This window comes from Arthrobacter sp. 24S4-2 (assembly GCF_005280255.1).
Classification (GTDB): domain Bacteria; phylum Actinomycetota; class Actinomycetes; order Actinomycetales; family Micrococcaceae; genus Arthrobacter.
The window spans coordinates 2,061,957-2,119,627 of the sequence record NZ_CP040018.1; the positions used below are offsets into that span (position 1 = coordinate 2,061,957).

Annotated in this window: 45 protein-coding genes, 1 tRNA gene and 7 pseudogenes (2 of these 53 cut by a window edge); 25 read left to right on the plus strand and 28 right to left on the minus strand. The window is 62.2% G+C overall.

Going from position 1 to position 57,671, the window contains the following annotated elements:
- From gltB to pyk, 3 genes are all read left to right on the plus strand, one after another.
- Positions 1-1,376: the 3' portion of a glutamate synthase large subunit gene (gene gltB / locus FCN77_RS09445; RefSeq protein ID WP_137322069.1), read on the plus strand. 3,241 nt of this gene lie to the left of the window's left edge; only the last 1,376 of its 4,617 coding nucleotides appear in the window; its start codon lies off the left edge, out of view; the stop codon is at positions 1,374-1,376.
- The gene (locus FCN77_RS09450) at positions 1,369-2,826 is read left to right on the plus strand and encodes a glutamate synthase subunit beta (protein WP_137322070.1); all 1,458 of its coding nucleotides are present in this window, start codon (positions 1,369-1,371) and stop codon (positions 2,824-2,826) included. Before gltB ends, FCN77_RS09450 begins: the two co-directional genes overlap by 8 nt.
- Before the next feature lie 73 nt (positions 2,827-2,899).
- Positions 2,900-4,390: a pyruvate kinase gene (gene pyk / locus FCN77_RS09455; protein WP_137322071.1), complete on the plus strand. Its 1,491-nt coding sequence runs from the start codon at positions 2,900-2,902 to the stop codon at positions 4,388-4,390.
- A gap of 210 nt (positions 4,391-4,600) precedes the next feature.
- Here the strand turns inward: pyk and FCN77_RS09460 are convergent, their stop codons facing one another.
- Positions 4,601-5,206, minus strand: coding sequence for an ANTAR domain-containing response regulator (locus tag FCN77_RS09460; RefSeq protein WP_137322072.1), 606 nt, complete (start codon positions 5,204-5,206; stop codon positions 4,601-4,603).
- A 207-nt stretch (positions 5,207-5,413) separates the two neighbouring features.
- On the opposite strand from FCN77_RS09460, the gene FCN77_RS09465 reads away from it, so the two are divergent.
- The 5 genes and pseudogenes from FCN77_RS09465 (at position 5,414) to FCN77_RS25890 (ending at position 9,525) form a co-directional block, all read left to right on the plus strand.
- Positions 5,414-5,495 (plus strand) — tRNA-Leu (locus tag FCN77_RS09465).
- 856 nt (positions 5,496-6,351) lie between these two features.
- Positions 6,352-7,874, plus strand: a pseudogene (istA, locus tag FCN77_RS09470) (IS21 family transposase).
- A complete protein-coding gene (locus tag FCN77_RS27350; RefSeq protein ID WP_302647273.1) occupies positions 7,871-8,164 on the plus strand; it encodes a hypothetical protein in 294 nt (97 codons plus the stop codon). The pseudogene istA and the gene FCN77_RS27350 overlap by 4 nt, the downstream one beginning before the upstream one ends.
- The gene (locus FCN77_RS27355; RefSeq protein WP_302647275.1) at positions 8,161-8,619 is read left to right on the plus strand and encodes an ATP-binding protein; all 459 of its coding nucleotides are present in this window, start codon (positions 8,161-8,163) and stop codon (positions 8,617-8,619) included. Before FCN77_RS27350 ends, FCN77_RS27355 begins: the two co-directional genes overlap by 4 nt.
- A gap of 183 nt (positions 8,620-8,802) precedes the next feature.
- Positions 8,803-9,525 carry a hypothetical protein gene (locus FCN77_RS25890; protein ID WP_175417191.1) on the plus strand — a complete coding sequence of 241 codons (723 nt, stop codon included), beginning with the start codon at positions 8,803-8,805 and terminating at the stop codon, positions 9,523-9,525.
- Positions 9,526-9,616: 91 nt separating this feature from the next.
- On the opposite strand, the gene FCN77_RS09485 is transcribed toward FCN77_RS25890, so the two are convergent.
- From FCN77_RS09485 to FCN77_RS27615, 4 genes are all read right to left on the minus strand, one after another.
- Positions 9,617-10,627, minus strand: coding sequence for a hypothetical protein (locus FCN77_RS09485; RefSeq protein ID WP_175417192.1), 1,011 nt, complete (start codon positions 10,625-10,627; stop codon positions 9,617-9,619).
- A gap of 913 nt (positions 10,628-11,540) precedes the next feature.
- Entirely contained in the window at positions 11,541-13,796 is a 2,256-nt protein-coding gene (locus tag FCN77_RS09490; protein WP_217496251.1) for a tetratricopeptide repeat protein, read from the minus strand.
- A 575-nt stretch (positions 13,797-14,371) separates the two neighbouring features.
- Positions 14,372-14,752 (minus strand): DDE-type integrase/transposase/recombinase, encoded by a 381-nt coding sequence (locus FCN77_RS27610; RefSeq protein ID WP_137324715.1) that lies wholly within the window; start codon positions 14,750-14,752, stop codon positions 14,372-14,374.
- Positions 14,713-14,868 carry a hypothetical protein gene (locus tag FCN77_RS27615; protein WP_137322076.1) on the minus strand — a complete coding sequence of 52 codons (156 nt, stop codon included), beginning with the start codon at positions 14,866-14,868 and terminating at the stop codon, positions 14,713-14,715. The genes FCN77_RS27610 and FCN77_RS27615 overlap by 40 nt, the downstream gene beginning before the upstream one ends.
- 672 nt (positions 14,869-15,540) lie before the next feature.
- Between FCN77_RS27615 and FCN77_RS09505 the strand changes: the two genes are divergently transcribed.
- The 6 genes from FCN77_RS09505 (at position 15,541) to FCN77_RS09530 (ending at position 23,003) form a co-directional block, all read left to right on the plus strand.
- On the plus strand, positions 15,541-16,830 hold the full coding sequence (locus FCN77_RS09505) for a hypothetical protein (RefSeq protein ID WP_137322077.1): 1,290 nt from the start codon (positions 15,541-15,543) through the stop codon (positions 16,828-16,830).
- On the plus strand, positions 16,830-17,402 hold the full coding sequence (locus FCN77_RS26235; RefSeq protein WP_217496252.1) for a hypothetical protein: 573 nt from the start codon (positions 16,830-16,832) through the stop codon (positions 17,400-17,402). The genes FCN77_RS09505 and FCN77_RS26235 overlap by 1 nt, the downstream gene beginning before the upstream one ends.
- Positions 17,399-19,342, plus strand: a complete 1,944-nt coding sequence (locus FCN77_RS09515; RefSeq protein ID WP_137322078.1) for an AAA family ATPase — start codon at positions 17,399-17,401, stop codon at positions 19,340-19,342. Before FCN77_RS26235 ends, FCN77_RS09515 begins: the two co-directional genes overlap by 4 nt.
- A gap of 263 nt (positions 19,343-19,605) precedes the next feature.
- Positions 19,606-20,127, plus strand: a complete 522-nt coding sequence (locus FCN77_RS09520; RefSeq protein ID WP_137322079.1) for a hypothetical protein — start codon at positions 19,606-19,608, stop codon at positions 20,125-20,127.
- 845 nt (positions 20,128-20,972) lie between these two features.
- Positions 20,973-22,292 carry an AAA family ATPase gene (locus tag FCN77_RS09525; protein WP_137322080.1) on the plus strand — a complete coding sequence of 440 codons (1,320 nt, stop codon included), beginning with the start codon at positions 20,973-20,975 and terminating at the stop codon, positions 22,290-22,292.
- Positions 22,293-22,463: 171 nt separating this feature from the next.
- Complete coding sequence (locus tag FCN77_RS09530) at positions 22,464-23,003, plus strand: HNH endonuclease (RefSeq protein WP_254679008.1); 540 nt, start codon at positions 22,464-22,466, stop codon at positions 23,001-23,003.
- Between the two features lie 1,475 nt (positions 23,004-24,478).
- Here the strand turns inward: FCN77_RS09530 and FCN77_RS09535 are convergent.
- Complete coding sequence (locus FCN77_RS09535) at positions 24,479-25,510, minus strand: DUF4192 domain-containing protein (protein WP_137322082.1); 1,032 nt, start codon at positions 25,508-25,510, stop codon at positions 24,479-24,481.
- Between the two features lie 1,415 nt (positions 25,511-26,925).
- Positions 26,926-27,393 carry a chromate transporter gene (locus tag FCN77_RS26715; protein ID WP_254678913.1) on the minus strand — a complete coding sequence of 156 codons (468 nt, stop codon included), beginning with the start codon at positions 27,391-27,393 and terminating at the stop codon, positions 26,926-26,928.
- On the opposite strand from FCN77_RS26715, the gene FCN77_RS09545 reads away from it, so the two are divergent.
- Together FCN77_RS09545 and FCN77_RS09550 are read left to right on the plus strand one after the other, a co-directional pair.
- Positions 27,305-27,739, plus strand: coding sequence for a dihydrofolate reductase family protein (locus FCN77_RS09545; protein WP_254678914.1), 435 nt, complete (start codon positions 27,305-27,307; stop codon positions 27,737-27,739). The genes FCN77_RS26715 and FCN77_RS09545 overlap by 89 nt on opposite strands.
- Before the next feature lie 287 nt (positions 27,740-28,026).
- Positions 28,027-28,470: a dihydrofolate reductase family protein gene (locus tag FCN77_RS09550; RefSeq protein WP_254678915.1), complete on the plus strand. Its 444-nt coding sequence runs from the start codon at positions 28,027-28,029 to the stop codon at positions 28,468-28,470.
- A 412-nt stretch (positions 28,471-28,882) separates the two neighbouring features.
- On the opposite strand, the gene FCN77_RS09555 is transcribed toward FCN77_RS09550, so the two are convergent.
- The 8 genes from FCN77_RS09555 to FCN77_RS09585 form a co-directional block, all read right to left on the minus strand.
- On the minus strand, positions 28,883-29,623 hold the full coding sequence (locus tag FCN77_RS09555) for an SRPBCC family protein (protein ID WP_137322085.1): 741 nt from the start codon (positions 29,621-29,623) through the stop codon (positions 28,883-28,885).
- A 22-nt stretch (positions 29,624-29,645) separates the two neighbouring features.
- Positions 29,646-30,500 (minus strand): xanthine dehydrogenase family protein subunit M, encoded by an 855-nt coding sequence (locus tag FCN77_RS09560; RefSeq protein WP_137322086.1) that lies wholly within the window; start codon positions 30,498-30,500, stop codon positions 29,646-29,648.
- Positions 30,497-32,572, minus strand: a complete 2,076-nt coding sequence (locus FCN77_RS09565) for a xanthine dehydrogenase family protein molybdopterin-binding subunit (RefSeq protein ID WP_368074323.1) — start codon at positions 32,570-32,572, stop codon at positions 30,497-30,499. The genes FCN77_RS09560 and FCN77_RS09565 overlap by 4 nt, the downstream gene beginning before the upstream one ends.
- Entirely contained in the window at positions 32,464-32,865 is a 402-nt protein-coding gene (locus FCN77_RS27620) for a hypothetical protein (protein WP_368074324.1), read from the minus strand. The genes FCN77_RS09565 and FCN77_RS27620 overlap by 109 nt, the downstream gene beginning before the upstream one ends.
- Positions 32,862-33,374 carry a (2Fe-2S)-binding protein gene (locus FCN77_RS09570; protein WP_137322087.1) on the minus strand — a complete coding sequence of 171 codons (513 nt, stop codon included), beginning with the start codon at positions 33,372-33,374 and terminating at the stop codon, positions 32,862-32,864. Before FCN77_RS09570 ends, FCN77_RS27620 begins: the two co-directional genes overlap by 4 nt.
- Before the next feature lie 109 nt (positions 33,375-33,483).
- Positions 33,484-34,632 carry an XdhC/CoxI family protein gene (locus tag FCN77_RS09575; protein ID WP_137322088.1) on the minus strand — a complete coding sequence of 383 codons (1,149 nt, stop codon included), beginning with the start codon at positions 34,630-34,632 and terminating at the stop codon, positions 33,484-33,486.
- Positions 34,625-35,725 (minus strand): VWA domain-containing protein, encoded by a 1,101-nt coding sequence (locus FCN77_RS09580; RefSeq protein ID WP_137322089.1) that lies wholly within the window; start codon positions 35,723-35,725, stop codon positions 34,625-34,627. The genes FCN77_RS09575 and FCN77_RS09580 overlap by 8 nt, the downstream gene beginning before the upstream one ends.
- Positions 35,726-35,728: 3 nt before the next feature.
- Positions 35,729-36,613: a MoxR family ATPase gene (locus FCN77_RS09585; RefSeq protein WP_137322090.1), complete on the minus strand. Its 885-nt coding sequence runs from the start codon at positions 36,611-36,613 to the stop codon at positions 35,729-35,731.
- A gap of 231 nt (positions 36,614-36,844) precedes the next feature.
- Between FCN77_RS09585 and FCN77_RS27625 the strand changes: the two are divergent.
- A pseudogene (locus FCN77_RS27625) lies at positions 36,845-36,991 on the plus strand (VapC toxin family PIN domain ribonuclease); the annotation flags it as partial.
- 65 nt (positions 36,992-37,056) lie between these two features.
- Here the strand turns inward: FCN77_RS27625 and FCN77_RS09590 are convergent.
- The 5 genes and pseudogenes from FCN77_RS09590 to FCN77_RS09610 all read right to left on the minus strand — a co-directional run.
- Positions 37,057-38,006 (minus strand): annotated as a pseudogene (locus FCN77_RS09590) (IS30 family transposase); the annotation flags it as partial.
- A 143-nt stretch (positions 38,007-38,149) separates the two neighbouring features.
- Positions 38,150-38,749, minus strand: a complete 600-nt coding sequence (locus tag FCN77_RS09595; protein WP_137322092.1) for an NADPH-dependent F420 reductase — start codon at positions 38,747-38,749, stop codon at positions 38,150-38,152.
- Positions 38,750-39,060: 311 nt separating this feature from the next.
- Positions 39,061-39,693 carry an NADPH-dependent F420 reductase gene (locus tag FCN77_RS09600; protein WP_137322093.1) on the minus strand — a complete coding sequence of 211 codons (633 nt, stop codon included), beginning with the start codon at positions 39,691-39,693 and terminating at the stop codon, positions 39,061-39,063.
- 58 nt (positions 39,694-39,751) lie between these two features.
- Positions 39,752-40,321 carry an NADPH-dependent FMN reductase gene (locus tag FCN77_RS09605; protein ID WP_137322094.1) on the minus strand — a complete coding sequence of 190 codons (570 nt, stop codon included), beginning with the start codon at positions 40,319-40,321 and terminating at the stop codon, positions 39,752-39,754.
- Positions 40,322-40,485: 164 nt separating this feature from the next.
- Entirely contained in the window at positions 40,486-40,857 is a 372-nt protein-coding gene (locus tag FCN77_RS09610) for a DoxX family protein (protein WP_168709310.1), read from the minus strand.
- Positions 40,858-40,942: 85 nt separating this feature from the next.
- On the opposite strand from FCN77_RS09610, the gene FCN77_RS09615 reads away from it, so the two are divergent.
- The 3 genes from FCN77_RS09615 to FCN77_RS09625 all read left to right on the plus strand — a co-directional run bounded on the left by FCN77_RS09615 (position 40,943) and on the right by FCN77_RS09625 (position 43,478).
- Complete coding sequence (locus tag FCN77_RS09615) at positions 40,943-41,413, plus strand: MarR family winged helix-turn-helix transcriptional regulator (RefSeq protein ID WP_137322096.1); 471 nt, start codon at positions 40,943-40,945, stop codon at positions 41,411-41,413.
- A gap of 455 nt (positions 41,414-41,868) precedes the next feature.
- The gene (locus FCN77_RS09620) at positions 41,869-42,249 is read left to right on the plus strand and encodes an STAS/SEC14 domain-containing protein (protein ID WP_137322097.1); all 381 of its coding nucleotides are present in this window, start codon (positions 41,869-41,871) and stop codon (positions 42,247-42,249) included.
- A gap of 467 nt (positions 42,250-42,716) precedes the next feature.
- Positions 42,717-43,478 carry an alpha/beta hydrolase gene (locus FCN77_RS09625; RefSeq protein WP_137322098.1) on the plus strand — a complete coding sequence of 254 codons (762 nt, stop codon included), beginning with the start codon at positions 42,717-42,719 and terminating at the stop codon, positions 43,476-43,478.
- A 288-nt stretch (positions 43,479-43,766) separates the two neighbouring features.
- On the opposite strand, the pseudogene FCN77_RS09630 reads toward FCN77_RS09625, so the two are convergent.
- From FCN77_RS09630 to FCN77_RS09670, 8 genes and pseudogenes are all read right to left on the minus strand, one after another.
- Positions 43,767-45,773: pseudogene (locus FCN77_RS09630) on the minus strand (ATP-dependent Clp protease ATP-binding subunit); the annotation flags it as partial.
- 51 nt (positions 45,774-45,824) lie between these two features.
- Positions 45,825-47,008 (minus strand): IS3 family transposase gene (locus FCN77_RS09635; RefSeq protein ID WP_137322099.1). Its coding sequence is split into 2 segments (ribosomal slippage): positions 45,825-46,747 and positions 46,747-47,008, totalling 1,185 coding nucleotides; the frame shifts between segments, so codons are not numbered across the junction.
- Positions 47,009-47,139: 131 nt separating this feature from the next.
- Positions 47,140-47,576: pseudogene (locus FCN77_RS09640) on the minus strand (Clp protease N-terminal domain-containing protein); the annotation flags it as partial.
- A 621-nt stretch (positions 47,577-48,197) separates the two neighbouring features.
- The gene (locus FCN77_RS09650; RefSeq protein WP_137322100.1) at positions 48,198-48,962 is read right to left on the minus strand and encodes an alpha/beta fold hydrolase; all 765 of its coding nucleotides are present in this window, start codon (positions 48,960-48,962) and stop codon (positions 48,198-48,200) included.
- A 315-nt stretch (positions 48,963-49,277) separates the two neighbouring features.
- A complete protein-coding gene (locus FCN77_RS09655; protein WP_217496303.1) occupies positions 49,278-50,330 on the minus strand; it encodes an IS30 family transposase in 1,053 nt (350 codons plus the stop codon).
- A gap of 938 nt (positions 50,331-51,268) precedes the next feature.
- Positions 51,269-52,048, minus strand: a complete 780-nt coding sequence (gene istB / locus FCN77_RS09660; RefSeq protein ID WP_302647292.1) for an IS21-like element helper ATPase IstB — start codon at positions 52,046-52,048, stop codon at positions 51,269-51,271.
- Positions 52,045-53,019: pseudogene (locus FCN77_RS09665) on the minus strand (IS21 family transposase); the annotation flags it as partial. The gene istB and the pseudogene FCN77_RS09665, both read right to left, overlap by 4 nt.
- 180 nt (positions 53,020-53,199) lie before the next feature.
- Positions 53,200-53,523 carry an N-acetyltransferase gene (locus FCN77_RS09670; RefSeq protein WP_137322101.1) on the minus strand — a complete coding sequence of 108 codons (324 nt, stop codon included), beginning with the start codon at positions 53,521-53,523 and terminating at the stop codon, positions 53,200-53,202.
- Positions 53,524-53,813: 290 nt separating this feature from the next.
- Here FCN77_RS09670 and FCN77_RS09675 point away from each other — a divergent pair, with 290 nt between their 5' ends.
- The 5 genes and pseudogenes from FCN77_RS09675 to FCN77_RS09695 all read left to right on the plus strand — a co-directional run.
- Positions 53,814-55,076: a site-specific integrase gene (locus FCN77_RS09675; RefSeq protein ID WP_137322102.1), complete on the plus strand. Its 1,263-nt coding sequence runs from the start codon at positions 53,814-53,816 to the stop codon at positions 55,074-55,076.
- Complete coding sequence (locus FCN77_RS09680) at positions 55,073-56,038, plus strand: tyrosine-type recombinase/integrase (RefSeq protein ID WP_137322103.1); 966 nt, start codon at positions 55,073-55,075, stop codon at positions 56,036-56,038. Before FCN77_RS09675 ends, FCN77_RS09680 begins: the two co-directional genes overlap by 4 nt.
- Positions 56,035-57,045 (plus strand): tyrosine-type recombinase/integrase, encoded by a 1,011-nt coding sequence (locus tag FCN77_RS09685; protein ID WP_137322104.1) that lies wholly within the window; start codon positions 56,035-56,037, stop codon positions 57,043-57,045. Before FCN77_RS09680 ends, FCN77_RS09685 begins: the two co-directional genes overlap by 4 nt.
- Positions 57,046-57,059: 14 nt before the next feature.
- Positions 57,060-57,320, plus strand: a pseudogene (locus FCN77_RS09690) (transposase); the annotation flags it as partial.
- A gap of 113 nt (positions 57,321-57,433) precedes the next feature.
- On the plus strand, positions 57,434-57,671 hold the start of the coding sequence (locus tag FCN77_RS09695) for an ISL3 family transposase (RefSeq protein WP_137322105.1). 1,064 nt of this gene lie beyond the right edge of the window; the window shows 238 of its 1,302 coding nt (coding positions 1-238); its start codon is at positions 57,434-57,436; its stop codon lies beyond the right edge, outside the window.

Below are 57,671 nucleotides of genomic sequence, written 5' to 3' on the forward strand. Positions count from 1 at the left end.
ACGCCGGTGTTCCGTGGGAACTGGGCCTCGCAGAGACCCAGCAGACCCTGATGCTCAACGGCCTGCGCGACCGCGTGGTGGTCCAGGTGGACGGCCAGCTTAAGACCGGCCGCGACGTGGTAATCGCCGCGCTGCTCGGCGGCGAGGAATTCGGCTTCGCCACGGCACCGCTGGTGGTCTCGGGCTGCATCATGATGCGCGTCTGCCACCTGGACACCTGCCCCGTTGGAGTCGCAACCCAGAACCCCGAGCTGCGCTCCAGGTTCAACGGCAAGCCCGAGTTCGTGGTCAACTTCTTCGAGTTCCTGGCTGAAGAGGTTCGCGAAATCCTTTCCGAGCTCGGCTTCCGCAGCATCGAAGAGGCCATCGGCCACGCCGAAATGCTGGATACCCGCGAAGCGATCAACCACTGGAAGGCCGAAGGGCTGGACCTGGACCCGATCCTGCACGGACTCGAGTTCGACGATGACGCGCCGCTGCGCAACCTCACCGGCCAGAATCACGAGCTGGACAAGCACTTCGACCAGCGGCTCATTACCATGGCCGCCGAGGCGCTGACCGACCGCAGCCCGGTGAAGATCGCCGTGAACGTCATCAACACGGACCGTTCCGTGGGCACCATGCTGGGCCACGTCGTGACCAAGACGTTCGGCACGGATGTGCTGGCGACCGACACGATCGACATCACCCTGACCGGCACCGCGGGCCAGTCGCTGGGCGCCTTCCTGCCCGCCGGCATCACGCTGCGCATGTACGGCGACTCCAACGACTACGTGGGCAAGGGCCTCTCCGGCGGCCGGATCATCGTCCGCCCGGACCGCACCAACGTGTTCCAGGCCGAGAGCAACGTAATCGCCGGTAACGTGATCGGTTACGGTGCCACCAGCGGCGAGATGTTCCTGCGGGGCCAGGTGGGCGAACGCTTCCTGGTCCGCAACTCCGGTGCGACGGCGGTTGTCGAAGGCATCGGCGACCACGGCTGCGAGTACATGACCGGCGGCCAGACGCTGATCATCGGACGGACGGGCCGTAACTTCGGCGCGGGCATGTCCGGCGGTACGGCCTATGTGCTGGACCTGCGCACCACCCGCGTGAACAAGCAGGCGCTGGAGTCCGGCGAACTGCAGCTCCGCGAGCTGGATGCCGAAGACCGCGACATTGTGCACGGCCTGCTGGTCAAGCACGTCGAGGAGACCGAGTCCCAGCACGCGGCACGTCTGCTCGAAAACTTCGACGACACCGCTGCCCGCATTACCAAAGTCCTGCCGCGCGACTACGCGGCCGTATTGCAAACCCGTCTTGACGCGATCGAAGAGGGCCTTGACCCCGATGGCGAAGAAGTATGGTCTCGAATCCTGGAGGTGACCGGTGGCTGATCCACGCGGATTTCTGAAAGTACGTCAGCGTGAAACCCAGCCGCGCCGTCCCGTTCCCGTCCGCATCATGGACTGGAAGGAAGTTTACGAGGCCCAGGAAAAGGGTGTCCTGAAAAGCCAGGCCGGCCGCTGCATGGACTGCGGTGTGCCGTTCTGCCACCAGGGCTGCCCTCTGGGCAACCTGATTCCCGAGTGGAACGACCTGGTCTGGCGGGACAAGGGTGAGGAAGCGATTGAGCGGCTGCATGCCACCAACAACTTCCCCGAATTCACCGGCCGCCTGTGCCCTGCTCCCTGCGAGGCATCCTGCGTGCTGGGCATCAACCAGCCCGCGGTGACCATCAAACAGGTTGAGGTCTCCATCATCGATGAAGCCTTCGACAACGGCTGGGTCAACCCGCTGCCGCCCCACCGCCTCACCGGCAAGACGGTCGCCGTCGTGGGTTCCGGACCGGCAGGCTTGGCCGTGGCCCAGCAGTTGACCCGCGTGGGACACACCGTCGCCGTCTATGAACGCGACGACAAGATCGGCGGGCTCCTGCGCTACGGCATCCCCGACTTCAAGATGGAAAAGGAGCAGGTGGACCGCCGTCTTGAGCAGATGAAGGCCGAAGGCACCCGCTTCCGGACCGGAGTGGCTGTAGGCACTGACGTGACCTGGGAGCAGCTGCGCCGCCGGTACGACGCTGTGGTTGTTGCCACTGGCGCCACCGTTCCGCGAGACCTTCCCATCCCGGGCCGCGAGCTGCAGGGCGTGCACTACGCCATGGATTACCTTGTTCCGGCCAACCGTGTGGTTGCGGGGGAGCAGGTGGAAAACCAGATCCACGCCAAGGGCAAGCATGTTGTGATCCTGGGCGGCGGCGACACCGGTGCTGACTGCCTCGGTACCGCCCACCGCCACGGTGCTGCCTCCGTGACCACGCTCGCCATTGGCAAGCAGCCGTCCGTGGAGCGCATGCCGAACCAGCCTTGGCCCACCTTCCCCACGCTCTTTGAGGTGGCGAGTGCGCACGAAGAAGGCGGCGAGCGTACGTACCTCGCCTCCACCGTGGAGTTCGTCGGCGAAAACGGCCAGCTCACCGGTGTGAAGGTTGCCGAGACGGAATTCGTGGACGGCAAGCGCCTCCCCAAGGCCGGCACCGAGCGGATCATTCCCGCGGACCTGGTGTTCCTGTCCCTGGGCTTCACCGGCGCGGAGCCTGCCGGCATCACGGAGCAGGTCCACGCTGAATTCGACGGCCGCGGCAACGTGGCGCGTGACGGCTACTACATGACCAACACCGAGGGTGTGTTCGTTGCCGGTGACGCCGGCCGCGGACAGTCGCTCATTGTGTGGGCCATCGCCGAGGGCCGTGCCTGTGCGGCGGCTGTGGACAAATTCCTGATGGGAACAACGATCCTGCCTGCCCCGGTTGCACCCACCGACCGGGCGATCGCCGTTCTCTAGTCACAAACGGGGGACCACGGAAGTTCACCTGCGGTACAACTCCAATCCAGAAACAGACCAATAGGGTAGGTATATGAGACGCGCTAAGATCGTGGCAACATTCGGACCGGCTATTTCCAGCTTCGAGAACACCCTCGCAGTTATTGAAGCCGGCGTGGATGTTGCCCGCATGAACATGAGCCACGGAGACTACTCCGTGCACGACGGGACTTACGAGAACGTTCGTAGGGCATCGAAGCAGCTCGGCAAGCCGGTTGCCATCATGGCCGACCTCCAGGGCCCCAAGATCCGTCTTGGCCGCTTTGTTGACGGCCCGCACCTGCTGGCAGTCGGCGACATCTTCACCATCACCACCGAAGACGTCCCGGGCACCAAGGACATCTGCTCCACCACGCTCAAGAGCCTCACCGACGACGTCAATGTCGGCGACGCGCTGCTGATCGACGACGGCAAGGTGGCCATGCGGGCCCTCGAGGTCGACGACGTCAAGGTGGTCGCCCAGGTGACCGTCGGCGGCATGGTTTCCAACAACAAGGGCATCAACCTGCCCGGTGTTGCGGTCAACGTTCCCGCGCTGAGCGAAAAGGACGAGGACGATCTGCGCTGGGCCATGCGCCGCGGCGTGGACATGGTTGCCCTGTCCTTCGTGCGTGACGCCACGGACATCAAGCGCGTCCACGAAATTATGGACGAAGAGGGTCGCCGCGTACCGGTGATCGCCAAGATCGAGAAGCCGCAGGCCGTTGAGCAGCTGCACGAGATCATTGACGCCTTCGACGCCATCATGGTGGCCCGTGGCGACCTCGGCGTGGAGCTTCCCCTCGAAGAGGTGCCGATCGTCCAGAAGCGCGCCATCGAACTGGCCCGCCGCTGGGCCAAGCCGGTCATCGTCGCCACCCAGGTGCTCGAATCCATGATCGACAACCCGCGCCCCACCCGTGCGGAGGCTTCGGACTGCGCCAACGCAGTGCTCGACGGCGCTGACGCAGTCATGCTCTCCGGCGAGACCAGCGTGGGCAAGTACCCGATCGAGACCGTCAAGGTCATGGCCCGGATCATCGAGTCCACCGAGGTCCACGGCCTGGAGCGCGTTCCCCCGCTGGGAACCAAGCCCAAGACCCGTGGTGGCGCCATCACCCGCGCCGCCGTCGAAATCGCCGACCAGCTGGACGCAAAGTACATCTGTGCTTTCACCCAGTCCGGCGACTCCGCCCGCCGCCTGTCACGCCTGCGTCCGGTCAAGCCGGTCTTTGCCTTCACCCCGGTGGAGCACGTCTGGAACCAGCTCGCGCTGACCTGGGGCATCCAGCCGGTCCTGGTCCCGATGGTGGACCACACCGACGAAATGACCGCACAGGTTGACCGTAGCCTGCTGGAACTGAACCTCGTGGAGGACGGCGACCTGGTGGTCATCGCTGCCGGTTCGCCTCCCGGCAAGGCCGGTTCGACGAACTCGCTGAAGGTCCACAAGGTGGGCGACCTTGCCGACAGCACATTCGTGGGCGATGCTGCCAGCAACAAGGAAAAGCTCGGACCGTGGCCGGAACGGAAGAAGAAGGCCTAGTAGGTCCTCTGATGCGGCGCTAGCCGCGCTTGGAACAAAAGGGAGGCTCCCTGCAGATTGGCGGGGAGCCTCCCTTTTTGTCTTTTTCTGGTGGTGCTGGCCGGCTTAAGCTGTCCGCATGGACCGGCGGGCCGCCGTCGTGCGGGACCTGCCGGGCCGGCGGAGCTGGCCTTGATGCCCGGCGGGCGGTGGCCTGCCGGGCCGCTGTGGTTAGTTGACCTGGTTGATGATGGTTTCGGCGACCTCGCGCATGCTGAGGCGGCGGTCCATGGAGGTCTTCTGGATCCAGCGGAAGGCCTCGGGCTCGGTGAGGCCCATCTTGGTGGTCAGCAGGCTCTTGGCGCGCTCCACGAGCTTGCGGGTGGCGAACTGTTCCTGGAGGTCCGAGACCTCGCTTTCGAGGGCCTTGATCTCCTCGTGACGGGAGAGTGCGATCTCCAGGGCGGGGATCAGGTCCGCAGGGGTGAAGGGCTTGACTACGTAGGCCATGGCTCCGGCGTCGCGGGCGCGCTCCACGAGTTCCTTCTGGCTGAACGCCGTCAGGAGCACGACGGGGGCGATGCGGGCCTTGACGATCTTCTCGGCTGCGGAGATGCCGTCCATTACTGGCATCTTGACGTCCATCAGGACGAGGTCGGGCTTGAGTTCCTCGGCGAGCTGCACGGCCTTCTCGCCGTTGTCCGCTTCGCCGATGACGTCATAGCCTTCGCCCCGGAGGATTTCGATGATGTCCAGGCGGATAAGGGTCTCGTCCTCGGCGACAATCACGCGGCGGGCCGGCTGGGTGTTGGGGTTTGACTCCGTCTGTTCTGACACGGGAACTCCTTGAAAGGTACGGCGGGAACTAGTCCATCTTAGTTGTGCCCGCTGTTGTACTTGGAACTGCATGGGTTCGTTGCGGCGGCACTGGCGCGATTCTGGAATTCAGCCTATCTGCATGTAGAGTAATTTCGCGCACTGGAAGCGATCGCGTTGCTCACAACTGAGCTGTGGGCCTACGATTGTTACTCCTGTGTAATCCGCGCCCGAGTGGCGGAATTGGCAGACGCGCCGCACTCAAAATGCGGTATCGAAAGGTGTGTGGGTTCGAGTCCCACCTCGGGCACGCATAACCCCTCGTCAGAGGGGTTTTTGCTTTAATGTGTGGACATTGAGCCTCCGCGGGTTCCTCTGATACTGGCCGCGGACTGTGCCTGGCGCCGCGATCGCCTGTGGAGTTATGTGGGTGGCGGGATCAGAGCCCTGGCTGGTGGGCCCTCCGCAGCTGGAATCTAGGGTATGTGCCGTCCTATCTGGCTGTACCGGCGGCCAGGTTTTTGGCCGTCACTCATTCATGGACAAGAGTTGTGGTGACGACATGACGAAGCCGAATTCCCTTCGACGATCTTCCTCGGATGGCTGCTTTCTGCGAACCAGGCAGAGTCCCGCTCATCGCGAGTTTGTCCGGCCAAAGGGTGTGTGCACATTGTGCACACCTTTGTGCACGGGCGGCTTTCCGGCCTGCATTTTGGTCCCTTCCTCATGGTTCTGCCTTCACTACTTCATGCGGTTCTCTGTTTCAGGCGACATGACTTTGCGGCCCGGATCGTGGGTTTCCTAGGACGTTCCGGGTTCAGCGGGAACGTCTCCGGTGGCGTCTGTGGCTGGCGTACGATCCGTCCACAGACTGCAGGTGTGTGGGATCCGGACTCTTCTTCCGGGCAATTCTGGTTGGGTTGATCCGTCGTACTTGTCCAAACTCGGCCGCGCGGCCATGTACATGTCTCTCGGAGTCTGCTCTTCAATGCCGTGTGGTGATGTCCTTGAATATTGGCTTCCGTGGGCTCCACCTGTGGTGCGGGTGAGCGCCATCGTCCGATAGCGCGAATGGTGTGGTTCAGCACCACTGTTGGTGTGGTTGAGCACCACCTGCAAAGCTCCTTCCACCGTGTGACGGACACATGGTGGAAGGAGTACCGGTAATGGTACGGAAGATCAAAGCGAAGCTGGTGTTGCAGCTGCGTAATCAAAGCCTGTCGAGAAGAGCAATGGAGTCAGCTCATGGGATATCCCGGCATAGCATTCAGGCGGTCCTCGATGCGGCGGAGCTGGCAGGTCTCGGTTGGGATGACGTCGCCGAGCTGTCGGAGGCCGAGGTGTATGCGGTGTTGTTTCCCGGCCGTGGCGTCCGTGAGAGTGTCTTTGCGCAGCCGGATTGGGCCCGTGTGCGCACCGAGCTGGCCCGTGTGGGGGTGACGTTGAAGCTGCTGCACCAGGAGTATCTCGACGCGTCTTCTCGCGCAGGGCAGGCGGTGATGAGTTATGACCGATTCTGCCGGCTTTATGGTGAGCACGCCGCCGTGACCGGGGCGTCGTCCCGGGTTGGTCACAAGGCCGGCCGCAGCATCGAGGTCGACTGGTCCGGGCCCACCATGCAGCTTCTGGATCCGACCACGGGTGAGATCTCGAAGGTGTACTTGTTCGTCGCCTGCCTGCCTTTCAGCCGGTATGCGTTCGTGGAAGCGAGCCTGGATATGCGGCAGGAGTCGTGGTTGCGCGCCCATGCGGCGATGGTGCCCGACAACCTGAAGACCGGGGTGATCTCCCACCCCCGCGAGGGAGAGGTCGTTCTCAACGACGCCTACCGCGAGATGGCGGCGCATTATTCAGCCGCCGTGCTGCCGGGCAGAGTTCGGGCACCAAAAGACCAGGCGAGCGTCGAGAACACGGTCTCGCACGTCGCGACCTGGGTCATCGCAGGGCTCAGACACGAGCAGTTCACGTCCCTGGCCCAGTTGCGCACCCGGGTCTATGAGCAGATCGATGCCTATAACCGGCAACCGTTCCAGAAACGCATTGGATCCCGGCTGAGCGTCTTCACCACCGAGGAACTGCCGCTCATGCAACCGCTGCCGGCTGCCCCGTTCGAGATCAGCACGTGGGCTACCGGCGCAAGGTGAACAAGAACGCACACGTGGTCTGGGCGAAGAACTTCTACTCCGTCCCCTTCAGCCACATCGGCTCTCTCGTTGACCTTCGCGTCACGGACACCATGCTGGAGGTCTATCGGGCTGACGAGCGCCTGACCAGCCACCTGCTGCTGCCGGCAAGCACGGTGAATCAGTATCAAACGAACGACGCGGACCTGCCCGAGGGACGCAGTTGGCAGGTCTGGGACCGGGCCCGGATTGACGATTGGGCAGCCCGGATGGGCCCGGCCACGGTGACGGTGATCGGCAAAATCTTCGAAGCAGCCTCCATCGAGGAGGTCGGCTACGACCCAACCCTGGCGGTCCTGCGCCTGTCTCGTAGGTTCTCACCAGCCCGGGTCGAAGCCGCATGCCAACTCGCGCTGCGCGGGCCGATACGATCGCCCCGTTACGCCCATCTGAGACCGATCCTCGATACCGGGCAGGACAAGACCGGCCACGTCCTGGAGGAACCTGAGGGCGACGATGGCGGATACGTCCGCGGCGGCGCCTACTACGCCAGAGGGACCCGTTGAGCCGCCTGGACGGGGAGACCAAACGCAAGCTCCGGGAGATGAACGCGAGCGAGCTGCTCGAGGCGATCGACACCCAGGACGAGACGCTGTCGATCAGTCTGTCCTTCGAAGAGCGGGTGAGGTTGGTCGTCGATGACGCCTACTCCACCTTCATGCACTCCAAGGTCGCCGGGCTGATCCGACGGGCGGGGCTGCGTTATCCGAACGCGGATTTGCGCCGCATCGAGCTGCTCGACGAACGCGGCCTGAACCGGCAGCTGCTGACCCAGCTCGGCCCTGCTCATTCGTGACCCGGCAGCAGAACGTCGTCTTCCAGGGGTTCACCGGATCAGGGAAGTCATATCTGGGATGCGCGATCGCCAAACGCGCCTGCGAGCACCGCATCCGCGCCCACTACGTCCGCATGCCCGACCTCGAAGAAGCCTGGGTCGCCGCTCAAGACACCCCCGGCGGAGCCGGGAAGTTCCTCCGCAAATACGCCGCATTCACGTTGCTCGTAATCGACGAGTGGTTGCTGGACCGGCCGACAGAGTCGATGCGCGGCATGCTGCTGGAGCTGATGGAGCGCCGCTACGGCGAAACATCGACGGTCTTCTGCACCCAGTACTCGCAGAAGGACTGGCACCAGCGCCTCGGCTCCGGTATTCACGCGGACGCGATCATGGACCGGATCATCCACAACACGATCTGGGTTGAGACGGGCACCTACAACATGAGGGAGCACACCGCGCTGGCCAGCGCGTAATCGATGACGGAGAGCGTCAGTGGCTCCCAGCCACACCACCACTGGCGCTCTCCCGCACGATCAGTGGTGCTGAACCGCACGATTGGGTGGTGCTCAAAGCCTCAAATACTCAATGTCCTTATAGGATGGCCAAGGCCCGTCGGGCAAAAGGCACCTTGAAAAGAAGCGGAGTCCCTGAAGATCATGGCTAGCATCCCCGAATTCCCTCACGCTTATTCCTCAGAGCTGAGCGTGTCTTCGGCTACCCTTGACCGTTTCGGACGTCGGAACGATGACGGCCTCACCTCGACGGTGGCTGAATACATGCGCAACTCAGGGTTCGTCATAGAAGTCACCCAGCCGACCGGACTCGGCGGGGGAGGGTTCATTGAATTCAAAGTGACTGCCGGTATGGTCGTCTCTGTGGTAAAGGCGCTCGGTTCTGCGGCGCGTTGGGCAGTTGATGCCGTAAGAAAGAAACAGCAGGACAAACTTAACAGGCGATTGCCGCCTGTCTGGATTCAGTTTTCTGCCAAACATCAGGGTGGAGCAGTGCCACTCCCAGACGCAGGCTTGCTCGTGGGCATTATTGCTGTCCTCCCTGGTTTGCTCAGTCATCTCGATGAGAAGTTTCCAAATCGCCAGTTCATCTTTGGAGGCGTCTCCAATTGGTACGAGGCACCCGCAGATGCTTCCCACTCCCGAAGGATAGGCTTTGAAATTGCTGGGGAGGATCTCAGCCCTGGCCGCCTTCTCCGCATGGCGCAGATACTGGAAGACAACCTGACTCACTCCGAAGTCATAGTCCGACTGGTAAAGACCCGGAAATGGCTGCCGCGGAAAGTAAAGATCCAAAAATCGAAAACTCTTTGTGGCCAGGATGATAAGACCAGTCGCACCCTGCCAGCCGTCAGTGCCCGTATGTGAGCCTGTAAGCCTCACGAGTCCGGTCGGCGAAGTCAGTGGTGCAAATCAAATGCGTTACATAAGTTCGAAAGTTTCCGCACCTTGCAGGGCATCAGACAAGCCGAGGCGGGATCAGGCAGATTTGCCAGCGCCGATAAGGATGGGCTGGGTTTAGTTCACCGATAGTCTGCCACATCACTGAAGTTCCCAGGGCAACACGGTGGGGGCGAATTACTGTGGACATCGGCATTGGTGGCGGCGCATCGGACATCAGTTTGGCAATTTGTGCGGCTAGCTTTTCTTCCAGCACTGGAGGAGCTACCTGCGCAGCGAGTCCGCTGTAGTTGTCTTGTATGAACCAGCTATGAAGTCCGTTGGGGTACCTGACTAGAAAGAGGTCCGCGTTCTCTGCGCTTCCAACGTGGCAGCCGGCTCTGATACGGGTTACCTCTTCGTTCCAGCGTCGAAAATACTGGCCGGGCGCCGGCGGAAGGTACGAGTTGTCTTGCCTGACCGCCTGTTGGAACGCGGTAATTTTACCCCTGCGCGCGAGGCCCTCGGCGCCGAGGAAAATCTGAGTTGTCGCCGGATACTCCCGCATATTAGCGGCTAACCGATCGCCGATGTATCGCTCAAGCGCTTCCAGGCTTTCAAAGGCAGTTTGTATCATTCGATCATCAGGGGTGTGGCCCCCATGCACGGCCCTATTGCGCAGATCAGCTAGATTGAACCGCCAGTCACGAATAGGCCCTGGTTGTTTGGTGTTCCACTGGCCCCCCAATCGGCCGGCGAACTGTGAGGTCACTTTCTTGGTGACCGTATCTTTAGTATCTAAAATTTTCGCCACAGCAGCGCAGTCCAAATCTTCCTCCCACATCATTAGGAGCATGATCTCGGACAGCAGTGCCTCCGCGGCGGCGCCAGCCAATATGATGGCCGAGAGGTTCTTACCACACGCGTATGCCAGACGTGCTTCTCGTCGCATATCACTGAACGCAGTGAACAGATTAGGGGAGTAATCGTTGAACGCTTGGCTTATCTGTTTGAGCTTTTCCTGGGGTAGTTCGGGACCCCGAAAACTACTTGCATACTGCTCGTCCTGGTTCGCCACGAACATAGTCATCTCAGGTTTTGCGAATATCTCACCGGAGGAAAGCATGACGGGGAGGATCGCCGGAAGGCTCTTTCACACTACGAGACTAAGAGGTCTCGTAGTGACTATGTGGTGCGACCTCTGAAATGAGCGCAGGATATTGAGTGCATTGTCGAAGCCGGTTGACAGTCCATCTTCATCCGCTAGTGCTATCGGCCCCGTGATCTCGGCAATGGTGACGCTTCGGGGCCTTTGAAAAGACGATGCACGCTCCTTCCCTCTTCCGCCCAACGCGTCCATGACGGCGGCGAGAGCTGTATCTGGAGTTTTGTGTTCGGATTGGTGGAATCGCACCTGCGTACGGAACACACTTTCCACGCCTTGACGCTTCCCCAGAGACACCGACGGTGATTTGTCTCTTGGATCCAAAACCTCAGTTATCGGCACGTCGAATAAGTGAGGAACGTCCAGAGGCTCAGGCAGTGGGATGAAGTATGCCACGACGGCTGTTTCTGGGGTCCACTGGCGACGCTGTGAGTGCGGCACGGAGTAGCGAGGCCACCTTGAGATTACGGGGGCAATGAAGTTGAGACTCAATAGCCACGGGCTCTTGCTCGCCACTTCATCCATGTTTCATTCCTTCAACCTGCCAGTCGATGCCACCACAGCATCAAGTCTGCTCCAGTCGCTTAAAGCAGGGCGTTAGCCCACTTCTAGTGGTTCAACCTCCAATGACCAAATACTATAAGCGGCCCGAAGTTATTCCCACGCGCGACCCGTTCAAAGCCGCGTGGTTCTCCGCAGATAACGGACAACCGTTTCTGCGGGTGTGCGCTTTGTTCTCATCAAGACACATCGACGTCGGTTTGGGAGAATCTTTGAATGCGCCAGTCACCTGTGACTCGTCGGGCAGCGAGGATTTAGTGGCCGTAGTACGGTGCTGTTACTTCTCCTTCGCCTTCAGATGATCATTCAGCACCTTAAGACACTCAGCCGCGTGCCGGTGGCCCATCGTGGAGGCCTGCCTAAGCAGCCTAAGTGCTTCGTCGTAGTCGTCTCGTTCGGCTGCAACCATGCCTAGTTTGGTGATTGATCGAGGTTCCTTCATGCTTGCGGCTTTTTTGACTAACTCCTCTGCCTCCTGCTGTCTGCCCTTGTCTTCGAGGTCCTCCGCGAGGAGGAACATCGCCAAAGGGAGTCCTAAGTCGGATGCCTGCTGATAGAGAGCTGTTGCTTCCTCCTTTCGATCCTCCTCTGTGAGAAGTAGGCCGAGGTTCACCATGCTCTGGGCATCGCCGTCGGTAATTGCTTTTCGGTACTGCACTTTGGCTTCTTCCATACGGCCGCTACGCGCAAGGAGGACCCCCAGACAATGTATTCCGAAGGTGAAACCCTGTTCGGCCGACCTTTTGAGTAGCTTCTCGGCGCCATCAAGTTCTCCGCGCTCAGCCATTCTTTTTCCCTGCAGCGCCAGCCCATATGCGTCACCTCTATCGGCCGCCATCGTTGAGAGCCTTTCGGCTTCGGCTTGGTTCCCCATACCCTCCATGTGCGAGGCAAGCACGGCCATGGCCGCCGGATTACCGTGTCTGACCGCCCGAGTCAAGAGACGCTCAGCTTCTGCGTCTTCGCCCCGTCGAGAAAGAATGAGGGACAACTGATACATCCCTGCCCCATTGCCCCTGGCCGTCGCAGCCCTGTAGAGGGCCTCGGCCTCCTCCTGCCGACCCTCGCCCTCTAACTGCATGCCATAGTTGGTCATCCCAAGACCGCTGCCTGCGGCAGCGGCCCGCCTGTACCAGCCGCGGCCCTCGTCCTCTTCCCCGCGGCGCATCATGATAAACCCTAAATTGGCCATGGCATCAGCGTCGCCATTGACTGCGGCCACTCGGAGCAAACCCTCGGCTTCCTCCGTCCTGCCACTACGTAAAAGGATTACTGCTAGGCCCGTCATACCATGAGGGCTGCCCGCCTCAGCCGCCCTACGGTGCAGGGTTTCTGCCTCAGCGATTCGATTTTGCCTCTCACGTGCTGTGGCGAGGTTTGCCATTCCTTCAGGGTCGCCCATTTCTGCTGCTCGTACGAAAAATCGTTCAGCTATCTCCTGGCGCCCCAGCATGTTTGCGGAAACTCCGGCAGTGTTCAGGCGCCCAGGTGAAGCGTCACTTTGAGCTGCTGCCTCCCACACTTCGTTCGGAATCGCCTTCCTAGAGGACGCTACGTGGTCCACGAGGTAGTCAAAGGGTCGGAGGTTACCGTCGCTGGCACGGGTAGTGAGCCTGTAGGTGCTCCCGCCTGACGAGTTATCGGTGGCCCATGCCAGGCCTGACCGTACTTGCTCAGGATCTAGCGGTGAGGAAGGCTCTGCGAGATAGAGACCGCTAAGCTTGATAGCTGTTTCCTCCGGTATGGCCTCACTAATACCCGTTCGTTGCCAGTCAATGGCAACAAGTACGAGTGCCGCTCCAATTGGGGTGGTAACGCGCCCGCTTTCTAACCTCTCAACGGCCAAGAACCCTCCGCCCGCATATGTTCCCAAACCGTGCTTCAGGATGCCGTCGCGGATCCGGGGGATCGGGCTAAAGGCGGCTAACTTCTTGCGTTCCTCCGGGTCATTCTTAAGGCGTACGACGCGAAACCTAAGGAGGGTGTCCCATTGGGTCCGGGGCATATCATCACTCGGTTGAAACCGTTCGTAGAAGCTTTCTCGCATGGTAGCAACGACCACGTTTCCAGCTTGTTGGAGCTGGTCAATCCACTTAGTCTTCAAGTCCTTCGGATCAGCGAGGTACCTCTCGAGATCGTCCAGCCACACTATTGATTCCACGGGGATTTCTCCCGCATTCATCAGGGTTGCGACGCCATTAGGAATGTCCGGAATGACAACCTGGCGGTTGGGGAAGAGCTCAGCGACCAATTTGGACGCCATTCTCGTTTTTCCTACCATGGAGTCGCCCAGCACGAGCACGGGCCGTTCCTCTTCAAAGGCTTCCACGACCTCAGCTTCGGCGTCACGGTCCAGGTAGGGTATTCCCACCAGCGACTCGTGGACCCCCCACATGCTGAGGGATACATCTTTGGCCAACGGTGCGTCCACTGCCTCGGGCCCGCTGGTCCTCATGGCTTGCTGACGTACTCCGGCGCTGGTGTCTTTGGCCTTTGCCTTGTCCTTTGCCGCCTGGACGACAACACCTCCCACCACGCAGACGATGGCAAGCAGGCCAAGAACGCAAGCAGGCCAACCGACGCGACTGATGAGTACGGTACCCGCAGCGAAGAGTCCGGCGAAGAACAGAAGCCAAGGGGAGAGTTCTCGGCGCTTTCTTGGGTGCCAATTTGAAGACACAGATTCCCCCTGGAGATCGTAGTTCGAATCAGGACCGCTGGTCCTTCCAGAAGTGTAGGCATGCCTTCCGTCGGACATGAAGGTCGAAGTCGTGCGAAGCCAGGCCACGGCAGTTCAGCCAGCCGAAGACGCAAGCTCCTGGGGCTGTTACTTGTGAATCTAGCCAAGTCGCCTTGTATGGCCGTTCGGGCGGGAAGAGGCGGACGTTGCGGTCGGCTCTGCTGCGGCGGTGGCGGTCCCTGCTCACTTCCTGGAGGCCGGCCTGTGGTTGGTCATGCAGGTCTTCGTTCTTCCATGAGGCGTTAGGCGAGGAGGGACCGGCCACCAAGATGTTCGTCGATTTCCAGCAGAACGGCCATCTTGCGGTGCTTATCCGGCCGGTCCGGTTCCGGAGGCCTACTCATCAAATTCGAGCGGCATCGCTCCCTTCACGGATGGCCGTTCAAGCACACACTGCCCTGGATGGCTGCGAGCCCTCCAAGGCCAGGGTGTCGGTGTAACGGGTCGAGGCGTACTGGCTTCCCGGCGACTGAATGATAGATCAGTTTCGCCGGTACCGGTCGGCCGGTAAGCTGGCGCCGCCACAGGGCCATCCGCAGGCAGTGTTCGACTAACGCGGTGTCGTTGACGGTGGAGGCTTCCCAGCCAACGATCGCCCGGAAGTGCAGATCGATGACCAGGGCGACGTAGACGAATCCGGAGTAGACCGGGACGTAGGTGAAATCGGTGACCCAGATCCGGTTCGGGGCCTCGGCCGTGAAGTCCCGATTCAGCAGGTCACCGGCACGGCGGCCGTCCTTGCCCGGGATGGTGGGGCGGGTCCGGCGGCCCCTATGAGCCCGTTCATGCGCTCTTGGCGCATGAGCCGGTCCACGGTGTGTTTGGAGGCTTCAGGGAACCCGTTCCGGCGCAGCCACTGCGTCATTTTCCGCCGCCCGTAGATGATCTCGGGCCGGGGACGTCCCTTCGCATCCGGGACCTTCAGACTGCGGAGCCCGTCGGTGATGCGCGCGTCTTCGATGGTGCGCAGGGCCGGCAGGCGCTTCTTCCACGCCCGGTAGGTTCCTTTCAGCGCGCATTTCGTCGATGAATCGACAGATTAGCGGTGGCGAGGGTCGAGCTCCCTCGCGAACAAAATCGAGGCTGCTTTAGGATCTCGTCGGACATACTCAAGCCCCGCACCTCAGCCCGAAGCCGCTCGAACTCTTCCAGCTCATCACTGCTCGGACCGCTCTTCTCACCGGCATCGACCGGGACTGGACAACCCTCGGCGCAGCGATTCAGGACCGGACCCCGAGCTCCGGCGCCACGGCCTTGCAGGCAGCATAAACAGATGAGCATTCGGACAACCGATCCAAGGTCATGCGCACTGCACGGTCATGGACTTCGGGCACAGGAACTGCCCGGGCATAATCACTATCTTTCTCACAGAAGATAACGGCATCAAACCCGGAACGGTTTAGCCAATGGTGGGTTCGAGAATCATCAAGTCTTTCGAATTGAGAGTCGGCGAAACATGACCTTGCAGTTAGGCTTCTAGGCGTGTCCGACACGATGTTGAAGACACAACTGTATTCTTGTCCGTGAGGGGGCCAGCGTGACATTTTCGACGGATAGTCCAAATGCTGTAGAGGTATTAAGGCGCACACCACCACCCGACGACGCTGGGGCGGACACCGCAGACCGCTACGAATGGCAGGCCATGATGGCAACGGCCGACGTCTTGGCCGCATACTTCGAGGCGTTAGATGATGCTGGAGCCTTCGGAGACGTCTCGTTCAGAATTGTCTGCGAGCACCATGAGGATTGGGTTGTTGTCGAAGGAAACGCGACGGAAATAGTCTCCGGTAAACACCGAGAGGCTAGTGTTGGTACGTTTTCAACCTACAGACAGGTCTTGGCTGAAGGTGGATTGCTGCATCTCTTCCTTCGTTGGGACGACCTTCAACAAACCCCCTTGTGTAGGTTAGTCACGACGGGGGGACTGAGCGATGACGGGGCCAAAACATCTCGAGTGTGCGATGTTCTTCGTTCGGAAAGGGATTCTGAAGAAGAACACGTCCTCCAAGTCATTGACGGGTTGCAGAAGGGCATTCGGAAGCTGACGGCGACGAATGTCAGCCAGGGTAAGGAAGTCTCGGCTACTGTGCTCCGGGCCTTCCTGGCGGCGACGCGGATTGACTCAGAGCTTCCTCGTCGAGATCAAGTTCCCGACTTGGCCGGAGAGCGCTATGGCAGGCCCGTGGCCGAACGTCTTGGTCGTCCGGAGTCTGGGAACGCTGTATGGCATGCAGCCTTAGCTCTAATTAGACCTCGTATGAGGGCGGCCGGCCCTTCTCGAGGAGGATCACTTCCAGTGGTCCTAGGTATCCCTCACGACGAGCAGCTTTCATCGCGCGAACTCTCGCTGGCGGATGTCGATACTGCCGTGCGTTTCGCGATTGCGAATGCCGCAGGTTACGCACCATTGCCGCGCCTGATCAAGGCTAACCGAATGGCCGTGAAGATGGCTGAGGGTGGCTGCTCTGACAACTCGATTGAACGTGCGGATGACCTTCGCCTCCAATTCGGACAATACTGGCGGGCACGCCGAGGAACTCCTAGCCTTTCAGATCAACGAAGGGCAATGAATAACGTCCTAAGTCGGGTAATTGATCAGGCGACGGAAGAAGTACGTGTCGATGGTGCGCGGTGGGGAGCAGCGCTCTGGCGCGAACTTGACGCTCGATTTGTTGCATTAGAGGGCCACACCGATGTGCAGGGCCTGAACGCCGATCTACTCTTGGGCGGCGCCTCGGACCTCACGAATCGTTGCCGTGCGTGGTACACGGACAGATTTGATGCAGAGGGGTTGCTGCAGCTACTGATCTCTCAGAGGAGCGTCTAGTGAGGACGACAACTGATCCGGAGTCGCTACGGTGGGTCATAGATGACCTCGCGTATCACCAAGCGCGCATTCTTCTCTTGATTACGGCTGTTGCCGCAGAGTCAGGACATGCTAGGAAGCTCGACGGACTCACGAAGCTTGCAAAGCTCGACTTTCTTGTTAGGTACCCGGCACTGGCAAGTGTGGTCTTAGACGCCCTCCATGACGGTGATCCCAAATTGCATCTCTCGGAGAGCGAGATTTCGGCGCCCACGGAGGTGGAGGACCCTATGGTTCGGTATAAGTATGGGCCCTGGGATGACAGGTACTACCCGGTCGTGGGAGCCCTCGTCTCACGGGGACTCATTAGGTACGTAAAGGGACGGCAAGGCAGTGTCGCCTTGACCGCAACTACATCGGGGAAGAAGCTTGTCGATGCGCTGAAGGGCGACACGTTGTGGGGGCAGACCGCAGATCGATGCGAGGCAATCGCTCACGCCTCTGTCGGTTTATCGGGTAACGCTTTGAAAGAACTCATTTATACCAGGCTCGCCGACCTAATGGATCGTCCGCAGAGAGAGATCATTTCATGACAGCATTCTTCCGTATCGAGTCGGTTCACCTTGAAACTACGAACGGAACCGTTGCATATACCTTTGCCTCAGATTTGACTGTACTTTCTGGTCGCACTGGGGTTGGCAAGACCACACTCTTCGAACTCATTAAATACGGTTTGGGTGGGGAAGCTCTTCTGGCCCCTGTGGCGCGAGAAAGTATCAATGATGTACATGTTTCGATTCATATAGGGGACCTAAGGCTGCGGCTATCTCGCGGACTGGCCTCGGAACTCCAGCGAACGGTCAGAGTCGCCGACCTTGTTACCGGTGAACGATTGCGGGATCATTCGGTTGGCGGCGATGAGCGGCCCATTAGCGACCTTCTGATGACAGCAATGGGCTTAGAGACCGGACTGCTTGCCGCCGCCAGAGGTGGTCGTAGCACAAGCGCCGGTGCGCAGATCACCTTTAACGACGTTTTCCACTTCATGTATATACCCCAAGCGGAGATGAACCGGGACATTGCCTGGAGCCAGCAAGGCTATTACGAACCAAAGCGAAAATCCGTTTTTGAGATTTTGTTTGGGATCACGTCATCAGCGATGCTTCATATGCGTTCCGAAGTAAACACTCTGAAGAGTGACATTGATAATGCGGCCCAAAGTGCAAACATTGTCCGCCAGTTCTTGGCCGACACAGGGCTCACCAGCCGTTTCGAAGCCGAAGTGACTTTGGCCGATGTGCAAAAGCAAGAAGTCCAAGCAAAGGCCAGTCTGAATAGCCTCAAGCTTGAACTATCTGAGGTCGTCGACCGCCAATCTCAAATTCTGCGTGATCTACTTAACGATGCTGAAGACTCCCTCGCGGAAGCCCGCCACCGTGCAGCTGAATTGAGTAGGCAGCGCGAGGAGTACACCGTCGAGCGCCTTCGAGTTCGAAGTGACCTTGATCGTCTCGCCCGCATGGAGTCGGCCGGGTTGAGGCTGGCTAGTATTGAGTTCTCCGTCTGCCCGAGGTGCACGCAGCGCCTCGACCAGAGGGCTGTTCCCGCAGATCAGTGCCCTGTTTGCCTGCAAGAGGATATCGTTGTCGGTCTTCCTGCAACCGCACAATACGAGAGCGCGCAGCTCCAAAATCAACTAGGTGAGATCGACGAGCAAGTCCGAATCATCAGTGAACAAGTTCTGCAAACAGCTCGCGTGGCAAATGATCGAGTTGCGCTCGTTGAATCGCTAACGGCGGAAATTGACTCGCGAACTGCTTCTCGCATCACACCGCGTCTGCAGGCATACGCCGACGCAACCGCAGGCGCGGAGCGTTCGGCTGTCGAACAGGATGCCCTAGAACAAGTCCTTCGTCAGTGGGACAGGGCGGAGGAGCTCCAGGCAGAGGCAGAGGAGAAGACTAAGCGTAGGGCACGAATGCAGGCTGACCTGCAACGAGCGGAAAGCGCGCTTACGCGACGCAAATCGGAGCTGTTCGCAGAGCTTGACGCGGAGTTTCAGAGTACCGTCACGGACTTCGGGATACCGGGGGTGGAGACGGCAAACATCAGCCCAGAGACTTATCTTCCACTCTTGAATGGTCAACCTTTTATCGAAGTAAGCTCTGCTGGTGGAATCATTACGGCGACACAGGTCGCATACTGGATCTCACTAGTAACTGTCGCGACCCGCAGACGTGATACACGTTTTCCTGCCTTTCTGCTGTTGGACAGCCCGCGACTGGCATTGAACGCAGAACAAGACATCTCGAGTCACATGTATCGACGGTTTGCTACGCAGGTAGCAATGGTGCCCGGTCGCCTTCAATTTATCGTTGGCGACAACGACCTCCCGATCGGCATTGACCGAAACTTCGAGGAACTGACTTTCTCATACGACTCGCCGACCATCTCCACTGTGGTTCATCCTGGACCTGCCCAGGTGAAAACCCTGGGTGATGCAACTAGACCTTCCGATTCAAAAGAATCCTGATCAGGCGGCGCGCTGTGGTGCGGCTCTGTCTGTTAGGCAGCGTATCCCCGCAGATGTCGGAAAGGCCCGCCTACGAGCCTCGCTGGTGGTGGCCCAACTTGTCTCGACATCCCTGTTGCGGTGCGCCGGACCCTTAAGTCTGCGGGCGGCTCCCATCCCCGCGCGTTGCAAGGGCTTGTCTTTCCGGCCCGTCTCTTTAGTCTGCCTTCTGCGGTTAGTCTGACCCCCGTGGCTCAAACTAAGATTTCCGACCATGAGCCACCTTGTCAGCGTCCACGCAAAAGTTTGATCGGGCCCGAGAACACCTTCTGAGGCTAAACAATGAGCTTCAGGCCTATCTCGACGCTGATCCGATCACTTTGGTCCGCCAGTTTCAGCCAGAAGGCAAGATGCCTTTTATCGCGGTCCGAGTTAAACAACAACCACCTGTTTCTCTCAGTGTGCTCGTTGGCGAGATCGCACATCAGCTTCGTTCTGGCGTAGACCACATCGCTAACGGGTTGGTTCTCGTGGCAGGTAACGCACCCACAAGCCGGACGTCGTTTCCTGTGTGCTTAAGGCCGCCAACCCGTCTCTCCGTTTCCGGCGGCGTGACAGCCGAGAATCTTGCACAAGTTGATGCGGTTCAGCCATATCGACAGGGCAACCCGGAATCGCACCCTCTCCACATTCTCAATGAACTCTGGAACGTGGATAAACATCGGAACCTGCGCCTGACCGCCTTAATCAATGCTTGCCAATACGCAAGTGCTCTTGAGTTCGCCCGACGGATCGTCAATGGTTAGGGGGACAATTTCGAACAACGGTCGTGGGGGACGACGGAATTATCGGGCGGGTTCAGATTCGCTGGCAGTTTGATCGATTCTGACTGGGAACTGACCGCCAAGGGCAGTTCGTTCGTAGCGCTCGGCGAACCCGGTCCGTGGCCCAATGATCGCCGGGTACAGAGTCTGCTTGCGGACATGTACACGTACGTGTCGAAAGAGCTGCTAGCTAGATTCGAACCGCTGCTGGCAGGTTGAATGCGAACGGTGACGGTGTCCAGTTTCCGTTCAGCGTAGTCTCCTAACCGTGCGCGAGATAATGACTGCCACGAGCCGCCAACACGCAACAGCCGGAGTGCCGAGGCTATCTTGTTATCGATGCAGGTGAACAACAAAGGTAGGCTGTCACAGATCGGTGGCCATGCCTGCGGCCGGCGATTACTCGACGGCTAGCGACACGCTTCCCCAATCTGACCTGCTCCAGATGGCCCTGGCGGTTGGTGAGCAGTGGCTCTACGATCCGAATCGGAAGCCAGGGACAGGGAACCATTGGCCCACGAGTAACTCCAGCTGGCCGGACGCCTGAAGCCGCGATCTCCGGGAATCCACCGGCACGGTGATTCCGAGAGATGGGTAGACAATGGTTGGACGGAAAGCTGTCAGGAAGACCGAGTCTTATCATGTAGGTGAAAGGGCCGAGCCGCGGAGCGCAGAGACGTGAGAGGGGCTGGAGCTGCGAGGTCGAGCCCCTCCGAGAGGCTGCAGGCTTTACCACAAGCTTACCGAGCATCGGCGGGCCCTAAAGTGGCATGATCCGCGTGAGTTCGCTGCAAGGGACCTCGTCCACTGCCAGTTAGAGTGGATCCATGAAGATACTCGAACTGCACGTTGAGGGCATCAAAGGGGTGCCTGGCGGGGTGGACAAACTCGCGCTCAACTTCTCGGCCAAGAATCGAGATCTTCCCAGATGGATTGTTTTTGCAGGCCGTAATGGGGCTGGAAAATCGACTCTCATGCGTGCCATTGCGCTTGCGATCGCTGGCCCGTCGGTCGCGCGCTTGCTTGCAGAAACGTTCAGCGGCTGGATTCGTGATGGAGAATCTAGAGCTAACATCGCGGTGCGAATGCAGTTTTCAGAAGGTGACTCTTTCGCGGCCGGACGCAGGCCGACCTTCGACCCGTGGGCATCGCTTTCCTGGGTTAGAACGGATGGGCCCGAACCGCTTATAGAGCGGACGAGAGTGGGTGGGAACTGGACGCCGGATAGGGGCCCTTGGGCTGAGAACCCTAAGGGATGGTTCATTGCCGGATACGGACCGTTTCGTCGACTCTCCCCAGCTCCAACTGAAGCGCAGCGCCTAATGATGTCACCCGGACGGCCAGCCGCGCTCGCCAGCCTATTCCGAGAAGATGCATCCCTCAGCGAGTCAGTTCAATGGCTTCAGCGCATCTACTTGCAGCGTCTAGAGGGCCGCGAGGATGCCGCAAGGCTCGAGGAGACAGTTTTAGCGCTTCTGGATGACGGTCTGCTTCCCGAAGGCATGGGAGTTGAGAAAATAGACTCCCAAGGTTTGTGGGTCCAGACCCCTGAAAGAAATTCGTTTCCCCTGACAGAACTCAGCGACGGTTATCGAACAGTTGCAGGGCTTGTGCTCGATCTCGTGAAACAGATTCATGCGATGAATAGTGACGTGCCGACTGACATAGTCGAGGGCAAGGTCGTCATAACGCAAGAAGGGGTTGTGATCATAGATGAGATTGACGTGCACCTCCATGTTGAATGGCAGAAGAGAATCGGTTTCTGGCTAAAGGACCACTTCCCGAACATCCAATTCCTTGTGACTACGCACAGTCCCTTCATTTGCCAAGCGGCGGACCCCGGTGGATTGATTCGGCTCTCGCCGGCATGGGAAGCCGGTCCTGCGGGCACTGTGGTTGACGGCGAGGCATACAACCGCGTGGTCAACGGTTCGACCGATGAGGCACTCCTGACAGATATTTTCGGCCTTGAATCGACTATCTCCGAAAGGGCTCAGATTGATCGGGAGCGATTGGCCGCGTTGGAAGTGGCAGCATTGCGTGGAACCATCGACGATTTCGAAGAAGAGGAACTCCGTCAGCTGAGCGGTCGAATTCCAACGGCGCAGACGAGTTCCGTGGACACGGCGCTCCGACTCATCGAGTAGTAGTCGATGCTGCCCTTGACGCGCGGGAATCTCTCTCAGCGCACACAAACGGTGTTGGCTCGACGGCAAATCAAGGTCAACTCCGCGCCCGATCCGAAGGATATGGCCAAGAGGTCTTGGAAAACGTTCAGTGGCAACGCTCGGGTTGACGTGATGTCGAGCCTTCAGAGCATGGCCTCCGGTTTGGACAGGTGCATGTACTGCGAGGACAGTATGGGTACTGACATCGACCATTTCCGACCCAAACATCACTATCCGGAGGCGGCGTTTGATTGGTCGAATTACTATCTTGCGTGCTCACACTGCAACAGTAACCAGAAACGAGGTGAATTCCCGCTCCTATCGGGAGGAATTCCGGGATTGATCGACCCGTGCGTTCAGGATCCTTTTGACCATCTCGATTTTTCGCCTTCGACTGGTCGTTATGTGGAGCGTGACGAACTAGGGAGGCACACCATTCGAGTATTCGGACTGAATCGCCAGGTGTGTGTTGACGGGCGTCGCAATGCATGGGTTGCGCTCGAGGCATTGGTGGTGCTTTACCAGCAGGCGCCCCAGAAGCGCGATCAAATCTTACATACGATCCGCGAGTACCCATTCCAAGGCGTTAGGCGCCACATGGCACAATTGATGCAATCCTCAAAGAGGGACCTTCTCCTGCCTGCGACCGTTGTCACGGCCGTTTCGCGCCATCCGGAGCTAATCCGATGATGTTTGCGTCTTCTGCATTGAGCGCACGAGACTATCTTCCTTGAGCCCGTCACCAAACGAGCTTCGTGAACGCTGGGACTCACGCTTTGGACCGACATTGGCTGGTATGTCTTCGAGGCTGTCGATCACGTCGTAAGAGTGGCCGCCGGCAGGTCTCGCTGGAGGGATAGTCCGAGGATCATCGGCTCGCGCCTATGGGGAACACGAACCACGCAGTTCTGGGGCCGAGTGTTCGGTGACTCTGGAATACACGCCGGCATGCCTCGCGCCTCGCTGCCGCAGGATCAGTTCCTGGAGGAAGCAGAATGGTCGCGTAGCCGCTCGCCATATGTCCGATCATGTGTATATCTGCCGAACAGCTCATGAACAAGCGAAGGAGGTGTCGCCACGACGAATTTCTTCCTTGCTGGGTCGTCCGGCCCCGTTATTGTCACCTCAGTTCCTGGCCCGGCGGCGCCGCCCGCAACTAGGACCGGGCGGACCCGTCCGTAGTCCCGGCGCAAAACAATAACCGCGTCCCCTCAGTGGGGGACGCGGTTTTCATTTGGAGCGCGCGAAAGGGCGAATTTGGGGTGTGCACAATGTGCACACTTTTGCCGTCGGACTGGGTCGTATACAGCCCGAACTGGGCCGGATTCCGCATGTTTCCGCGGGTGCCCAGTGTTTGTACGGGCTGGAATGCAGTTCGAGTCCCACCTCGGGCACGCATAACCCCTCGTCAGAGGGGTTTTTGCTTTAATGTGTGGACATTGACCTCCGCGGGTCCCTCTGACGTTGGCCGCAGACTGTGCTTGGCGCCGCGGTCGCCTATTCAGTTGTGTGGGTGGCGCGTCGGGGTCCTGGCCTGTGGCCCTCCGCCTGCTGGAATCTAAGGTGTTTGCCGTCCTATCTGACTGTTCCGGTGGCCAGGTGTTGGCCGTCACTTATTCATGCACAAGGGTTGTGGTGACGACATGACGAAGCCGAATTTTCTTCGACGACCTTCCTCGGATGGCTGATTCTGCGAGCCAGGCAGCGTCCCCTTATCGCGGGTTTGTCCGGCCAAAGATGGTGTGCACATTGTGCACACTTTTGTGCACGGGTGGCTTTTGGGCCTTCATTGTGATCCCCTCCTTCTGGCTCTGCCTTCACTAGTTCATGGAGTTCTCTGCTTCAGACGACATGACTTCGCCGCCTAGTTCGTCGGTTTTCGTAGGACGTTCCTGTCAGCGGGAACGTCTTTGGGGGTATCTGCGGCTGTGGCGTCCGACCCATCGATAGAGTGAAGGTGTGTGGGATCCGGACTCTCCTTCCGGGCAGCCCTAGTTTGGTTGATCCGCCCGACTTTGGCGCCCCGAGCCGGCAACGCTGCTCACTTTCCCTTCCGCGGAGCACACGCAGGAGTGGAATTCCGATCCGGACGGCTGGGACGCTGCGGTGGAGAACTGGCTCCGGAACGTCCCGCCGTCGTCGTCCAATTCCCTATGACTGCGAGGCTACGAGGCTTCGAGGCCCCAGGGCCGGAAGGCCCGGTCTTTGTCCATGTTCCAGCTGGCCACCATTCCGGAGCCGATCATGAGGTCGCTGAGCCTGGCCAAACGGTAGGCGGGGTCTGCTTCGAGGGCGAGCTGCAGGAACTGATGGGCCTTGCTGCCTCGGCCTTCCCACCAATTCACGAAGGCGATGGCGGTGAGGATGGGGGCCGAGTGCTTGGTGCTGCTGTGCGTGTACGCGTGGAGCAGCAGCTGCTGTGCCCATTCGACCCGCGACCACTGAGGACCGCCGTGTGTTTGTGTCAGGAGAACCCGGTCCATCGGTTCGTCGATTCCCGGGATATCGGCCATGAGCTGGTCGCGGGTGGCGGGGGCCTGGAAGTTGGCAATCAGATTGATCGTCTGATCGTCGTTCGGGTAGGAGATGGCCTCCAGCATGGCGTCCCAGAGGGTCCTGGCCTGTTCGAGCGCCTCGCCCGGGTTCATCCTGTGGATGGCTTTCACGCGGTCGTCGACGGCGTCCGTTGTGCGGCCTTCTTTTGTCGAGGCCGGCAGGGTGATGTGGTTGGTCGGTGCGATGGTGCTGCCGCGGTAGACGAATTCGGCATTGATCTGGCTGGACTGGGTCGCCTTCAGCGGCAGGGTCAGTCCGTCCTGGGGATCGCCGTCGTACGGGGAAACGGTGTTGTCTCCGACGAGGAGCCCGTCACGGATGGTCATGCCGCGTTCGGCCAGCGCGCATGTCAGTGCTGCGATGGTTGCTGCATGCGGCTTGGGCCGACCGGGTTTCTGGGGCTCTGAGGTGTACACGGCGAAAAGCACGCTGGCGGCGCTGGCGTCGTGGGCGAGGTAGTCGGCCACTGTGCGGACGTACCTGAGTCCGCCTTCGCGGATGGGGAGGTCAACCCTGAGTGTTGCGCCGACGCGGTTGGCGTCCAGGGTGATGCACACGAGACTTTCCTGCGGCCAAAACCCGAGGGTGTGCCCAACGAAACTGAGGACGTCGGCCGGGGTTTTGATGGTGAGCGGCTCCATGTTCCTTCTCCTTCAGCAACTGGCGGGCACCGGATGTGTCTGTCAGAGTTGTGCGTCGTTCTGATACATGGAGTCACCGCTGGGTTGGAGGGTCCGGAGTGCAACTTGGGGGATCGTGCCCGGCGCGAAGCGCCCTGGTTGCGTGGAGGACCCGCCCAGCGATGATTGGGATCAGAATGACAAACAGCGAAGTTGCTTCTGGTGGTTCATGGGAGTGGGGGAGCGGGGCGGCATGACACGGTAAAGTGCCACACGTCGGCACGAATTCTTCTGCGTGCGTAGGCTTTCACTGGGTCCGCTGGGCGCCGGTTCGGCCTCGGGGCGTGTCTGTGACGGCGACGTGCTTTCGTCGGGGGCTCCCTGCACCGTTCGGTTAAGAGAAGGTGCTGTCGGTCAAAGGCTTAACAATCAGCCGGAATTCGGATGCCGTCCCCGTCGCGGGCCCTCATTGGCATAATCCCGACCGGCTCGGCTGCCAGTGGCATGCTGGCGAACAACTCATCTAACAGCGGTCTCTGGCGAGATTAATTGGAGAATTATATGGGTCTAAATTAGCCAGTTTCACGCATTTCCGCAGGTCAGGGCGGTCCATGCTACCCATCTCTGGAGAATAGTTAGTGGCCCACGAAAGTTGAGTCTAGATGTGCTCGATGTGAACAGCTGAGACTTCACTCGGCGCAACGGAGTTGGGGATGAGTGTCGCAGGCCTGCCGCGCGGCATGCCTAAGCAATACCTCTAATCAGGGCCCGGGGGAGAGGAGCCCGCGACTCCAAACCCACCCCGTCACCGACGCAAATGAACCCGGCGAAGTTCTAACCTGGTGCCGTTCAAAGCCAGATCTGGCCGCACCAGCAGCGCCCGTCCTTGTGCTCCTGGATGACGAGGACACGCTCCTGCTCCGAGCAGGATGATGTCTTCGTAGCTGAACATGGATCAAGTGCATCATCAGCGGGCAACTGTTGGTAGTCGTGTCCTGGTGCATGTGAAAAACTGGCGTTCGGTTTACTCAGCGTTGTGATTGCTCGGCATTGGCGGTTCGGTTAGCATTTTCGGTGTAACGCCCCGGTGACTATTCGAGCCTGACGACTCGGACTCCCGGGGCAATAGTCTTTTCAGCGCCAGATTTCTCCACACCGGCAGCGGCCATCCTCGTGTTCTTGGATGATGAGGACTTGTTCTTCTCCGAGCAGGATGATGTCTTCACAACTGAGCCTGGAACCAGTTGGCGTCAGTACTCCACCGAACCCTCGATCCGACATTACCGGAATCGTCTTCACCTAGGTCCGTCCATGGCGATCCCCGTTCTCTATGCCTGGCTGATCAGGGTCACGGTGTATCGACCGCCGGGCGCGAACGTGCGTAGTTCCTCGCTTCACCGCCATGCTTGTGAGGTCCGCTCCACCTTTGCCCGCTGTTAGTGCATCCCAGTCAGTCCCCGCGCCACGCCTCCAACAGCACCTGCGATGACCACCACCCAGGGCGGCAGTTTCCATCCCATGAGCAGGACGAAGCAGACCACGGCCAGACTGAATGCTCCGACGCCGACGATCGCGGTCGTGAAGACCGGCATGTAGAGAGCGGCTGCGAGGATGCCCACGACGGCCGCGTTCGCACCACGCATCAGCGCTTGTGTCCATGCCTTCTCCCGCAAGCTGTTCCAGAACGGGAGCACGCCGACCAGCAGTAGGAATCCGGGCAGGAAGATCGCGATCAGCGCGATCGCCGCGCCGCGCAGGCCGGCGGGCCCCGAGTTGCTCGACCACCGCCTCGCGTTGTACAGCGAGGAGCAGCGGATGGTCATCGGGGCCAACACGTATCGGGCGTTCGCGAAGATGCTGGCCTCGAGCACCGAGGAGTCAGACGTGCGTGACCCATGGGTCACTCGGATGAGGAACCTGCCGGCAACCGTGGTCTCGACCACACTGGAAGGGCCCCTCGACTGGCCGGACGCGACCCTCGTGAGAGGCGACGCCGTCGACGTCATCGCCCGGCTCAAGGAGGAGTCCGATGTGCCGTTGCGCTCACACGGCAGCCTGTCGATGAACCGGGCGCTGATGGCAGCCGGTCTGGTCGACCGCGTCCAGGTGACGCTCTTCCCTGTGATCACCGGTCTGACCGGACTGGACCCGATCTTCCAGGGTGCGGCCGACTTCGACCTCGAGCTGATCGAGGGCCGGACGCTCGATGGCCACACCCAAGAGCTCATCTGGCCCGCCCTGCATGTCTGAGTCCGTCCCTGGACGACCCCACCCGTCAAGCAGCCGAACCCGATCCAGAAGCTCCCGCTGACCGATTTCGTAGGCGTCCGGTCTTACCGAATGACGACTAAACCAACGAGAGGGGAACCACAATCATGAAATTGACGACCAACACGCAAGTCTCTGTCGACGGCGTGGTGCAGGGAAAGGGGGTCGGCACCCGGATCTCGACCCGGGATTCGAGCGTGGCGGATGGGCCAGGCCACTGTTCGACAACGAAGCCATGACATTCGTCAAGGAGTTTTACCAGCGCGCCGATGCGTTCCTGTTCGGCCGCCGGACCCTACGAGCTCTTCGCCGGCTACTGGGGCGTGAGGGAAGATCTGGAGAACCCCATCGTCGGGGCCTTGAATACAAGGCCAAAGTACGTCGCATCGAACACGCTCACCGACCCGAAGTGGGCTGGCACGACCGTGCTCTCCGGAGACGTCGCGGCCGCCATCGGTGGGCTAAAAGCCAAGCCGGGAGGCGAGCTGCAGGTGCACGGCAGCGGCAACCTGGTCCGCTGGCTCCTCGCCAACCAGCTCGTCGACGAGATCACCCTGCTCGTCTGTCCCGTGGTCGTCGGCCCGGGTACGCGCCTATTCCCCGACACCGGCCCGGACACAGCGCTTGACCTTATCGAATCGCGGTCCTTCCCGAAGGGCATAACGCTCCAGGTCTACCGGCCCGCCGGGCGCCCGCAGTATGCAACCGACTGAAGCACGCCGCGGGTGGGCATGGCACCTCCTATTTCGCGTCGTGGCCAGGACACCGGGAAAAGGTCACCGTCCAGGGTGGGGTCGTCCGGGAAGTCCGTCCTCCCACCTGAGGATCCGAATTCCGTCTCCGCCGGTACCGCGGTGATGCGCGTCGTAGCCGTTCTGAATGAGTTCGTGAAGAAACCTTCCGCGATACTCCTTTCAAGAATTTCGGGGCCTGAACGGAGACCCTTTGGTGGCATGTCATCGCTGGTCATTTCATTTAGTTGGAAAAGGTGAATAAAACGTGAGTGACCGTGGCCTACTGTCAATCTGTCCTGCCCATTTGGGCGGGGGACAGGTTCTTGACGGTCGTCGGCTGCTGCGACGATGTCGCGTCGGAAAGCACGAGCGCATAAGGCGGATCGCCAGCCTAACGGCATCGGCGAGCCAGCCAGACGATGAGCACCAGTACAGCGACGACGCCGAGCGCGACAGGACCAAAACGGCGCACCAGTATCGGCCACATGGTCGAGCCAAGGTCCAATTCGGCCGCCGGCACGGACTGGGGTTTGAACGAAGACTCTCCCGCCGAAGGCCGGGTTACCGGTGACGCGGCTGCGGCCCGCGGGCCCGTGGAGGCGGGCCCGGCCGTTTCCACGGTGTCCTGTGCTGTCGCCGAAGGTCCCGTGGTCGTCCCGGCTGCCGGTTCCGCGGTCTGCCCGGCCTCCCCGCCGCCCACTTTCCCGACCACGCACTGGATAAATTGGGCCAGCAATTTGTCCGAGATGTCCTGGATGACACCCCGGCCGAACTGGGCCGGTTTGCCGGTGACGTTCATGTCGGTGGTCACGTCCACGGCGGTGCCGTCGCCGTCCCGCGTCAGCACCGCTGTCACCGTGGCACCTGCCGTGCCATTGCCGCGCTTGTCCTTCCCGGTCGCGGCAATGACCACGGTGTGCGAATCCTCGTTGCGTTCAAGGAATTCACCGGTGCCGGCATACATCATGGCGATTGGTCCGAGCTTGACCTTGACCGTTCCGGTGAACTGGTCGCCGCTCACGGATGTGAGAGCCGCCCCCGGGAAACACGGCGCGATATCTTCCAATTGGTTGAAGGAATGCCAGGTGTCCTCCAGCGAACCGGGAACGACGAAGTGATGTTTGAGTTCCACGTCTTCCTCTCGCCGTGTTCCGCTAGAGCCCCGCGGCCGTGACGACCGCCCGCCTGGTCAGAACCTCCGCCAGATGGCGCCGGTAGGCTGCGTCGCCATTGAGATCGCTGGCCGGATCGGTCCCCTCGGCTGCGTGCGAGCTGGCGGCCGCGATCGCGTCCCGGGTCAGCGGAGCCCCCGCCAGCGCCTGCTCGACCGCCGTGGCCCGCACCGGTGTGCTGGCCATATTGGTCAACCCGATCCTGGCCTCGGCGATGGTGCCGCCCTCCACCCGGACCATCGCGGCGACCGCGACGATGGACCACTGCTGGGCCACCCGGGTGAACTTCTCGTAGTGCGCGCCCCAGCCGGTGTACTTCGGCACCCGCACGTGGGTCAGAATCTCGTCCTCGGCGATTGCGGTGGTGAAGTAGCCCTGGAAGAAGTCCGCGGCGGCCACCCGGCGTTCCCCGCCCGGGCCGGCCAGGATGAACGTCGCCTCTGCGGCCAACACCGCCGCGGGCAGGTCGCCCGCCGGGTCGGCGTGCACCAGGGCGCCGCCGAACGTGCCGCGGTGGCGGACCTGCGGATCCGCCACCGTTGCCGCGGCCTTTGCCAGCAAAGGGACATGGGCGGCCACCAGCGGGTCGGTGGCCACCTGGTGGTGCGTCGTCATGGCGCCAATCAGCAGGGCATCCCCGTCCTCGCGCACCCCGGTCAGCCCTCCAATCCGGCCCAGATCGATCACCATCTGCGGGTCGGCCAGACGCAGCTTCATCACCGGGATCAGGCTTTGCCCGCCGGCCAGCAGCTTCCCCGCGTCGCCGGCCAAGGCCAGCAGGCTCAGCGCCTCCGCGACGGTATTGGGCGCGGCGTAGTCGAATGCGCTCGGAATCATTGGACACCTCCGGTCATCGTGGCTTCTTCAAGTGCGGCCCACACGCGGGACGGCGAACAGGGCATCCTGATGTCCTTCACGCCCAGATGCCGCACCGCGTCCAGCACACCGTTGACAATGGCGGGCGTTGAGGCGATGGTTCCAGCCTCCCCGACCCCCTTGGCCCCCAGCTGGTTGGTGGTCGAGGGCGTCTCGGTGCGCGCCGTGGTGTAGTGCGGCAGGTCGGGTGCGCCGGGAACCAGATAGTCCACAAACGAGCCCGTGACTAGGGTTCCGGCGTCGTCGTACACAGCCTCTTCATAGAGTGCCTGCGCGATTCCCTGTGCCAGACCGCCGTGCACCTGGCCCTCCACAATCAGCGGATTGACCACAACCCCGACGTCGTCCACGCAGACGTACTTGCGGATCGAGACCCGTCCGGTCTCGGTGTCCACCTCGATGGCCGCCAGATGGGTGCCGTGCGGGAAGGAGAAATTCTGCGGGTCGAAGGTCGCGTCGGAATCCAGGTTCGGCTCAAACCCGTCCGGCAGGTTGTGTGCCGAAAAAGTCGCCAGCGCGATTTCGCCCAGCGCCGTCGATTGATCGGTGCCCTTCACGCTGAACCTGCCATCGGCGAACTCGATGTCGTCTTCGCTGGCCTCCATGAGGTGAGCGGCCACGACCTTGGCCTTCTCGATCACCTTGTCCGCAGCGGCCAGCACCGCCATGCCGCCGACTGTCAGCGACCTGGATCCGTACGTGTCCAGGCCCCGTTGGGAGATCTGCGTGTCCCCGTGCAGCACCTCGACGTTTTCGAACGGCACGCCCAGCTTGTCCGCCACGAGCTGGCTCCACGCGGTTTCGTGGCCCTGGCCATGGGAGGAGGACCCGGTGACCACTTCGATGTTGCCTGTAGGCAGCACCCGCACCTGGGCGTGCTCCCAGCCGCCGGCGGCGTAGCTCAGCGCACCCAGCACCCGGGATGGGGCCAGACCGCACATTTCGGTGAACGTGGAGATGCCGATGCCCAGCTGGACCGGGTCGTTGGTTTCGCGGCGCCGGGCCTGCTCAGCCCGGAGCTCGTCGTAGCCGAAGAGTTCAACCGCCTTCGCAGTGGCCGCCTCATAGTTGCCGGTGTCGTATTCGAGCCCGGCAACGGTGGTGAACGGGAATTCCTCGTGCTTGATCCAGTTCCTCTCACGCACCTGAAGCGGGTCCAGACCCAGTTCGACGGCGAGTTCGTCCATCATCCGCTCGATCGCAAAGGTGGCTTCCGGACGTCCTGCACCGCGGTAGGCGTCCGTCCACGCCTTGTTGGTGAACAGATTGGTGCATTCGAACCGGTAGGCCGGGAACTTGTAGATCGAGTTGTACATGAAGGCACCCAGGATCGGGATACCGGAGGTGACCAGGCCCAGATAGGCTCCCATGTCCGCCAGCAGGTTGACGTCCAGTCCTGTGACGATCCCCTCCCTGGTGGCTGAGAGCCTCAACCGCTGCACCTGGGCCCTGCCGTGATGCGCCGCCATCATGGATTCGCTGCGGGTCTCGGTGTATTTGCACGGCTTGCCCGTGTGCCGGGCCGCGAGCACGGTAATTGCCTCTTCGGGGGTCACCTGCAGCTTTCCGCCGAAACCGCCGCCGACGTCCGGGGCGATCACGCGCACTTTGCTTTCCGGGATGGCCAGGGTCAGCGCCAGCATCAATCGCAGAATGTGCGGTATCTGGGTGGCCGACCATATGGTGATCTGCTCACCGGTGGGGTCCACGACGGTCGAGCGGGGCTCCATGAAGGACGGGATGAGCCGCTGCTGGTAGAACGTACGCTCAATGAGGACCTCGGCACCGTCCAGTGCCTCACGGATCGGTTTGCCGGTGCCGGCCTCGCCAGAGTCGAAGACCCAGGTGGCTGATTTGTTGGTGCCCAGGCCCGGATGGGCCAGCACCTGGTCCGTCGCCGCTTCCTCCAGATCCAGGACGGAGGTCAGCTCCTCGTAGTCGACGTCGACGAGTTCGACGGCGTCGCGGGCGGCGGCGGCGCTGCGGGCGATGATGCAGGCAACCACCTCGCCCGCAAAAGAAACCTCGTCCACGGCAATCGCCGGGTGCGCGGGGCCTTTTGGTCGGGCGTAATCGGCCAGGCGTTGGGCAGGCTGCCCTGCTCAGCCGCTACGTCGGAGCCGGTGAGAACCGCAACGACGCCGGGGGAAGACTTCGCGGCGGCGACGTCGACCGAGGTGATCTTAGCGTGGGCGAATGGACTGCGCACCATCGCCAGATGCAGCATGCCGGGCAGCGTGATGTTGTCAGTGTACTTGGAGCGCCCGGTGATCAGGTGGGCATCTTCCTTGCGGAGGCGGGCCCTGCCGACTTCGGTTGTGGTCATGACACACCTGCCGTTTCCGTATCGCCGCTGTCCGAGGACACGGTGCCCTCCGCGACGGCCTGGACCGCGGCAACGATGTTCTGGTACCCGGTGCACCGGCACAGGTTCCCCTCAAGACCGTCCCGGATTTCCTGTTCGGACGGGTGGGGGTTTTCGTCCAGCAAGGACGCCGATTGCATGATCATGCCCGGCGTGCAGAAGCCGCATTGCAGAGCATGGCATTGGTGGAAGGCCTGCTGCAGCGGGGCGAGTTTCCCGTCCCGGGCCAAGCCTTCGATGGTGGTGACGCGGTGGCCATCGGCCTGAACCGCGAACATGGTGCAGGACTTCACGCTGACGCCGTCCAGATGGACTGTGCAGGCGCCGCAGTTGGTGGTGTCGCAGCCAATCAATGTGCCGGTCTTCCCTAGCCGTTCGCGCAGGTACTGAACAAGCAGCAGCCGCGGCTCGACGTCGTCGGTATAGCTCACATTGTCGACTTCGACGGTGATCGTCTTGGAACTCGCCATTGAGATCTCCTCTCGCCTCGGAGGACGAGCATGACTGCCCGGCATCCAGTCTTGATGAGTCACACGCTACATCACGGCGAGGGGTTGTGGGCCGGGAATCTCGAAGTTCTTACCCTGCCTCCTCGTGGTCGGCTTCAGCCAGGGGCACATGGTGGATCCGGGCGTCCATGCTGCCCAATCTCGCGCCTCCCCCGCCCCAGTGCAACGCAATGATTTCGGCGGCGATCGACACCGCCGTCTCTTCCGGCGTCCGGGACCCCAGGTCCAGGCCGATGGGGCTGGAAAGCTTGGACAATTCGGCTTCGGTCAGGCCGGCCTCGCGCAGCCGCTCCAGCCGGTCGTGGTGCGTACGCCGGGATCCCATCGCCCCGACATAGGCCACGTCGTGGCGCAGCGCCACTTCAAGCAGCGGCACGTCGAATTTCGGATCATGGGTGAGCACACAGATCACCGTGCGTTCATCCACCTGGCCGGCGTCGATCTGCGCCTGCAGGTAGCGGTGCGGCCATTCCACCACCACCTCGTCCGCCTGAGGGAAACGCGCGGCCGTTGCAAATACCGGACGCGCGTCACAGACCGTGACCCGGTAGCCGAGAAAGCTGCCCTGTTTGGCGACGGCGGCAGCAAAGTCGATCGCGCCGAACACCAGCATCCGCGGCTGCGGGGCGAAACTGACCGCGAAGACGCGCATCCCCTCGCCTCGCCGCTGGCCGTCCGGCCCATAGCTAAGGGTGGCATTCCGGCCGGCGGCCAGCAGGCCCTGCACGTCGTCGCAGACCGCGTGGTCTGCACGGTTGCTGCCCAGGGAGCCGCTGAATCCGTCCGGACGGACCACCAGGTGGCGGCCGACCCAGTCCGGATCCGGGTGTTCGATCACAGTGACCACGGCCACCGGACGCCCGGCGCCGACGTCGTCGGCCACCTGCGGCAGCTGCGGGAAGGTCACGGTCGAGACCGGTTCGACGAAGACGTCCAGAATCCCGCCGCAGGTCAGGCCGACCTCGAACGCATCATCGTCGCTGATGCCGTACCGCTGCAGCACCGGCCGACCGTCGCGGGCGACCTCGGTGGCCAATTCGTAGAGCGCACCTTCGACACAGCCGCCAGACACCGACCCGACCGCATGGCCGTCGGCGTCGACCATCATTGCGGCCCCCGGAGGCCGCGGCGCGGACCGGAAGGCGCGGACCACGGTACCCAGTCCCACGGTTTGGCCGGCCAGTACCGAGGCAACTAAATCATCCAAGACTTCACGCATTGGCAAGCACGTCCAACAACTCCTTGAAACTTTGCATTGAATGCCCCCCTATAAAATAGTCAACGTGCGGCAGCACTGCCTTGATTCCCTGCTGTATGGGCTCGTACCCCACCTTGCCCCGATGCGGGTTGGACCAAACAATGCGCCTCGCCAAGTGATGCAGCCGCTCGACCTGGCGTCCCAGCAAAGCGGGATCGCCGCGCTCCCAACCGTCGCTGGCAATGACGACGACGGCGCCGCGTGCCACCACGCGCTGGCCCCAGCGGTCGTTGAAGGCCCGCAGCACTTCCCCCAAGCGGGTTCCGCCCGACCAGTCGGGGACGGCGCGGCCGGCGAGGGCGAGGGCCTTTTCGGCGTCCGGAACACGGAGGGCACCGGTCACCCGGGTCAACCGCGTGCCTAGGGTGAAGACTTCCACCTGAAGCGGAGCGGCCTCGACCACCCGGTGGGCCAGCCGCAGGAGGCTGTCCGCATAGGGTGCCATCGAGCCCGAAACGTCGATCAGCCAGACAACCCGGCGTGATTTGCGCGGCGCCCGGGCCCGGCGCAGCGGACCCGGCTCCCCGCCACGTCGCAGCTGGTCGCGCAGGGTCCGCACCCGGTCCACGTCGCTGTGCCGATCGGCACGTTTGCGCCGGGTCTGCCGGGTGGGCAACCGCACCGGCAGCTCCTCGAACATCCGGTGCAGCAGCGCCCGCTCGGTGTCATTGAGCGTAGCCACGTCACGGTGCCGCAGCCGCTCCCGCCTGCTGGCGAGCGCCATCTGTTGGTTCCGGCCGCCCTCCAGGCCGCCGTCATCGTCCAAAGAGGCCGCACTGACGGACGTTGCAGATGGCGAGACGCGCGTGGCGGAGGAATGCTCCACCGCGAACCAGGCCTCGAAGGTCCGCTGATAGGTTGGCAAATCGTCCGGTGAGGCGCACAGGGTTGCCCGGCCGGCCCAGAAAACGGTGGCGCGGCGGCCCAGGCCGAGCCGGCCGACGGCGTCAACGAAGTTCCGCGCCCGGTCCGCCGTCACTTTCACCCCGGCCGACCGCACCGCAGCGGCAAACGCCAGCAAGATCTCCTCGGCGCTGTGCTCCACGGCCGCCATCAGTCAGCCGAGCATCCGGGCCAGTGCCGCCGATACGCGCTCGGTGTCTTCACGGTACTTGCAAAGCGCGCCGATGCTCGCCACGGCCGAGGCCAGGTCCAGCTCGGCCCGGCCAAGCTGGTGCAGAGCCCGGGCCCAATCCAGAGTTTCGGCCACGCCGGGAGGCTTGAGTATGTCGTCGGAAGCCCGGATCTGCTGGACCACGCGTACCACCTGTTCGGCCAGCAGCGGGGGGACCTCCGGCAACCGCGTACGCACGATCTCCACCTCGCGGGCCAACCCCGGGTGGTCAATCCAGTGGTAAAGGCAGCGCCGTTTGAGCGCATCATGGAGGTCGCGGGTCCGGTTGGAGGTGAGCACCACAATGGGCGCGGTGTCTGCCTTGACCGTGCCGAACTCGGGGATCGAGACCTGGTAGGTGGAGAGCACTTCCAAGAGGAATGCCTCGAACTCGTCGTCGGCACGGTCGATTTCGTCGATCAGCAGCACCGCCGGGCTTTGCTGCAGCGCCTTCAGGATCGGCCGCGCAAGCAGGAATCGTTTGTCGTAGAGCGAGTGCTCCAGCTCGGCCACGCTCAACTCTGCGCCGCCGCCTGCCTCGACGCTGCGCAGATGCAGAATTTGGGCGGTGAAGTCCCAGTCGTACAGCGCTTGCGCGGCATCGATTCCCTCATAGCACTGCATCCGGATCAGTGGCAGCCCAAGGGCCTCCGCGAGGGCCTCGGCCAGGGAGGTCTTGCCCGTACCTGGTTCCCCCTCGAGCAGCAGCGGGCGTTCCATGCTCAGGGCGAGGTAGCCGATCGTGGCCAGGCCTTCATCGGCGAGGTAGCCGGTGGAGGCCAGCATTTCGGCCAGTGCTGCGGCGGAGCTGATCGACGTCTGCGTCATGGCACCAGCATAGGACCACTAATCGACGGGGTCCGGGGATTCGAGGCCAGTCGCCGGTGGGGAAACACATCATGCAGCTGCCGCGTTGTCACGGAGACGAGGCCGATTACGACGGAGTTCATCACGGCGGTGGCTATGGTAAATTCCAGACGCCCCAACCTTTCCGCAAGCTGACCCAAAGCTGCCTGACGACCTCGCCGGCGACACGGCCGACGATTTCGGCCCTATCCGATGATCCGGGCGATCCTGGACACCAGCGTTTTCATCGCTCTGGAATCCGGGCGCCCGCTCGACCGAAATAACCTGGCGGAGGAGGGTTCTATCTGCATCATCACTATCGCCGAGCTCAACGCACGGGTGAATGCGGCAACCGACACAGACTCCCGTGCCCGCCGGTTGGAAACCGTGGAAGCCCTGACCGCCACGACTGTGCTACGGCGAATTCAGGCGGTCGTTGCAACGGCGGGTTTTTCTGGTTCAAATATTAGCCGTTCCATGGCCTGGGCGGGGGTTATGCCGCCCAAGGTCTTGCGTGGCCGGGCGTTGAGTTCGGTGGCGACTTCGAGCAGCCGCTCGGGTGAGTGGGTGGACAGGTCGGTGCCCTTGGGGAAGTACTGGCGCAGGAGCCAGTGTTCTCGTTGGTTCCGCGCTGCCAGGGTGAGTGCGGGTCGCAGAAGAAGATGTCCATCCTGGTCGCGGCGCTGATCTGGCGGTGCTGGGCCAGCTCGGTGCCCTGATCCCAGGTCAGCGACTTACGCAGGTGCTCCGGCAGGGTCTTGATCGCTGCCAGCAAACCGTCACGGACAGCGATGGTGCCGTGGTCATCGGGCAGGTGGACCAGCATCGTAAACCGGGTCTGGCGCTCCACCAAGGTGGCGATGGCCGAGCGGCAGTTCGACCCCAGCACCAAATCCCCTTCCCAGTGCCCGGCCACGGCGCGGTCGGCGACCTCGGCGGGTCGTTCGCTGATCAAGATCATGTCCGGGATCTTCCCCGACCGCTTGCCGGTGGAGCGTCTTGGGCGCCTCACGGCGCGGCCCGTGCGCAAGTGTTGGTGCAGGTCAGCGCGCAGGTGACCGCGGCCCTGCACATACAGCGCCTGGTAGATCGTCTCGGGACACACCCGCATCTCCTCCCGGTCCGGGAACGTCATGGCGAGGTCGTCACTGATCTGTTCAGGGCTCCACTTCGCGCACAACTTGGCCTGTACCAAGGATGCCAGTTCCAGGTCATCGAACTTGCTGGCCTTGGGCCGTCGTCCGCGCATCTCGGCTCGTTTCTGCGCCGCATACGGGGCGTACTTCCCCCGGCCCCGCGGGCCCGTCCCGGGTCCGATACGGCGCAGTTCACGGCTGACCGTCGAGGCCGACCGCCTGAGCTGCGCTGCGATCGCGGAGCCGCATCAACAAGCAGCCTCAATCCGGGCAAGGAATTCGGAACCGGCCCAGGGATGGTTGATTTCGGCAAATTCCTGCCGGAAGATACTTGACCCGCTCCGGAATGTGAGGCGTTCCGGAGCGGGTGTCATACTCGCTGTCAGCCCTCCCGGATGGCGTGCAGGCCGGTCAGGGGTCCGCCGTCCACTTGCATCAGGCGGCCCATCGGCAGCGGGCCGAGGTCGACGGGGGCGAACCCGAAGCCCTCGACGACGGAGCGGAAGAGCTTCTTGGAGTTCTGGTCGTCGCCCGCGTAAAAAAGGATCCGGCGGCCGGCTGCGGTGATGGGGTCGGCGGCAACATAGGGGCCATACATGTTGTCGAAGGCCTTGATGACGTGCGCCCCGGGGATCAGTGAGGCGACGAGTTCGCTGCCTCCGATGTCCAGCTTGTCCGCGACAAACGTGGGGGTCAGACTCGCCCATTGGTTGGTGGCATCGATGACGATCCGCCCCTCGCGGGCAGGTAAGTTACCCACCGCCTCTCGGACCTTTGTCCAGGGGACGGCGAGGACGACGAAATCCGCGTCACCCGCTTCTGATATGGTGCCGGCGGAGGCGTGCGGCCCGAAGGCGTCCACGACGTCCTTGAGCGTCTCGGGGCCTCGGCTGTTGCTGAAGACCACGTCGTGACCGGCCTTCACTACGTGACCGGCTATGGCGCGGGAGAGCGTTCCCGCACCTATCATTCCGAACTTCATGGGCTTGTTCCTTCGCTGGTTGGGGCTGCCCGGCCCACCGCTCTCCGTGCGTGCCGGGGGGCGGTGAGTCGGCATATGAGCGTGTGGTCTGTGTCGCAGAAGGCCGGGGGCCTGGCCGGGAGCCCGCCATGTGAGCGGTTGCGTCACTCGCCGACTGGGCGGCGAGGGTCGAGGAGTGGGGCTTGCGGGGACTCGATCTTAGAGATCGAGTCCCCGCACCGGTCGCCGGATTGGTCGATCTGGTCCCGCGGGCCCGTTACTCCCTTGTTGTCTCGGCCGATCCGGATCGGGAGCGGCGCTTTGACGTGCGTTCAGCCGAGAAATTTAATGCTGAGGGAGAAGTTCTTCTGCCGCTGGGCCTGACCGAGAAGCAGCAGACCCGCTCCTTCCAGCCAGTGCGCGGTCTTCAGGTTACCGGTGTCCAGCGGGCGCAGTCCGAGGCTCTCGACGAACGAGGACACGGACGCCTTGGCGTTGGCGTCGTCACCGGCGATGAGCACATCGAGGGGGCGGCCCTCGACCTCACCGGACGCGAGGACGCCGCCGAAGAGCGTGTTGAACGCCTTGACGACATGCGCGCCCGCAGGGGCGGCCTTGGCGATCTCCTGTGCGGCGGAGCTGTCGTCGGGGGTGACGAGCGCGGTGAATGTGGTGAGATCGAAGGGGTTGGTGATGTCGACGATGACCTTGCCGGTCAGCGCGTCCCCGTACTGGCTGACAATGGGTGAGGCGCTGGCGTACGGCACAGCCAGGATGACGATGTCACCGGTGAGCGCGCCGCTTGCGATCGTCCCTGCTGTGGCATGGCTACCGAGGTCGCCGGCCAGGGCGGCGGCCTTGGTACCGTCACGGCCGATGACCTGGACGCTGTGGCCGGCGGTGACCGCCCGGGTGCCGAGGATTCGGGCCATGGTTCCGAGACCGATGATACTGATGCTGCTCATGATGTGTGCCTGCTTTTCATAGTCGAAGCTGAGGTCGTGTCGGGGGAGTGGGAGCCGGTCAGGCGTGTGCTGCGGTGGTGCGTTCGGCCGCCTTGGCAAGGCGGACGACGACGGACTTGAGTTCGGTGGAGATCTCGCTGTCGTCGAGCGGGTGGGTGTCGGCGAACCGTGTCAGTGAGTCGGGAATGGAGAGGGTGATGTCCTCAATCACATTGGCCTGCGCGGCTGTTGCTGCCTTACGGGCATCTTGGTGTGCCCAGACGCCGCCGTACTGGCCGCCCGAGGCGCCGATCACGGCGACGGGCTTTCCGGAGAGGGCACCGGCTCCGTAGGGGCGGGAGAGCCAGTCGATCGCGTTCTTCAGAACGGCGGACATGGTGCCGTTGTACTCGGGGACGAACAGCAGGAGGGCATCGGCATGCGCGGCGGACTCCCGCAGGGCTGCGGCGTGCTGCGGGATGCTCCCCTCGCTGTCGAGGTCCTCGTTATAGAAGGGCACCTGCTCGAGGTTTTCCTGTATGGACAGCTCGACTCCCTCGGGGGTGAGCTTGGCGGCGGCCTGGGCGAGCTGGCTGTTGTGTGAGCCGGTGCGTACGGAACCGACGAGGGCAAGGATGTGGATTGACATGGCGTCTCCTGGTGCTGCTTGGTGAGGCACGCGTCCGGGCGGACGGTGCTGGTTCAGGGTGAGGGGGCTCTGTGTGGAGCGGGGCGGGCGGGGCGGCGGAGCGATCTGCCGACGGCCTGGCAACCTGCCCCTGCGACAGGCACGGGTTCCGCTGGGTGCGTGGCTTATGCAGTCAGGGACAAGGCGGCCACGGTTGCCACGGAGACCAGGCCCAGGACGGCCGGTGCCATCGCCGGGCCCCGGGTCTTGGGGTTGGCGTAGTCGCCGGCGCGGCGGTGGTAGGCGATCGCTCCGGCGAACACGACGGCCAGGCCGGCAGCGGCCGCGATACCGAGCGGGTGCCAGAAGACTCCGACCGCCAGTCCGATCGCCGCGGCGGCCTCGGCCAGGCCGATGAACCGGGTGAGGGAGGCGCTGGCGCCCATGTGTTCCTGCAGTTGGCGCGGGATATCGCCCTTGAGCCTGATCTTCGGGATGCCCGCACCCAGTGCGGCGAGGGCCAGTAGAGCGCTGAGAACGATGGCTGTGATGGTCACGGTAAAACCTCCAAGTAGTTTATGTGTTAACCAAACCATAGGCGCCAAATGGTTAACATGTCAACCATGGGGTAACGTGGCAGGTATGAGTGATCAACTTTGGCTGGACGACCGGGAGCAGCGTGCCTGGCGCAGCCTGATGACGATGCAGGCCGACCTGTCCCAGTACATCGAGCGGCAGCTGCGCCAGCGCAGCGGTCTGTCGAGCGCCGATTACCAGGTGCTGGCGCACCTGTCGGAGGCACCGGAGGGGCGGCTGAGGGCATTCGCCCTCGGCGACCTTCTGCGCTGGGAGAAGAGCCGGCTCTCGCAGCATCTGACCCGTATGGAAAAACGCGGTCTCGTGGGCCGCGAACGCTGCGCGGCGGACCAGCGCGGCGCCGTCGTGGTCATCACACCGCAAGGTCGCGAGCTCATCGAGGCTGCCGCCGCGCCACACGTGACGGACGTGCGCAAGGTTCTGATCGACCACCTCACGCCGGAGCAGCTCGACCTCATCTGCGGACTCGGCGACCAGGTGCGGGCCCGACTGGCAGAACTCGAACAGGAACCCTGAGCACCGCAGCTACCTCCATGCGGAGTTTCAGAACCGACAACTACTTGCTGGCGAAAGCCCCGCCCTTACAGAAGACGGAGTGCACGGCTTGCCTCACGGACCTGCACGTGAGATGCGCCAATACCTAGTCTCAAAAACCAACAGCCTTTCGAGACAGATCGGCGACGTCACCAGCAAGCCCACACCGTACGAGAGAGCCCTACGAAATAGGAGCTCCTGAACAGCGAGGAGCACCCGTCCGGTCTTCAGCTACTTTGCCCCTGGGGACACCTTCGGGAGTCCCGGGCCGTGGGGGAGTGTCCCACCAGGGCTGTCCCACAACCAAGGAAATGGGACACTGCTAACAGTCTGGATCCGTTCACGAGCATTATCGGCGATGAGGCTCCGCCTTGACTCCTCCGCACCTCCAAGCAGGCAGCTAGTCTTAGCTACACAAGATGCTGGGGGAGCAAAAGATGAATCAAATAAGTGTTGGAAGCGGCAAGGGCACCGTGGAACTCGATGCTGAGGGAGTTCTTCACCTTGTGTGGAACCCAGGGACTATTCTGGTGGCCGATGATGTACATGCGGCGATGGCAACGGTCAATGAGGTTGCCGATGGTGCCGAGTATCCGATGTTGATCGACATAACGAACACACAAGAGGTGACCCGCCGGGCCAAGTCCGTCTTCAGCGTCCGGTGCGCTGCTTCACGGATTGCCCTGCTTGGCTCAAGCCCGGTCAATCGTGTCATTGCTAACTTCGCTATGGCGCGGCGGACCCTCCCGTGTCCAACTCGGTTTTTCACCTCCCGCAATGAGGCCATGCACTGGCTTCTCCAGGAGCCCCTTCCCTGACCCGGACCGTTGCTTCCAAAGGGCCAGGGGAGTTGCCGTATGTTGAGCAAAGCCGGGAGTGACGCAGCCGAAAGTGCCCAGTTCCAAGGAGCGGCTGATTGAGGTCGTCGCAAGCCCAACTAACTCGCTTACTATTTCCTGCACTGCGACGAAAATGCGCGTCAGTTGGGCTCTACGGGTTACGTGAAATACTTCGTGTGGTTCCCGAACTTCGGCCGGTCTTACTGCGACAAGCGGAGCGTATCCCAGTTCCAAGGAAGTGAGACACCCTAGGGAGTCAACGCGAAATCTTGCGCAAATGACGACGGGGGGTGCACTATAAACGTCGAAGGTCGTGACGCTATGCGAGGAGGTGAGCACCCAATGAACGCTTTGTCCACTTTGGGCGCTCCCCTAGAATTCACGATCGTGCGACTGACGTAGCCGTCGCCGGGGAGTGCTGTATTCCCTTCTAGAAAGCTGCGATCATGCACAAATTTCTCTTTACTGCGGAGTCGACGTTTGACGGAGTCGTCGACCGCTCCTTCACTCTCGGCGACATCCCCGGCGTTCTCTGGTCTCCGGAGTCGCCTGCTTCTGGCGCACCCCTGATGCTCATGGGGCACGGCGGCGGGCTCAACAAGCGCGCTCCCGGCTTGGTCGCCCGCGCCCGGGCGATGGCCGCCGAGCACGGTTTCCACGCGGCGGCGATCGACGTGCAAGGGCACGGCGACCGCTCACGGACGGACCGGGATCAACGCTGGGTCGACGAGATGCTGCGGGCACGTGCGGCTGGCGAGTCGTTGGCCCCCAGTATTACCGCGTACAACGGGTCCCTCGCAGATCGGACCGTACCAGAATGGCAGGCCACTATTGACGCCCTTCAGGCGTTGCCGGAAGTCGGGACAGACGCGCCGATAGGCTACATGGGAATGACGCTCGCGACCACAATCGGCATCCCTCTGGCGGCAGCCGACGCGCGCATCCGGGCCGCGATCTTCGGTGGAGTCTTCGTTTACGACGCCCTGCTCTCGGCGGCACGCGAGGTCAGCATCCCGATCGAGTTCCTCATGCCCTTGGACGACCCCGAGATCGACCGAGCGTCAGGGCTGGAGATCTTCGACGCCTTCGGATCCACGGAGAAGACACTGCTCGCGTTCCCGGGCAGCCACTTCCGAGTTCCACAGACGCAACTCGACACGAGCTTCTTCGTCCGCCAGTTCGAGCGGGCAGGGATGCCGCTGGCGTAGGTCTAGGGTCCTTAAGTCCCGCTGGCCCGTCCACGAATCGAGCCCGGGCGCAGAGCAATGAAGCACTCTACGACCGCATCATTGCTCTGCGCCTTTCGGGGATTTGGACCCGCGGAGAGTGGCCCGCCCAGGGTTTCCCGGTTCCAAGAAAATGAGACACTCCCGGCAAACCGAAGAGTGAGCCGTGAGAGGTCCCTCACCGAGAAGCTAGCCAGAGTATGAACTCGATATATCCACAGGTGTGGAAAATGCTTATCCACAACCAAACGCATGTTCTGTGTGGTTGGTTCAGCTTGGTGCGGGCAGTGCGCCCGGGATCCGGGGTTTGGTGTTTGCTGTGAAGGTGAACTTCGCGTCGTCGCCGGCGCCGTCCACATCCACGACAACGTTGTCGCCTTGGTGGATTTCGCCGTAGAGGATCTTCTCGGAGAGCTGGTTTTCGATTTCGTGCTGGATGGTGCGGCGCAGCGGGCGGGCACCCATGGCGGGGTCGTAGCCGCGGGTGGCGAGGAGTTCCTTGGCCGCGGTGGTGAGTTCGATGCCGATGTCCTTGTCTGTCAGGCGCTGCTGCAGGAGGCCGATCATCAGGTTTACGATCTGGATGATCTCGTTCCGGGTCAGCTGGGGGAAGACGATGACGTCGTCTACGCGGTTGAGGAACTCGGGGCGGAAGTGCTGCTTGAGCTCTTCGGTAACGCGGGCGCGCATCCGGTTGTAGCCGGTCTGCGTGTCCGTGCCGGACTGGAAGCCGGTGGCTACGCTTTTGGAGATGTCCTTGGTTCCGAGGTTGGTGGTCATGATGATCACGGTGTTCTTGAAGTCCACCACCCGGCCGTGGCTATCCGTCAGATGGCCGTCTTCGAGGATCTGCAGCAGTGAGTTGAACAGGTCGGCGTGGGCCTTCTCAACCTCGTCGAACAGGACCACGGAGAACGGACGGCGCCGGACCTTTTCGGTTAGCTGCCCGCCCTCGTCGTACCCGACGTAGCCCGGAGGGGCACCGAAGAGGCGCGAAACCGTGTGCTTCTCGGAGTATTCGGACATGTCCAGGGTGATCAGCGTGTCTTCTTCGCCGAACAGGAACTCGGCGAGGGCCTTGGCGAGCTCGGTCTTGCCGACACCGGTGGGGCCGGCAAAGATGAACGAGCCGCCGGGACGCTTGGGGTCCTTCAGGCCGGCACGGGTGCGGCGGATAGCCCGCGAAACCGACCTAATCGCTTCGTCCTGTCCGACGATGCGCCTATGCATCTCGTCTTCCATCTTCAGCAGACGCGAGGATTCCTCCTCGGTCAGCTTGAACACCGGGATGCCGGTGGAGTTCGCCAGCACCTCGGCGATCAGTTCCTCGTCAACCTCGGAGATGTCATCCATGCCGCCGGACTTCCAGCGGCGTTCCTTCTCTGCCCGTTCGGCGATGAGTTTCTGCTGCTTGTCGCGCAGCGACGCGGCCGCCTCGTAGTCCTGCGCGTCAATCGCGGACTCCTTTTCCGTCCGGACGTTGGCGATCGTCTCAGCCATAGCCTTGAGCTCAGGCGGAGCGGTCATGCGGCGGATGCGCAGCCGTGCACCGGCTTCGTCGATGAGGTCGATCGCCTTGTCCGGCAGGAAGCGGTCCGAAATGTATCGCTCCGAGAGCTTCGCGGCGGCGACCAGCGCGCCGTCGGTGATGGTGACGCGGTGGTGCGCCTCGTAGCGGTCGCGCAGGCCCTTGAGAATTTCGATGGTGTGGGCCACGGCGGGTTCCTGAACCTGGATCGGCTGGAAGCGGCGCTCCAGGGCGGCGTCCTTTTCGATGTGCTTGCGGTATTCATCCAGCGTGGTGGCACCGATGGTCTGGAGCTCACCGCGGGCCAGTAACGGCTTCAGGATGGAAGCGGCATCGATGGCGCCTTCGGCGGCACCGGCACCGACCAGGGTGTGGATTTCGTCGATGAACAAGATGATGTCCCCGCGGGTGCGGATCTCCTTGAGGACCTTCTTCAGCCGCTCTTCGAAGTCACCACGGTACCGGGAGCCTGCCACCACGGAACCCAGGTCCAGGGTGTAGATCTGCTTGTCCCTGAGAGTCTCCGGGACATCGCCCCGGACGATCGCCTGGGCGAGGCCCTCGACGACGGCGGTCTTGCCGACGCCGGGCTCGCCGATCAGGACAGGGTTGTTCTTGGTGCGCCGCGACAGGACCTGCATGACGCGTTCCATTTCCTGTTCGCGTCCGATGACCGGGTCCAGCTTGTTCTCGCGCGCGGCCTGGGTCAGGTTGCGGCCGAACTGGTCCAGGACAACGGATCCGGCGGGAGCCGCTTGAGCTGCTGCGGGTATTTCGGACAGCGGAATTAGTGGATTCTTCTACGCTGCCAGGGCTGGCTGTTGATAACCATAGTGGACTTCGTTGGGCCGACGGTAACCGAGCGCGGAGTGACGGCGCCGGCTGTTGTAAAACCCCTCGATGTAGCGGATGAGATCGCTCCGGGCTTGTGATTTCGTCGCGTACACGGTCCGGTACACACGCTCGTTTTTCAGGGCTGAGAAGAACGATTCGGCCATGCTGTTGTCCCAGCACACGCCGGTGCGTCCCATTGAGGAGCGCATGCCCAGACCTGTCACCAGGGCCCTGAAATCGGTTGAGGTGTAGACGCTGCCCCGATCGGAATGCCAGATCGCGTCAGGCTCGATCCGGGTCGTGGCGGCGGCGTTCTTGAGCGCATCGGCGACGAGCTCGGTGCGCATGTGATCAGCGATGGACCAGCCGACGACCTTCTTCGAGTAGCAGTCGATGGCGGTGGCGAGGTAGACGAATCCTTGCCAGGTGTGGATGTAGGTGATGTCGCCGACGAACTTCACCCCGGGCCGGTCGGCGGTGAAGTTCCGGTTGACCAGGTCCGGCATGCCCGCGGCAGCCTCAGCGTCAGCCTCGGTGGTGACGCGGAACGGGCGTGGCTGACAGGCCACCAGGCCCTGGCAGCGCATGATTTGCCGCACCAGCTCGGGCGAGCACTCGGTCTGTTCCGCGGCGAGATCGGCATGGATGCGCCGGTAGCCGTAGGTGCCCTCGGACTCCTCGAAGAAGTGCTGGATCCGCGCGGTCAGGCCCTGACGGCGGGCCGCCGTGGCCGATTGCGGGCGTGTGGCCCAGTGATAGAAACCGGACGTCGAGACGGCCAACCAGCGGCACATTTTCACGACCGAATTGAGATTGGCGGGCTCAGCTTTTTGGGAATCGATGAATTCATACTTGCTCACTACCGCTGCTCCCGCGCGAAGTAAGCGCTGGCTTTTTTCAGGAAGGCAGTCTCCGCCCGCAGCTCTTGAACTTCACGCTCGAGCTCCTTCAGCCGTGCCCGTTCCGAAACCGTCAGATCCACCTCCGTGCCGCCGTTCGCCTCGCGGTACTTGACCAGCCAATTGCGGAGCGTCTCGGGGCCGACACCGTACGCGGTGGCCACGTCCTTGATCGGCTTGGACGTGTTGATCACCTCGCGGCACAGCTCGTCCTTGAACTCCTGGGTAAATCGCTTGCGTGATGCGGTCATGCTGATCTCTACTTTCGGTAGACCCCCATTTTAAGAGGGCCCACTGTCCGAGATCTCCGCGGCAGCTCAGCTTCAGCCTGGTCCTGGCCGGCGCCGGGGCCGGGGCCGGGGCCGGGGCCGGCGGTTTCACGCTGGTAGCCGGACAGCAGCTGGATCACCTGCTGGCGGACACCTTTCAGGTCCCCGCCGAGCTTCACCAGCACCTGGGCGGCCACGCCCTCACCCTCATGGACGAGGCCGAGCAGGATGTGCTCCGTGCCGATGTAGTTGTGGCCCAGTTGCAGGGCTTCACGGAGTGCGAGCTCCAGCACCTTCTTGGCGCGCGGAGTGAAGGGGATGTGGCCGGCCGGGGACGGTTGGCCCGGGCCGAGAATCTCCTGCACCTGCTCGCGGACACCGTCGAGCGAAATACCCAAGGACTCAAGAGCTTTGGCGGCAACGCCCTCACCCTCCTGGATCAGACCCAAGAGGATATGCTCGGTACCGATGTAATTGTGGTTCAGCATGCGCGCCTCTTCTGGGCAAGCACAACTGCACGACGGGCACGGTCGGTAAATCGCTCAAACATTGCGCCACACTCCTGGCTAACGTACCTTGATGCTACGTCTCCGCGGACCTTCGCGGGTGTTCGCCGAGAGAGGGGATAGTGACAGAGGGATTGCCACTTTCGGTCGAGCGCCTTCCCCGATAGCCGTTCAGATGACTTGCAATGGATCCGGCCGGAGGAAACCCACAGACCGGCGCAGCAGCGGATAAGCACCCCTTCCACAATGGATCACGGGCCTGAATGGCGTAGATTCCACCGGGATGCGCAGCACCTCCACTCATGCCGGCATTATCCTTGGCCTTGCAGGGGGCATCGGAGGGGAGTGGTTTCAATGGTGAACATCGGGGTGGTCGTTGGCAGCACCCGGCACGGACGCCGGAGCAAGCAGGTTGCCGAGTGGGTGCTTTCCCGTGCCCGGCCGAGCCCCGAGCGCCAGCGCGGTGGTCCAAGGCACGGATACGCCTGAGCAGGCTGTCATTTGGTCAGTTGGCGGTTTTGCTCTGTTCCGCCGGCTTTACGCAAGACCCTGCGCAGGGCTGCCGCCCATTCGTGGGGCATGTCTGTGTACGAGCCGTGGTGGCCGGGAAATGTCACCAATTCACAGCCCAGCCGCTCTGCCAAGATGCGTGAAACCTCACTAAGTCAGGTCTGCCGGTCCTGGGCCCACTTGCCCACGGCCACAATGATGGTCACCCCGTTGCGGCGAATCAGTTGAACATCCGGGAGATAGTTCGTGACCGGCAGGAGTTCGAGCTTCATCAGGACATTGTTCGTGTCGAGCGAACTGATGCGATCCTCGTGTTGCCGGAACTCTCTACGGCCGCGGGCGTACTCCACGGCCTGGGTGTGTCCTTTGACAAGCTTCCTCACGGGAACCTGAATTCCGAAGATGAAACGAAGCCCTGCCAGCGAAGAGCCGAAATGGTGGGCCGTTCTATATACGTTGGCGAAGAAACGCTGCCACTTGGCAGCGTTCGGGGATACCCTCGCGCACGGCGGCTCGTGAGCGACGGCGGCCCGCACGGCATGGGGTTGGGTCCTCGCCGCATCGAGGGCAATTACATCTCCGCTGCTGCTCCCGAAGATGAAGGCCGCTTGCTCGCCGGCGGCATGGATGACTGCTACCGCATCCCGGCTTTGCTGGCTGATCTCGAAATTCTGGGGACTATTGGAAGTACTGCGGGCGTTCGCACGGCGGTCGTAGGTGATGACCTTGAATTCATCTGAGAGGAGGTCCGCGACGGCGGCATACACGTCGGCGTCTCCGCCGGCTCCTGGGATCAACAAAAGCGCCGGCCCGTGACCTCGCACTTCGAAGTACAGGTCGTCGCCTTCCGACCTGACACGGCTCGTCGTCACCCTGACGTTGGGCCGTGGAGTACTGGATTCCGGCCCAGATGTCGTCATGGTCGAACAGTACTCCAAATGGCTGGGGAGACGGGATGAGGAGGAGCCTCAAGCACACGCAGGCGGACTCGCTGCCCTCGACAAGACCGGAAAGTCTACGGCCCAGCGTCCAGTTGGCATTGCGTCCAAGGGAGTCCGGTTGAAGGGGCCTTGCAGGAGACAAAGACGCCGCCCCCATGTGAGGTGCTGCAAGTACGAAAAGCAACAGTTTCACGGCCGCAACGGCCGGCTGTCAATGGCCAATAGTTTGTGCCCATGGGCGGCCAGCAGAAATGCCCGCTGCTTGAATTCCAGGGGTCGTTGCAACACCCGTGCTTAGCTGGCTATCAGTAAATCACGTAGGCGCTCGGCTGGGGTGTCCCAGTCGAGCGTTTTGCGTGGTCGGGCGTTGAGTTCTTGGGCGACGTGCTCGAGGTCCTCGGGCCCGTAGGCGTTCAGGTCTGCGCCTTTGGGGAAGTATTGGCGTAGCAGCCCGTTGGTGTTCTCGTTGGATCCGCGTTGCCAGGGGCTGGCGGGGTCGCAGAAGTAGACGTCCATGTCGGTGGCGATGCTGAAAGCCTTATGTTTGGCCATTTCGGCGCCTTGGTCCCAAGTGAGGGATCCGCGCAGGTGCGCCGGTAGGGTGGACATGGTCTTGATCAGCCCGTCGCGGACTGATTCGGCGGTGTGGTCCACCGGCAGGTGCACCAACATCACGTATCGCGTGGTGCGTTCAACCAGCGTTGCGATCGCGGACTGGTTGTAAGCTCCGGTCACTAAATCCCCCTCCCAATGCCCCGGGACGGCGCGGTCTTCGACCTCGGCGGGGCGTTCGGAAATGTTGATCATCGGGTCACGGAAACGGTTGGTGCGTTCTTCGGGGTTCCTGTGCTGCTTGCGGCGGGTCCGGCCGGTGCGCAGGGCTTCTTTGACCTCGCGTTTGAGTCCACCGCGGGCCTGAAAGTAGAGGGCCTGGTATATCGTTTCGGGGCTCACGCGCATCTGCTCGTCATCGGGGAATTCCTTGATCAGGAGCTTGGAAATCTGTTGTGGGGACCAGCGTGTGAGGAGCTTGGTTTTCACGTAGTCGTGTAGTTCCCCGGGTTCTGCCAGCTTACTGTCCTTCGGCCGTGCCCGGGCCGCAGTGGCCGCCCGGTGAGCACCGTAAGGCCGGTAACCCAGCACCGGGTGGCTGTTGCGTTTGATCTCCCGGCTAATGGTGCCCACGGACCGGCCCAGCGCCCTGCCGATCGCCTGCATTGAGGTTCCTTGGGACCGCAGGTCCGCGATCCTCTCCCGCTCGGACAGGGACAGGTAGCGGGCGCTGACGGACTGCTCCAGCGCTTCCAACGCCACCGCGGGTGCCGGCTCAGCCACCGGCGCTGTCAACTCCGGTGCCGCTGCAGGGGCCGAAGGTTCCGCGAATGTAGTTGTCACTTCCTGTTTATACGGCAGATCCGCGGCATGACCTTGGGCCGCGGCCGTGTCCTTTGCAGTCTGTTGCCGGTCCCAGTTGTAGGAGCTCGGTTTGCTTGCACCGACTGCGAGGGCTGCGTCCCTCCGGCCGGCTCCTTCTTGGCGCAAGCGCAGGTAGTGAAGCTGCTTCGCCGATGGCCGTCGCGGACTGACGGAGACCAGACCGGCGGCTTTGGCCCAGTTGGAGCAGGTGGAGTAGTTCAGGCCGAGTTCTCTGGCGGCAACGCTGACGCTGCCGACTTCCCGCAGCAGGCCCAGGAACTCCTCAATCACCGACGGTGGGTGGCGCCGCGCCGGATCAGCATTCACAGTTCTCGTGGCCCGTGGTTTTCTCCCAGCAGGATTAACCTTGCCGGCCCAGTTATGCGCGGTGCTGATGTTCAATCCCAGCTCCTGGGCCGCCGCGGTGATGGTGCCGGCCCGGTCCAAGACGGCATAGAAGTGGTCCTTATCCGCCTGGGTGTACTGGCGCTGCGGCCTGATCCCTTCAGCGTTCGCCCACTTCTGGCAGGTGCTCCGGTTAATGCCGAGCTCCTTGGCCGCCGCGGCAACACTTCCCAACCGCTCAACGGCAGAAAGGAAATCCTGTCTTTGCGCACGGGTATGGGACTGCTGGGAACGCTTCCCCTGCGCCCCGGCTCTCGACCCCGGTTCTTTCGGTAGAGGAGATTTTTTCCTTAAGGAAGGACTACTTTTCGATGGTGATCCCATGGGTGTTGCAACTCCCGATTATTCGGGGGTGTTGCAACGATCGCTAGAACTCAAGCTGGTGGCCATGAAAACTGCCCACTCATGGCCACCAGATCTGCCCACCATGTGTTTGGCGGCGTTGGCCATGTTGGGGTTTGGGTTTAGTTCATTGGTGTGACTCCTTTTCCGGCCAGGGCCTGGCTGAGGCGGATTGAATCTCCTGAGGTCTGGCAGAGGTGGGCGTGGTGGAGCAGCCGGTCGACGGTTGCCGTGGCGAGGGTTTTAGGCATGAGCTCGTCAAAGCCGGCGGGATGCAAATTTGAGGACACCGCGATGGACCGTTTCTCATAGGCAGCGTCGACGAGGCGGTAGAGCCCCTCGGCCGCGTCGGTGCCCACCGGCAAGAGGCCTATGTCATCGACCACCACCAAATCTGCGCGTAGGATCCGGGCCACGACTTTGGTTACGCTGTCATCGGAGCGGTGGGCGCGCATGAGAGCGCCGAGGTCCTCGAGGCGGAACCAGGCGACCCGCATGCCGGCCTCGACGGCCTGCTGCCCGAGGGCCTCGAGGAAGAACGTTTTGCCTGTGCCGGATGGGCCGCAGATCACGACGTTCTCCTTCCGTCCGATCCATTCCAGCGTCCGCAGTGCCTGCTGTGTCGGGGCGGGGATCGAGGAAGCGGCAGGGTCCCAGGTGTCGAAGGTTTTCCCGGTCGGGAAGCCCGCGGCTTTGCGCCGGGTGGCGAGCATGGACCGGGACCGGCCGGCGACTTCCTCGACGAAGAGGGCTTTGATGACCTCGGCCGGTTCCCAACGCTGGGCGCGGGCGGTCGCGATCAGTTCCGGGGCCAGAGCCCGTGCATGGGGCATCTTCAGCTGCCGCATCAGCGCCTCCAGCTCCGGCGCCAGCACGGGTGCGGTGCCCGGGACGGGACTCACGCGCTTTCCTCCAGAACGCCGGCGGTTGCGGGCGGGCGGCCGATGGCGGCCCACCCGGCCGTGCCTTGGGTGAGGGACCGGGTTTCCCCGGCGGCATGGGTCGTGGTGCGGGTCAGGGCGGCGGTGAGGATCGAGGCGAGGTCCTTGTTCGCGAAGCGGCCATGGATGGCCGCGGTTCCCAGTGCATGGTCGACATCGGCCTGGCCTGCGATCTTGGCCAGGGCGACCGCTTCGGCCATCTTCACGTTCATCCGGGCCGTGCCCGCCGCGGCGGCTTCGAGCAGCCAGGTCCGGGCGCCGTCCCCGATCGCGAGGAACTCCGCTTCCGCGGCCGTCCTGGCTTTCGCCATGTAATCGCCCGGGATCCTGGGCCGGTGGTCCGGGAAATGCGCGTCGTTGATCGCCGGGCTGCCGGGCCGGGCCCGCGGGTGTCGGGCGACTTCCACCGGTCCTTTGCTGCCGTGGTGGACCACGATGACCTGCTCGTCGGGCCCGGCGCCGTGGGATCGGACGAACACCTTCGCGCCGAGCAGATACGCCGGGACGGAGTACTGGCCGTTCTCGAACGTGACCATCGGCGTGTTCTCCGGGACGGACCGGGAGAGGCCGAACGCGACCGTGTGAGCGGTGTCCGGGATCCGGTGCAACCGCGGCGCTTCCTCTGCCAGCATCACGGCGGGTTTGCGTCGGGTGGCACGGTGCTCACGATGATTGACGTCGTCCATGAACGCCTGGCAGGCCGCTTCGATCTCGGCGAAGGAGGCATATTCGGCGCGAAGGTTGATTTCCTTGGGCACGATGTCGGCTTTGGCGATCTTCACCGAGGCCTCCACCCCGCCCTTGGACGCGGGATCCGCCTGCTGGCAGGTCAGCACCGTGACGCCGTAATGGCGGGCGAAGTCGACCGTCTGCTGGTTGCGGACCGGGACCCCGGCGACATGGGAAACGGTGACCGTTTTCTCGTTATCTGTGTTCTGTGGCCTGCGGGGTTATGTGGCCCGCAGGCCGTGCGGTGGGCACCGGCGCGTGCTTCTCGCTCTAAGCCGGTGTTCCATGGCACATAACGTTTGGCTGGGGCGATGGTGGCTACTTGGGTAAGTCTTTCCCTGGCTGGTCTGGGAATGGCCAGCAGCCCGTTCCCGGACCGGCTTTCATAGCTCCTTGAAGTAGACGGCAACAGGTATCTGCGCACAGCCAAGGCTCTCATAGAGCTTGCGGGCCGGGCCGTGGAACGGATCCCCTCCGGTACCGATCTCAACGATTCGGGCCCCTAGGTCCTTCATCCTGGCCATGGCATGCTCACATAGCCGGCGGCCCACGTGGGCGCGCCGGTGCCCTGGTGCCACGGCAAGGATGCTGATCTCGCCATGCTCCCGGGCTGCGTCTATCTGCCAACTGACGAATCCCGCTATGGCGCCCTCAACTTCGCCCACGTCCACAAACTTGCCGGCATCAGGGGCGTGCAGCGTGGGGATAGTCCTGGCGTAGTCCTCACGCCAGTCAGCGTGTTGGACGGCGGGCGGTCGTTCCTCAGAGACGCGTGCGCGTCAAGAAAAAGTGCTCCACGCAAAACACCCTAGACGGAACGAGCTACTTCCTACAATCGACGAGAACTTCAGGCCGCACCTAGACCTCGCGGGCCCTGCCAGTCAAAGCAACTGGTCCCTTCGACCCCTCTCACAGAACATTTCACTGACGTGGTGGCCACGATCCCTGCTTGACGAATATAGAAGCATCAGTCTCTTCGATGAGAAAGGAAGTTGCCATGTTGGAGGAGTATTTCGTCAAGCCGTCCACGGTCGATCGGCTCCGGCGTTCATGGATAGGCGCGGAAATCGAGACCTACGTTGATTGGCTGGCCGCGCACCAGTACAAGGACAGGTACATCTGGTCTCGGGTCCCGGTCATCTTCGCTTTCGGCGAATTTGCCAGCGCCCGGGGTGCCACCAGTATTGGTCAGTTGCCCGAGCACGTGGACGCGTTCGTCGAACACCGGGTTGCACTTCACGATGAGAATACACGTTCGACTCGTTCGATGGCCATCGAAGTTCGGGGCCCTGTGGAGCACATGCTCGCGGTTGTCCTGGCCGGGTACGAGCCGACCGGGCGGAAGCGTGATCTTCATCCGTTCGCCGACACTGTCCCGGGCTTCTTCGACTATCTGGTCCAGGAGCGAGGCCTCCGTCCGTTTACGGTGCGGGGCTACCGCATCCACCTCGACCAATTCGAAACCTACCTGCGGAAGGTCGGCGTGGAGTCGATTCGGGAGATCTCCCCGGCGATCCTCAGTGCCTTCGTCGTGGAGCGCGCTGGCGCCGGTCTGGCCAAGACTACGGTGCGTGATGAAGCGGGTTCGTTGAAGGTTTTCCTGCGTTATGCCCACCGTCAGGGCATCCTTTCCAGAGACCTGAGCTCTGCCGTCGGATGGCCCCAGGTCTATCGGCTATCGGACATTCCCCGCTCCATTTCCTGGGCCGACGTCAATCGGGTGTTGGCCAGTGTTGACCGCCGGACCGATGCGGGCAGGCGCGACTATGCCATTCTGCTGTTGCTGGTCACTTATGGGCTGCGTGGCCGGGAAGTCGCTGCGTTGACCCTTGATGACATCGACTGGAAGCATGAGCGTTTGGCGGTCCCCGAGCGCAAGGCCGGCCACTCCACGGCATTTCCTCTTTCTGCCGTGGTCGGCGAGGCTCTCGTTGACTACCTTCAGCATGGGCGCCCAACAACCAGTGATCGGCACGTGTTCTTTCGTGCCCTGGCTCCCCGCCAGCCGATTAGCGCCGCCGCGGTTTCGTCCTGCGCCCGCCTCTATCTGCTCAAGGCGGGCATCGACGTGCCCCGGCCGGGTTCGCACACGTTGCGCCACACGGCGGTGCAGCGCCTCGTTGATGCGAACTTCGCCCTGAAGACCATCGGTGACTTCGTCGGGCACCGCTCTGCACGTTCCACCGAGGTCTATGCCAAGGTCGCCGTCGAGGCGCTGCGCGACGTCGCCCTGGGTGACGGGGAGGCGGTGCTGGGATGAGCGGGAACCTTGCTGCCGCCGTGGCGGACTTCCTGGCCTACAAGCGGGCACTGGGCCGGAAATACCTGAGCGAGGAAGCGACACTTCACTTGCTCCTTGGCTTCGCCGAACAGCACACGGTGTCCGACCTGGCTGACCTCACCCCGGGGCTGCTTGATGAATTTGTTGCCTCCAGGCCAAGGCACCGGGCCCGCAGTTTCAACCACCTCATTGGAGTACTCGGAAGTTTCCTTGACTGGGCTGTCGGCCAGCAACGCCTGGATACATCTCAATGGCATGGAACCCGGCGCCGGGACACGGACCGGCGACTGCCCTTCCTGTTCGATCCGTCCCAGGCCCGCCAGCTGCTCGAGGCGGCAGCTGCCCTTCCCGACTATTCCCGGGCCACCGGCCGCGGCCCGACCTACCATGCCATCTTCGCCCTGTGCTACGGACTCGGGCTCAGGGTCGGGGAGGCCTGCGGCCTGCACCTGGAGGACATTGATACCGGCAGGCAGCTCCTCATTGTCCGTGGTGGCAAGTTCGGCAAGAGCCGCCTGGTCCCCTTCGGACCGCGCATCGGGGAGCTGCTGGCCCTCCAACTCGGCCGCCGACGCGAGGAAGGTCGCGCCGAACCGGGTGCGCCGCTGTTCACTTTCGACGGCCGGCGCTGCGTCAACCCGTGCGGTGTGAGCGAAACGTTCAGCCGCCTCTCCGCCGGCCTGGCGTTCCCTGTTCCTGAGGGCACGACGGCGCCCCGCTTGCACTGCCTGCGTCATTCCTTCGCCGTGGGCTGCCTGCTGCGCTGGTACCGGGAAGGCTTGGATCCCTCGGCGAAACTCTTCCAGCTCTCAACGTTTATGGGCCGTGTGAACCCATCCTCGACCGCCGTCTACCTGACCATCACCCCGGAACTCCTCTCCGAGGCAAGCCATCGGTTCGAAGCCTATGCCGAACCTGCATGGTTGGAGACGACGCCATGACCGGAACACAACAGCTCGGGCCGCTGATCCACTCCTTCTTCATAGACCACCTCGTCACCGTCAAGGGCCTCCGCCCTGCTTCAGTGCGCAGCTATAGCGACACCATCCGGCTGCTGCTGTGCTTTGTGGCCCGGCAAAAGGGAACCAAGATCACCAGACTCACGCTCGAGGACCTGAGCTTCGATCACATCCTTGGCTTCCTGCGCTACCTCGAAAGCGACCGTCACAACCACGTGCGGACCCGCAACCAACGCCTGGCCGCCCTGCACACCCTTTTCGAATACATCGCCACCCGGGAACCGACGATGCTCGAAACCTGCCAACGGGTTGCCGCCATCCCCATAAAACGGGCAGCACCTGCAGAGACGCACTTCCTGGAACGCGACGAGATGCAGGCACTGCTGCGGCACCTGCCACACGCCGGCCGCCTCGCCCAGCGAGACCACGCCCTGATCCTGTTCCTCTACAACACCGGAGCCCGGGCACAGGAGGTCGCAGAACTCCGGGCCGGAAACCTGCAGCTCATCGAGCCCTTCCTCGTCCGGCTCCACGGCAAGGGAGGCAAATGGAGAACCTGCCCACTATGGGACCAGACAGCGAAACTACTCACCGCCCTGCTTGACTCATCAGGGGAACCAGCGGCAGCAAACGCCCCGGTCTTCTGCTCGACAACCGGTGAAGCTCTCACCCGCTTCGGCATCTACAAGGTCGTGCGGCGCCTCGCCGGCCACCTTGACGATCCCGGCATTAACCGCACGGTCAGCCCGCATGTATTCCGCCACACCGCAGCCATGCATCTCCTTGAATCCGGAGTCGAAATCAACGTCATCCGCGGCTGGCTCGGGCATGCCGACCTGACAACAACGAACCGCTACGCCGAAATCAACACGAGGACAAAATTGGAAGCCCTGCGGGCCACCGAGCCGTCCGATACTTCAGCGGCACACCGCCCTGAGCTGCCGCGGAGTTCTCGGACAGTGGGCCCTCTTAAGATGGGGGTCTACTGAAAGTAGAGATCAGCATGACTGCAGCACGCCGGTGTTTCACCCAGGAGTTCAAAGACGAGTTGTGCCGTGAGGTGATCAACACGTCCAAGCCAATCAAGGATGTTGCCACCTCATACGGCGTTGGCCCCGAGACTCTCCGCAACTGGCTGAACAAATACCGCGAGGCCAACGGGGGCACCGAGTCGGACCTGACGGTGCCGGAACGGGCTCGCCTGAAGGAGCTCGAGAGGGAAAATCAGGAGCTGCGCGCGGAGACTCTATTCCTGAAAAAAGCGGCTCTCCTGACGTAACTGTGGGTGTTTTCGGAGCGCCTTAACGGCCGCACGCCGTTTCCTGTCTAGGTTTCTGACTGTCTAAGGAACAGAAACTATTAGAGCGGGAAAACGGCGTGCGAAATGCAAGACTATGGCGAACTCTGCTCGGTGTCGAGAAAACAGTCGTCGAAGCCATCGATTTTGATGACGAAGCCGGGGTCCTGGTCGCCTCGGTCCGCCCGACTGGATCGGTCCGGAACCGCTGCGGCATCTGCCGGCGCAGGTGTCCGAAATACGACCAGGGGCACGGCCGCCGGCGCTGGCGTTCCCTGGATGCCGGCACGGTCCAGGTCCAGGTGGAGGCCGACGCCC

Excerpts from the sequence above, each read along its gene's own strand:
- FCN77_RS09600 (WP_137322093.1), bottom strand. The coding sequence starts at position 39,693 with ATGAGCAGCATCAGTATCATCGGTCTCGGAACCATGGCCCGAATCCTC.
- FCN77_RS09585 (WP_137322090.1), bottom strand. The coding sequence starts at position 36,613 with ATGACGCAGACGTCGATCAGCTCCGCCGCAGCACTGGCCGAAATGCTG.
- FCN77_RS09570 (WP_137322087.1), bottom strand. The coding sequence starts at position 33,374 with ATGGCGAGTTCCAAGACGATCACCGTCGAAGTCGACAATGTGAGCTAT.
- FCN77_RS09515 (WP_137322078.1), top strand. The coding sequence starts at position 17,399 with ATGACAGCATTCTTCCGTATCGAGTCGGTTCACCTTGAAACTACGAAC.
- FCN77_RS09530 (WP_254679008.1), top strand. The coding sequence starts at position 22,464 with ATGGCCTCCGGTTTGGACAGGTGCATGTACTGCGAGGACAGTATGGGT.
- FCN77_RS09625 (WP_137322098.1), top strand. The coding sequence starts at position 42,717 with ATGCACAAATTTCTCTTTACTGCGGAGTCGACGTTTGACGGAGTCGTC.
- FCN77_RS09525 (WP_137322080.1), top strand. The coding sequence starts at position 20,973 with ATGAAGATACTCGAACTGCACGTTGAGGGCATCAAAGGGGTGCCTGGC.
- FCN77_RS09620 (WP_137322097.1), top strand. The coding sequence starts at position 41,869 with ATGAATCAAATAAGTGTTGGAAGCGGCAAGGGCACCGTGGAACTCGAT.
- FCN77_RS09550 (WP_254678915.1), top strand. The coding sequence starts at position 28,027 with ATGCGTTCCTGTTCGGCCGCCGGACCCTACGAGCTCTTCGCCGGCTAC.
- FCN77_RS09575 (WP_137322088.1), bottom strand. The coding sequence starts at position 34,632 with ATGCGTGAAGTCTTGGATGATTTAGTTGCCTCGGTACTGGCCGGCCAA.
- FCN77_RS09485 (WP_175417192.1), bottom strand. The coding sequence starts at position 10,627 with ATGACTATGTTCGTGGCGAACCAGGACGAGCAGTATGCAAGTAGTTTT.
- FCN77_RS27620 (WP_368074324.1), bottom strand. The coding sequence starts at position 32,865 with ATGACCACAACCGAAGTCGGCAGGGCCCGCCTCCGCAAGGAAGATGCC.
- FCN77_RS09545 (WP_254678914.1), top strand. The coding sequence starts at position 27,305 with ATGGTCATCGGGGCCAACACGTATCGGGCGTTCGCGAAGATGCTGGCC.
- FCN77_RS09675 (WP_137322102.1), top strand. The coding sequence starts at position 53,814 with ATGTTGGAGGAGTATTTCGTCAAGCCGTCCACGGTCGATCGGCTCCGG.
- FCN77_RS09535 (WP_137322082.1), bottom strand. The coding sequence starts at position 25,510 with ATGGAGCCGCTCACCATCAAAACCCCGGCCGACGTCCTCAGTTTCGTT.
- FCN77_RS27615 (WP_137322076.1), bottom strand. The coding sequence starts at position 14,868 with ATGACGCAGTGGCTGCGCCGGAACGGGTTCCCTGAAGCCTCCAAACAC.
- FCN77_RS09615 (WP_137322096.1), top strand. The coding sequence starts at position 40,943 with ATGAGTGATCAACTTTGGCTGGACGACCGGGAGCAGCGTGCCTGGCGC.
- FCN77_RS09605 (WP_137322094.1), bottom strand. The coding sequence starts at position 40,321 with ATGTCAATCCACATCCTTGCCCTCGTCGGTTCCGTACGCACCGGCTCA.
- FCN77_RS09595 (WP_137322092.1), bottom strand. The coding sequence starts at position 38,749 with ATGAAGTTCGGAATGATAGGTGCGGGAACGCTCTCCCGCGCCATAGCC.
- FCN77_RS09580 (WP_137322089.1), bottom strand. The coding sequence starts at position 35,725 with ATGGCGGCCGTGGAGCACAGCGCCGAGGAGATCTTGCTGGCGTTTGCC.
- FCN77_RS09680 (WP_137322103.1), top strand. The coding sequence starts at position 55,073 with ATGAGCGGGAACCTTGCTGCCGCCGTGGCGGACTTCCTGGCCTACAAG.
- pyk (WP_137322071.1), top strand. The coding sequence starts at position 2,900 with ATGAGACGCGCTAAGATCGTGGCAACATTCGGACCGGCTATTTCCAGC.
- FCN77_RS09685 (WP_137322104.1), top strand. The coding sequence starts at position 56,035 with ATGACCGGAACACAACAGCTCGGGCCGCTGATCCACTCCTTCTTCATA.
- FCN77_RS25890 (WP_175417191.1), top strand. The coding sequence starts at position 8,803 with ATGGCTAGCATCCCCGAATTCCCTCACGCTTATTCCTCAGAGCTGAGC.
- FCN77_RS09650 (WP_137322100.1), bottom strand. The coding sequence starts at position 48,962 with ATGACGACATCTGGGCCGGAATCCAGTACTCCACGGCCCAACGTCAGG.
- FCN77_RS09560 (WP_137322086.1), bottom strand. The coding sequence starts at position 30,500 with ATGATTCCGAGCGCATTCGACTACGCCGCGCCCAATACCGTCGCGGAG.